A 57,671-nucleotide genomic window follows, 5' to 3' on the forward strand; every position below is an offset into this window, starting at 1 on the left:
GGCACCCCTCCAGTTTGGCAGGCGCTACTTCACATTCAGGGTCGCCCGCATGCCGGCCTTCTTGTGGCCGGGCAACGAGCAGTACAGCGTCCACTTGCCCTTGGTGAGCGTGCCGCGCCACTCGGCGACTGCGCCCGGCGACGTCTCCGGGACCGCGGCCGCGCGTGAGGTGCGCGCCTTGCCGGCGGGGACGAGCCTGAGGTCATGCGGGTCCTCGCCGCGGATCGCGAGCTGGACGATCGCGGGCCCCGGCTTGACCGTCGTGCGCGAGAGCGTGAAGCGGAACTCGGTCGCCTCGACCAGCACCCGGGCGGGGGCGGCGATGCTCGCGAGCGGCGTCGGGGGCGGCGAGTAGATCACTTGACCAGCACCGGGCGACCGATGCCGCGCGCGTCGGGGAGGATCGCGAGCGGGTCGACGCCGAACCAGTCGCCGCACAGCGCGCCGTACACGCCGCGGTAGTCCGAGGTCGCGCGCAGGTTGCCGTCCTTGTCCAGCTGGGCGAGGCCGGGGAACTCGCCGACCATCCGGCCCGCGGCGCGGGTGCCGATCACAAAGCCGCAGCCGGCGGCGCCGTGGTCGGTGCCCGAGCCGTTCTCGGCGGCGCGCCGGCCGAACTCCGACCAGACGAGCGTGAGCACGCGGTCGGCGAGCCCGCGCGCCTCGAGGTCGCGCTGGAACGCGAGCAGCGAGTCGAACGTCAGCTTGAGGTTCTTCGGCAGCGAGGTCGCCTGGTTGGCGTGCGTGTCGTAGGCGCCGGGGGCGCTGATCGACGCGGCGCGGATCGGGAGCCCGGCGGCGAGCATCGCGGCGAAGCCGGCGAGCCGCTTCGGGAACGCCTCGCTCGACTGCGGATAGGCGGCGGCGGGCGTGTACGTCGGCTTGCCGTCGGCGCCCAACGGCTTGAGCGCGTCGCGCACGCCACCCGCGAACGCGGCGGCCTGCGCCGCTTGGGCGACGGCGGGATCGGAGGAGCCGCGCAGCGCGTGCCCGATGTTCGTGAACGCGGGCACCGCGAGGTCCTCGGCGTCGCCCCAGGCGCCCGGCGTCCAGAAGCCGGAGTCCTCGGGCTTGTTGATCGCCGCGACCGGGTTGCGCGCGGTCGCGAGCGTCGGGGAGAGCTGGCCGTCCAGCGAGACGCCCTGGAGCGGGTTGTCGGGCGAGCCGACGCGGTCGAGCACGCGGCCGAGCCAGCCCGTGCGCAGGTGCGGGTCGAGCGCGCCGACCTCCCAGAAGTGGCGCGACGTGAAGTGCGACTGGTCGGCGTTCGTGTACCCCACCGCGGGCAGCACCGAGACCTTGCCCTCGGCGTGCAGGTCGGCCAGCGGGCTCGCCGCGGGATGCCACATCAGCCGGGGGTCCTCGGCGAACTCGCGCCCGCCGTCGAGGGCGAGCGTCGGCCGCAGCTTGCGGTACTGCGCGTCTCCGACCGGCGCCAGCACCGACAGCGAGTCGACGCCGCCGTCCATGAAGACGCTCAGAAGGACGCTGTTCGGCCCGGCGGCCTGCGCCTGGGCGACCCCGGTCTCGAACCCGGGCAGCTGCGCGAGCTTGCCCGCTCCGTACACCGCGAGGCCGATCCCGGCTGAGCGCAGCAGGAAGGCCCGGCGCGAGAGGCCGGTGCCCGCCGGCTCGGGCATGCCGGGCTCGATCGCGGGAAGGCCCGCGGCGGCGCGGGCGTGTTCGGTGCAGCAATCCATTTACGAGGTCAGGTAGTCGGGGGACGTGGCGACGAGCATCCGCAACGCATTGAGCGCGAGCACCGGATAGACGGTCTTCTCCCACCGCTCGGTGGCGGAGGCCAAGGTGTCGGCGGCGTACTTCTCCAGCCCGGCGCGGACCGTGCCGGAGATCTTCGGGGAGCCCCAGAACGCGATCGCCTCGTTCACGAGCCCGGCCGGGTCCTGCGGGACCTTGTCCGCCGCGGCGTCGGGATCGAGGCGCGCCGGCTCGCAGATGTACTGCGCCATCTGCCAGCGGGCGCGGAAGGTCGCGGTGTCCAGCCAGCGGGTGTCGTCCCACCCGGAGACGTTGGGCGGGAGGAAGAGGTACTGGCCGGCGCTGTCGCACAGCCACGCCCACGCGCTCGTGTCGATCCCGCGGCCGACGGCGCGGAGCATCCCGGCGGCCTGCACGACCGGCGGCTTGACCATGCGCTTGCCCGCGTCGTAGAGGTCGGGGTGGGCGAGGATCGCCTCCAGCAGCGGGCGCACCTCGCGGCCCTTCGCGACGTAGAGCCGAGCGAGCCCTTTGACCGTCGCCGGCGACGGCTTGGCCGGGATGAAGTAGCCCCAGAGCTTGGTGACCATGAACTCGGGGTGCTCGCGGTGGCGGGTGACGAGGCGCACGCCCTCCTGCCAGCCGAACTTCCCGCGCTTGCCGTAGATCCTCTTGGCGCGCGGGTCGTGGAACTTCTTGTCGTAGCGGAAGCGGGTCGGGCCGCTGTCGGTCCAGTCGTTGCGGAAGCCGGTCAGCGCGCGTGCGAGCTGGCGGACGTCGCCCTCGGAGTAGCCGCGGCCCGCGCCGAGGCAGAACAGCTCCTGCAGCTCGCGCGCGTAGTTCTCGTTGACGTCCCACTGGTTGTTGGACGTGCCGTTGAGCCAGAGGAGCATCGCCGGGTCGTGGGTGATGTCGAGCGCGAGCGCCTCGAAGTTGCCGAGCGCGTGCTTTCGCAGCAGCTGGTTCTGGTCGATCATCAGCCGCTGCGGCACGCCCGACTTCGACGTCGCGAACCAGTCGTGCCAGACGAGCGTCATCCGCTCCACGAGCGGCGCCTGGGTGCGGACCATCTTGTCCAGCCACCACAGGTGGTCGTGACCCCACGCGTCCTTGGGGGCGAGGTCGCCGCCCTCGCCGTCGTTCGGGTTCGGGCCGACCAACGCCTTCGACTTCGGGTGCGTCAGCGACTCGACGGCGCCGTGCAGGCCGAGCTTGGCGAGCTCGGCGGCCTGGCCGGGCTTGGGGCCGAAACCGGCGCGCCAGAGCAGCCGCGCGGCCTGCTCCTCACCGAAGGCACCTCGATACGACGGGACTCCCACCGACTGTCCATCGGCAGGTCCCAAGCCACAGTTGAGACCCGCGACCCATGGAACGGACGCACATGTCCGCCTACTGTCCGCCCCACGATGCGCGACCAGCGCGGCCAGACCGCAGCGGAGTATCTGGGAGGCCTGTTGCTGGTCGCGGTGATCATCTTCGCGGTGCTCACCACGGGCACCGGGACCGCCGTCGCCGACGGCGTCGAGAACGCAGTCTGCAAGATCCTGCAGCGCGACACCTGCGACCCCACGGCGACGCCCGGGGACCCCGGCGTCGGCGACTCCGACCTCGACGGCCCGTCGCTCACCGACCACCCGCTGATCGCGCTCCCGTTCCCCGGCTCGGTCACGGTCTCGTGCACCTACGACGAGCGCGATCCGGAGAAGTGCGTCCCGCACGGCGGGCCCGGCGTCTCCGTCCAGGCGAGCGGGGAGATCAAGGTCGAGCGGACGCCGACGTCGCTGGACGCCAACGGCTGCCCGTGGCAGACGCTGTCGCTGCAGACCAAGCTCCAGCTGAGCGCCAACGCCGAGGCCAAGGGCGCCAAGGCCGGCGGGTCGCTCTCGGCCTATCTCGGGCAGTCGACGAACTACAGCGTCACCGTCGATCCCGGCCAGGCGGACGACATCGCCGACGGCGACCGCCCGGCGCCGAACCCGGTCGACCCGACGACGATCAAGGCGGGCGAGAGCGTCCAGCTGAGCGAGGACTTCTACGCGGGCATCAACGCCAAGGGCTCCTACCGCGCGATCCAGGCCGAGATGGGCTACGACGAGGGCCATCGCGTCTCGTCTGGCGTCAAGCGGATCAGCCCGACGACCGTGCGGGTGATGGTCGGCGACTCGGACTTCGTGCGGTCGGCCCTGAAGCTCGGCGTCGGCTACAAGGACGTCGCGGTCTCGCTCGGCAACAGCAAGGACCTCGCCGACGGCAAGCTGCACGCGGTCGACATCGACATCTCCAACCAGGCCGGCTGGGACGCCTACCAGGCCTTCCTCGGCTCCGGCAAGCTGCCCAAGGAAGGGACGCCCGGAACGCTGAACCCGACCAAGGCGTCGACGGTCGTCTACACCGACGTCACGTCGCTCGAGGCCAAGCTCGGCGGCCTGAAGCTCGGCGGGCGCGTCAACGACTCCGAGGGTCGCTTCACCGAGACCCACAACGCCGACGGCACCACCGACACCACCGGCTTCGCCCGCTACGGCGACGTCGGCGTGGCGGTGACCACGAAGAAGGACGCGAACGGCAACGTCGTCGGCACCCCCACCCGCTCCTTGCTGCTCGAAGGCGTCGACCACTCCCTCGTGGACGGCCTCTACCAGGTCACGACCGGCCAGCACGCGCCGGACGGCGTCAGCTCCAACGTCCGCCTCGACTTCACCGAGGGCCAGCTCGAGCAGCTCCGTCAGGCCGCTCTGAGCCGCCTCGCCGACAAGATCGAGATGAACCGCGACGGCCGCCCCACGAACGACGAGATCGCCTCCTCCCTCCAGGAGAACCACGGCATCGTCGAGTACAAGGGGGTCAGCTACGGCTTCACCGGCCTCGACGTCTTCCTCGGCATGGCGCAGACGCCCGAGGACGCCCTGATCGCCCTCTACCACGGCGGCATGAGCTCGGGCGCCGTGGCCGAGAACCTCGAGCTGCTGATGCTCGACGGCGGCCTGAAGATGAATGTGCTCAACGAGCCGCGCTGCTGAGTACGCTCCCGGCCATATGGGTGCATGGGGAGAAGGCGTGCTGGAGAACGACACGGCGCTCGACTGGCTCGGCGAGCTGGAAGAGCAGCCGCAGATCCAGACGATCACGATCGCGCTGTCCGAGGCCGCGAACGAGACGGACTACCTGGACGCGGACCTCGGGTGCGAGGCGCTCGTCGCCGCCGAGCTCGTGGCCTACGCGCTCGGCCGGCCGCCGCGCGAGCCGGACGAACGACTCACGGCGCTCGCCGAGTTGGACGGCCTGCGCGAGCATGCATCGCTCGCCGCCCAGGCCGTCGCGGTCGTCGCCGACACCGACCGCTCGGAGCTCAGCGACCTCTGGACCGAGGACGGCCCGAACGAGGACTGGGACAAGGTCCTCGCCGATCTGGCCGCGCGCCTGCGTTAGACCTCGACGGGCGCGAGGTCGACGCGGCCGCGGATCGCGTCCACCTGCGCGACCTGGACGCGGACGGGGTCGCCGAGCCGGATGCGCTTGCCGGAGGCGCCGACGAGCATGACCTCGTGCTCGTCGAGGTCGTACCAATCACCCAACCGCCGAACCGGGAGCATGCCCTCGTAGCCGTCGAACGCGACGAACGCGCCCGCGGCGATCACGCCCGTCACCTCGCCGTCGAACTCCTGCTGCCAGGCGCGCTCCTCGAACAGGCGGCGTTCCAGCAGGAAGGCACGGGCGACGTTGTCGGCGGTGCGTTCGATCGCCATCGCGTCGCGCTCGCGGGCCGAGCACCACTCGCCCGCGGCTTCGAGGTCGGAGACGCGCACGGTCGGCTCGCCGGCGCCGATCGCGCTCAGCAGCGAGCGGTGGCAGATCAGGTCGGGGTAGCGGCGGATCGGCGAGGTGAAGTGGCAGTAGCGCTCCGAGCGCAGGCCGTAGTGGCCGAGGTTGCGCGGCGAGTAGCGCGCCTGCTTCAGGGAACGCAGCACGAGCGACGTGAACGCGGCGCGGCCGTGGCCGCGGCGGCGGACCTCGGCGTCGACGAGCCGCGCGGCCTCGCTCGCGACCTCACCCGCCTGCAGCGCGGTCAGGTGCTCGCCGACCGCCGGCGTCGGCACGCCCAAAGCGGCCAGCTGCGCGAGCAGCCGCTCGACGCGCGACGCGTCCGGCGGCTCGTGCACGCGATACAAGGCGGGCAGCTTGCGCGCCGCCAGCAACGAGGCCACGGCCTCGTTGGCGGCGATCATCAGGAACTCGATCAGCCGGTGCGACTCGGTCTGCTCGGACGGCAGCAGCGTCTCGACGTGGCCCTCGCGGGAGAAGCCGAACTCGGGCTCGCTCGACTCCACCGCCAGCGCGCCGCCCGCCTCGCGCGCCTCGGCCAGCGCCGCCGCGACCCGCCGCGCCGCCGCCAGCGGCCGAGCCCACGGCTCCTCCGCCCGCTCGGCGCCCGCGAAGATCCGGTCCACGTGCGGGTAATCGAGCCGCATGTCACTCCGGATGACGGACCGGTGGAACGCGGTGCGGCGCACCTTCGCGCCCTCGAACTCGAGCTCGACCGTCACGGTCATCCGGTCCTCGCCCGGCACCAGCGAGCAGGCACGGTTCGACAGCGCCTCGGGCAGCATCGGCTCGACCAGCCCCGGCACGTACACGCTGTTCCCGCGCCGGAACGCCTCACGATCGAGCGCCGACCCAGGCCGCACGAACGCGGCCACGTCGGCGATGTGCACCCACACCCGCACGGCGCCGTCGGGCAGCTCCTCCGCCGAGATCGCGTCGTCGAAGTCGCGCGCCGTCGGCGGGTCGATCGTGAACGTGACGAGATCGCGGAAGTCCGCCCGCCCATCGAGCGACGCCTCCGCCAGCCGCGCCTCGCGCTCGACGAGCGGGTCGAACCGCCGCCGCAGGCCGCGGTCGACCATCAGGGCGTCGAGCACGTCGCGCGCGACGTCGGGCCGCCCGATCCGCCGCTCCACCCGCGCGCGCCCGCCCTTGCCGGGCGCGACCTGGACGATGTCGCCGACGCGCACGTTGCCGCGCGGCTTGTCCACGTTCACCCAGTGGCCGCGCTCGAAGAGCGGCGTGACGCGCCCCCGGTTGTCGAGCACGCCGACGAGCGGCGCCTGCCTCACTCCGCGGCCACCGTCTCCAGCGCCTTGTCGAGCGCCTCGTCCTTCGCGGTCTTCGGGTCGTCGGACGCCTGGATGTCCGGCGTGATCCCCGCGCCGCGGCGCACGCCGCCGCCGCCGAGGTTGCGCCCGGTCGGCGTGAAGTACTCGCCCACGGTGATGTCCAGCGCGCCGCCGTTGGGCAGCCGCTCGATCTCCTGGAAGACGCCCTTGCCGAACGTCCGCGTCCCCACGACCTTCGCCCGCTTGCGGTCCTGGAGCGCGCCCGTGACGATCTCGGACGCCGACGCGGAGGCCTCGTCGACGAGCACCACGACCGGGATCGAGCCCTTGATCGCGCCGCCCTCGGCGTTGTAGACGTGCTCCGGCCGCGCGCGGCCCTTGGTCGACACGACCCGGCCGTCGGGGAGGAACACCGAGGCGACCGAGACGGCCTCGTTCAAAAGCCCGCCGCCGTTGTGGCGCAGGTCGAGCACGACGCCGGTCGCGCCGTCCTTGAGCTCCTTGTTCACCGCGTCCTTGACGTCCTTGCCCGACCCGGCGGTGAACCCGGCGAGCCGCACCCACGCGATCTTCTTGCCGGCCTCGCGCTTGGTCTCGGACTGCACGATCGGGATGTCCACCTTCGCGCGCTTGAGCGTGAGCTTGCGCCCGTCCTTGAGACCGAGCGTGACCGACGAGCCCGCCGGTCCCTTGATCAGCGCCGTCGACTGGTCCGACGTCTTGCCCGCGAGCGACTTGCCGTTGGCCGTGACGATGATGTCGCCGACCTTCAGCCCGCCTTCCTTCGCCGGCGAGTCGTCATAGACCTCCTCGACCCGCAGGCCCTCCTTGGTCTCGGACACCGACATGCCGACGCCCTCGAACTGGCCCTCGGTGTCGAGCTGGAAGTCCGAGTACTCCTTCGGCGAGAAGTAGTGCGAGAACTGGTCCTGGAGGGAGGAGACCGCGGCCGTCAGCGACGTATTGAGCAGCTGGTTGCGGTCGATCTTGCGGTAGTAGTCGCGCTGGATCGTGTCGATCGCCTCTTCGTAGAGGCGCCCGTCGGAGTCGTTGACGAGCGCGTCGCGGGCGAAGCCCGGCAGGGTGCCGGGATGACCGCCGAGGAAGATGCCCAGCACGAGCGCGATCGGGATCAGGGCGACGAGGATTCCCAGAGCCCCTGGGCTGCGACGGTGACGCATGTACGCGACCTCACGGTACCGCGCGAACGTCAGCTCCCGCTAAGGGAGAGCTCGAACCACACGCGGGCGCGTTCGTCGAAGTCCGCCGCCCAGCGTGAGGACAGCCGATCGGTGAAGTGCAGCCCCCAGCCGCGGTCGGAGCCGGGCCGGCGTGGCGGGGGGACGAAGCCCGGGCCGGGGTCCAGCACCTCGATCCGCAATACACCCTCGGACAGAGCGATGCGCACTTCGAGGTCACCCTCCTCGAGCACGTGCTCGATCGCGTTGGCGACCAGCTCGGACAGGAGCAAGCGGGCGTTCTCGAACACCTCTGAGTCGAGTTGCGTACGCACCTGGTCGAGAAATAGGCGCGCTTGCGCCGCTGAACCGGGTGACTTCGGGAGCGTTGTCGAGTAGAAAACAGAAATCAGAGAGCCGGGTACCCGGGCAACCCGTACTACAGCCGTGGTTCCATTCGCACTAGAGCGCCAACTTTCTTCCGGCACCGCACGGATCGTCGTTCGCGGTGAGCTCGACCTGTCCACGGGCCCGCGCGTGGAAGAGGAGATCCGCCGCGCCGAGGCCGAGCAGCCGGAGACGTTGATCCTCGACCTGCGCGAGGTGTCGTTCTTCGACTCGACCGGCCTCCAGCTCGTGCTCGACGCCGACGTTCGCGCCCGCGAAGAAGGCCGCACCCTGATCGTCCTCCCCGGCGACGGCGAGCCCCGCCGGATCCTCGAGCTCGCCGAGGTGGCCGACCGGCTCCGCTTGGAGGAGTGACGTGATCGGCGACTCCGACGTGTCCCGTCGCAGCGCGCTCCAGGCCGACCTGATGCGCGAGCAGACCGCACGCGTCGCCGCGCAGGCCGCCGAGCGTCGGAGCACGTTCCTGGCCGAGGCAAGCCCGCTGCTGGACGCGTCTCTGGATCTGCGCTCGACGCTGGACTCGCTGACCCGCCTTTCGGTGCCGTTCCTGGCCGACGTGTGCATCGTCGACGAGATCCACCTCAACGACGTGCGCCGCCTGGCCGCGGCGGCGGCCGACCCGGCGGTCGAGCGCCTCGTGCGCGAGTTGCCGAGCCGCTACCCGGTCGATCCGGGCGACCCGATCGCCCGCGTGGTCGAGAGCGGATGCTCGGAGACCCTGACCCGCGCCAATGTCTTCGGCCCGACCGCAAAGCCCGATCTCGCGCACGCCGCCCTGCTCGTCCCGCTGAAGGCGCGCGGGCGCACGATCGGCATCGTCGTCTTCGCCTCGCTGGACCCGTCGCGCCGCTACGGCACCGAGGACCTCCTGCTGGGCGAGGACCTGGCACGGCGCGCGGCGCTCGCGCTCGACAACGCCCGCCTGTTCGAGGACCTCAGCGGGGTCGCGCGGGCGCTGCAGTCGGCGTTGCTGCCGCAGCGCTTGCCGGAGCTCGACGGCCTCGAGCTCGCGGCGCGCTTCCGCCCTGCCGGCGACGGGTCGATGATCGGCGGCGACTTCTACGACGTGCTGCCCTGCGACGGCGGCGTCGACCTCGTGATCGGCGACGTCACCGGCAGGGGCGCCCGCGCGGCGGCGCTGACCTCGCTCGTCCGCCACACCCTGCGCACCGCGGCGCGCTACGAGTCCTCGCCCAGCCGGGTGCTGGACGTCGTCAACCAGACGCTGATCTCCGAGCGCACCGACCGCGGCCGCTACTGCACGGTCGCGCTCTGCCGGGTCGAGCTCGGCGGCAGCGTGCGGGCGACGATCTGCTGCGCCGGGCACCCGATGCCGATGGTCATGCGCGGGTCAGGCGAGATCGAGCACGTCGGCCGCCCCGGCTCGGTCCTCGGCTGGGTCGAGGATCCGAAGCTGCTCGACATCGACTTCGAGCTGGCGCCTTCCGAATCCCTCGTGCTGTTCACCGACGGCGTGACCGAGGCGCGTACCACCGGCGACGCCTACGGGCTCGGCGGGCTCGAGTCGCTGCTGCGCGACGCGGCGGGCGAAGGCGCGGCGGGCATCGCCGCGCGGGTGGACCAGGCCGCGGCGCGCGAGGGCGCGCGCCGCGACGATGTCGCCGTGTTGGTGGCTAAACGCGGAGGAACTTCCGCAGGCTGAGGCCGGAGCCGAGCGCGGAGACCGCGACGCCGGCGAGCAGCAGCAGGCCGATCAGCAGCCGGAAGTCGATCGTGTCCGGCGCGGCGATCAGCGCGAAGTCCTGGGCGAGCGGGTCGACGATCGCGACCTTGGCCACGATCAGCAGCAGGACCGCGAGCAGTCCGCCGGCCGCGCCGACGATCACCCCTTCGAGCACGAACGGCCAGCGGATGAACCAGTCGGTCGCGCCGACGAGCTTCATCACCTCGACCTCGCGACGGCGGGCGTACAGCGACAGGCGGATCGTGTTGGCGATCAGCAGCACGGAGGCGACGCCGAGCAGGCCCAGCAGCAGCGCCATCGTGATCTTCACGACGCGGGTGACCGAGAGGATCTTGTTCGTGTCCTCCTCGCGGTTGCGGACCTCGTCGATCGCGGGATCCACGACCGTCGTGCCGCCACCCGGCGCCTGCGGCGCGAGCGCGTCCTTGATCTTGGCGATGTCGTCCGGGTTCTTCGGCGTGATGCGGAACGTGTCCGGCAGCGGGTTGGAGCCGAGCAGCTCGTACGCCTTCGGGTTGCGCTTCTTCTCCGTGCGGTACGCCTGCTCCTTGGAGATGAAGACGACGTCCTTGACCAGCGGCTCGGCCTTGAGCAGGCGATCGACGCGGTCGATGTCGCCCTTCTTGACGTCGGTCTTGAGATAGACGTCGGCGATCACCTTGCCGCGGACCTCGTTGGCCGCGCCGGTGGTCGCCTGCACGACCGGGAGGAAGACGCCGAGCACGAGCACGGTGACGAGCACCGTGGCCATGGCGGCGAAGCTGGGGACGGCGTTGCGCTTGAGCGCCCGCAGCGCCTCGCGCAGGAAGAAGACGGGCCTCACCCTTGTGCGCTCCGCATCCGGATGGCGAACTCCCGCGTGTTCTCGTTGGCGGCGTAGGCGCCGGCCCGCTCGTCGCGGACGATCTTGCCGCTCTGCAGCTCGATCACGCGGCGGCGCATCTTGTCCACCATCGCCACGTCGTGGGTGGCGACCAGGACCGTCGTGCCGGTCTGGTTGATGCGGTAGAGCAGCTGCATGATCCCGATCGACGTCTCGGGGTCGAGGTTGCCCGTGGGCTCGTCGGCGATCAGCAGCGGCGGGTGGTTGACGAACGCGCGCGCGATCGCCACGCGCTGCTGCTCGCCGCCGGAGAGCTGGTCGGGGTAGTTGTGCAGCTTGGTGCTCAGACCGGTCAGGCGCAGGATGTCCGGCACCTTGTCGCGGATCTCGCGCCGGCTGCCGCCCGTGACCTGCAGGGCGTACGCGACGTTCTCGTAGACCGTCCGGTTGGGCAGGAGCTTGTAGTCCTGGAAGATCACGCCGAGGTTGCGGCGGTAGTACGGGACGCGCGGCCGCGGGATCTTCTGCAGGTCGCGCCCGGCGACGCGGATCTCGCCGTCGGTGGGTTCGAGCTCCTTGATCAGGAGCTTCATCGCCGTCGACTTGCCGGACCCGGAGTGGCCGACCAGGAAGACGAACTCGCCCGGGAAGATGTCGAAGGACACGCCGTCGAGCGCGACGTCGGTCGCGCTGTAGCGCTTTTCCACCCCGCTGAAGCTGATCACCGCGCCTGTGGCGGGCGGATGCGGAGCAGAGGACGGGCGATGCGGGTCGTCGCGGTGCCGGCGACGACGCAGATGTCGTTCAGTGGCTGCCATACGTCAGGCGTCGAGGGTACGAGGCCAAGTTCGCCCAAGACGCAAGTTCCCCTGCAGTAGGCTCAGCTTCTATGGCGCGCATCGAGTCCTCCTCCCTGCCGAACGGCCTTCCGCTGCACCGCGTCGAGCTGCCGACCCGCTCCACCACGGTGCTGGTCGCCTTCGACGCCGGCGCGCGGACCGAACGGCCCGAAGAGAACGGGATGGCCCATTTTCTCGAGCATCTCGTGTTCAAAGGCGGCCAGAAGTACGACGACTACCGCAAGGTCAATCAGACCGCGGAGACGATGGGCGCCGTCCTGAACGCCTACACGTCGCACGACCTGGTCGCGTTCCACATCACCTGCCGCGCGGAGGTGGTGGGTGAGGCGATCGACCTGCTGACCGACTTCGTCGGGCGCCCGAAGATCGACGCCGAGGAGCTCGACCGCGAGCGCGGGGTCGTGATCCAGGAGATCGCGCGCGCGCAGGACCAGCCCTCGGTGCTGGCCGAGCACCTGATCGACAAGGCCGCGTTCGGCGATCACCCGCTCGGGCGGCCGGTCCTCGGGCCCGAGGAGCACCTGCGCACGTTCTCGCGCGACGCGATCCTCGCCTTCCGGCGCCGCCAGTGGGTGGGCTCGCGCGGCGGCGCGTTCCTGGTCGGCAACCTCGACCACGTGCCCGAGAACTCCGAGATGGCCGAGCTGTTCGGGCGCTTCCCGTCGATCTCCGCCAACGGCTCCTCCGAGCCGGCGCCCGCGTTCGCGCCCACGACCCTGGTCGAGAACCGCGACTCCAAGCAGTCGCACCTGCGGATGTCCTACCGGCCGAAGATCGACCCCCGCGTGGGCGCCGAGCGCGCCGCCCTGGGCGTCTACTCCACGCTGCTGGGCGGCTCGATGGGCTCGCGGCTGTTCGACGAGATCCGCGAGCAGCGCGGCCTCGCCTACAGCGTCTACGCGATCGACCACTCCTTCGCCGACGTGCCGATCCTCCAGCTCTCGGCGGGCCTTGACTCCTCCAAATGCGTCGAGGCGTTCAAGCGCATGGGCGAGATCGTCGAGGAGTTGCGCACCGACGGTCCCTCCGAGGAAGAGGTCGAGCGCGCCCGCGCCTACGCCGCCGGCCGCCGCGTGCTCGCCTTCGAGAACACCAACGCCGTCGCCCGCCACGCCGCGACCCAGACGGTCGTGTTCAACCAGGACATCGACCCCGACAAGGCGATCGCCTCCCTCGACGCCGTGACCTATGACGAGGTCGTCGAAGTCGCCCGCGGCATCTCGAACGAGTTGTCGATCGCCGTCGTCGGGCCCCATACGCAGGATGAGTTCTCATAACGGACTCTTGCTGCGCGGCCTTTTGTCGGCCACAATGCTTGACGGGTGAACTTCGAGGAGCTCAACCACCGCGAGCTCGAGCGGTACGTCCGACGCGTCTCGGACCGGTGGCCGCTGGACCGCGCGCTGCTCGGCGGCGCCCGCGTGGCTGACCTCCGCGGCGCCGGCGCCCAGCGCGAACGCGGCCCGGAATACGTCGTCGTGCTCGTCAGCGAGCACTTCGACGGCGTCCCCTGGCTCGAACGCGTCTACGTGACCGGAACCCTGTGGGACGCCTACGAGATGGGCGCCCCGGCCGACATGCACGCCTACACGCAGGCCGAGTTCGAGCGTCGCCGCGAGAACCTCCCCGCCGTACGCGACGCGGACGAGTGGGGCCTCGAGCTGCTCCCCGAGCACGCCTAACCGCGCCGCGCCGCCTCGCCGCCCGCGCGCCCCCGCCGCGCCGCCCCGCGCGTCACCCCACCCGCGCGTGTCTCGCCGCGCGGCCCCCAACCCTCGCCCCGCCGGGCGGGCCGAATGAACACGCGTGCTTCCCTCCCAGCCCCAAACACGCACCTTCGTGCGGTTTTCCGCGGTTTTCCGCGTGTTTGCCCGCGAGAAAGAGTCACCGCAGTTCGCGTTGGAGCCCGCGCATGCGCCCAGGCGCGTCAGCCACCCGACCGCCCGGCTCGCGCGGCCGAACCGCCTCGCGGATTCGTGCGTAACGCACCGCGACACTCGCGTGTCGCAGTTGCATGCCGATTCCCTCGCCTTCGTCCGTCCTGCTGCGCACCCAGTCCGACGAGCGGCTGGTCGCTCTCGCGCGGGACGGGCATGAACGGGCGTTCGAGGCGATCGTCGAGCGCTACCGCGGGGCGCTGCTGCGGGCGGCTCGACGGTATCTGCCCGAAGCGCGGGCCGAGGACGCGTTGCAGCAGGCCTACATCGCCGCTTGGAGCGCGCTGCAGCGGGGCGACGACGTGCGCGACCTGCGCGCGTGGCTGTACCGGATCGTCCACAACACGGCGCTGAATCAGCTGCGGGTCTCGGGGTACGACTACGCGGAGCTGGACGACGCGTTGCGCGCGACCGACGCACCGCAGGTGGAGATGGAGCGGCGCGCGGTCGTGCGCCAGACGCTGACGGGCCTGGCGGCGCTCCCGGAGCGCCAGCGCGAGGCGCTGCTGCGGATCGCCGTGGAGGGGCGGTCGCAGGAGGAGGTCGCGCGCGAGCTGGGCGTCAGCGAGGGGGCGGTGCGCCAGCTCGTGCACCGCGCGCGGCTGACCTTGCGGGCGGCGGCGACGGCGGTCGTCCCGCTGCCGCTGGCCCAGTGGGCGGCCGCCGCGGGCGCGAGCGGCGCCGGGCCGCCGACCGCGGAGCGGATCGCCGAGCTGGTCGCCGGGACGGGTGCGAGCGCGTTCGCCGCCAAGGCGGGCGTGGCCGCCGTGCTGGCGACGAGCACGGTGGCCGTGGCCGGCCCCTCGATCGTCTCCTCGGGCGCCGAGCCGCCGCCCCACAAGACCAAGCCTGCCGTCGTCGTGCCCGTGCGCGCCGCGGCGCCGAAGCCCGTCGTCACGGCCGCGCCCTCGCCGACGGCGACGCCCCGCCGCGAGGACGCGCCGGAGGAGTCGCGGACGACGCGCACGCGGGCGAGGACGACGCCGCGGCCGACACGGACGCCGCGCCCGCGCGCCACCGCCACGCCCACCCCGCGCGCCACGGCGACGCCGGTGGCCACCGACGACCATCGCGGCTCGTCGAACTCCGGGCCGGGCTCCGACGACTCGGGCCAGTCGGGCTCGGGCTCGTCCGGCTCGGGCTCCAGCGGCTCGGACTCGTCCGGCTCAGGGTCGTCCGGCTCGGGCACGTCGGGCTCCGGCACGTCGGGCTCCGGCTCCTCGGGCTCGGGCTCGTCCGGCTCGGGCTCCAGCGGCTCGAGCTCGTCGGGCTCAGGCTCCTCGGGCTCCTCGGGCTCCTCGGGCTCGTCCGGCTCGAGCTCCGGGCCCGGGTCGGGTGCCGCCACGCCCGCCGCGACGCCCGTCCCGACCGCGACGTCGAACTCAGGCCCCGGCTCGGGCTCGTCCGGCTCGGGCTCGAGCGGCTCGGGCTCGGGCCACGGCGGCCACGGCGGCGACGACTGACCATCCGTCGAATCTCTCATCGCGCCGTTGCAACCCGCAGGCGGTCCGGTCGATGACCGGGGCATGCGAAATCTCGTCCGAACGATCAGCGCCATCGCCCTCGCCGCGCTGGTGGCCCTGGTCCCTGCGGCTGCCGCCTCCGCCAAGAAGCCCAAGGCCGCCGCCTGGGCGAAGAAGCACGACCTGACCGGCAACTGGCGCGGCAAGGACGCCGACAAGGACGGCGTCAAGAACTTCGCCGAGTACAAGCTCGGCACCGACCCGCGCAAGGCCGACACCGACAAGGACGGCCTCAAGGACGGCGACGAGGTCGACTCCGACAACGACCCGCTCGACCCCGACACCGACGGCGACGGCACCAAGGACGGCGCCGAGCACGCCGGCGTGGTGACCGCCTTCGACGGCGAGACGATCACGATCCGCCAGTTCAAGGGCCCGAAGATCACGGCCACGGTCGACGACAGCTGCGGCGTCAGCGCCGACGACTCCTCCTACGACGACGGCTCCGATGACGGCTCCGTCGACTCCGACGACAGCGGCTGGTCCGACGACGACACGGGCGACGACCCCACCGCCGACACCTCGACCGACGACGGCGACGTCGACCTCGACGACGACGCCGACGACACGCCCTGCGACTTCGAGGACCTGGAGGAGGACGCGGTCCTCACCCAGGCCGAGTTCGAAGTCCGCGACGGCGAGACCTTCCTCGTCGCCGTCGAGGTCGCGTAACTACCCGCGCAACGTCAGCGTCTTGCTCACGGCCTTGCCGGTCTTCGGTGAGGCCGTCAGCTTCACCCGCACCTTGGTCACCTTGCGCATCAGGCTGCGCCCCTTCGAGGACAGCTTCAGGCGCACCGTGGCGGACTTGCCGGCCGCGATCGAGTAGGACCCCGACGCGACGGTCACCTTCTTGGTCGTCCGTAGGGTGAGCTTGCCGCTGCACGCGGCCGCGCACGACAGCGAGACGCTCACGCGCCCCGACTTCACGCTCAGCTTCGTCGAGCGGATGGTCGGCGGGCCGGAAGCGGGCGCGGCCGCGGCGCGGTCGACCGCCTCGCACAGCGACCCCGGGTCCTGCGGGACGACGTCGAGCTCGTCGACGATCGCGGTGTCCGCCCCCTGGCCGCAGTCGATCTGCTCGCGGATGCCGTCGCGCGCGTCGATCGTGTCGCTCCCCGGCACCGAGATGAAGAACCCGGACGCCGATCCCTCGCCCGACAGGGAGTCCAGGCCCGGGCCGCCCTTGATCTGGTCGTCGTTGCCGCCGCCGTAGATCGTGTCGTTGCCGTCGCCGCCGTCGATGACGTCGTTGCCGTTCGCGGCGTCGATCAGGTCGTCGCCGCCCATGCCGATCAGCACGTCGGCCGACTCGGAGCGCATCTTCACGACGTTCGGCCCGTCGGTGCCGACGAAGTGGATCGAGGGCGCGGTGCTGACGCCCTCCACGTTCTCGATGTCGGCGGCGTAGTTGTCGGTCTCGCCCGCGAAGCCGTCATTGCCGAGGCCGTCGAGCGAAGCGGTGATCGGGCCGTTGCCGCCAGACGCGTAGTCGAGCCAGAGCGAGTCGGTGCCGGGGCCGCCGACGACGACGTCGCCTGAGCCCGCGTCGTCGTCATCGGGCTGCAATCTGTCGTTGCCCGCCCCGCCGTCGAGCAGGTCCGCGCTCCCGCCGCTCTGGAGGTCGTCGTCGCCGTCCTCGCCATAGAACTGGACGCTGTGACCGGCGGCATGGTCGTTGATCGACTGGCCGAGGTCGTTGCCGTCGCCGAGGTGGACGATGACCGTCGGGTTGGGCCCCGCGGCGTCGCAGTGCCCGCCCAGCCCGTCGACGACGCAGCCCGGCCCGGGCGTGATGTCCACGTGGTCGTCGAACTTCGGGACGAAGTCCGGGCCGGCGGACACGTTGCCCCAGTTGACCGTGAAGAAGTTCGCCTCGCCAGGGTTCGCCTGGAAGGTGATCGTGGTCCCGGACACGCTCAGCGTCCCGGCGTGGGCGGCGGGCACGATGGCGGCGAACGCCGCCACCGTGGCGATCAGGTACCTCAACCGATCGCCACCATGCGCTCGATCGGCAGCTTGGCGCGTTCGGCGATGTCCGCCGGCACCTTCACCACGCCGGTCATATCGCGCAGGGTGTCGCGCAGCTTCGGCAGCGTGATCATCTTCATGAACTTGCAGGACGCGGCCTCGTTGGCGGCGACGAAGTCGATGTCGGGGCGCGCCATCTGCAGCGGGTGCAGCATGCCGGTCTCGGTCGCCATGATCGCCGTCGTGCCCGCGGGCGCCGCGGCCGCCCAGCTGAGCATCCCGCCGGTCGAGAGCATGTGCACGCCCTCGGAGTCCACGTCGCCGGCCGCGACGTACTCCATGACCGACGTCGAGCACCCGCACTCGGGGTGGATCAGGAAGTCCGCGCCGGGGTGGGAGGCGCGCATGTCGGCGATGTCCGACGGGCGGATGCCCGCGTGCACATGGCACTCGCCGTCCCACACGTGCATCTTGCGCCCGAGCTCCTTCTCGACGTAGGCGCCGAGGAACATGTCCGGGCCGAAGAGGATCTCCGTGTCGTCGCCATGCGTGTCGTAGATGTGCTTGACGATCTGCACCGCGTTGGCCGACGTGACGCAGTAGTCGGTCTCAGCCTTCACGTCGGCGGTCGTGTTGACGTACATCACGACGATCGCTCCGGGGTGCTTGGCCTTCCACGCGCGCAGCTGCGCCGCCGTGATCGAGTCCGCGAGCGAGCAGCCGGCGTCCATGTCGGGCAGCAGCACGGTCTTCTCCGGCGAGAGCACCGACGCGGTCTCGGCCATGAAGTGCACGCCGCAGAACGCGATCACCTCCGCGTCGGTCTTCGCGGCCTGCTGCGAGAGCCCGAGCGAGTCGCCGACGTAGTCGGCCACGTCCTGCACCTCGGGCAGCTGGTAGTTGTGCGCGAGGATCACGGCGCCGCGCTCGGCGGCCAGCGCGCGTACCTCGGATTGCAGGGCCGGAACGGATTCGAGCGTGAGGAGGTTCACTGGACGGTCTCCAAGATCAGCGACAGATCGAGGACCGGCGCGGAGTGGGTCAAGGCGCCGATCGAGACGTAGTCTACACCAGAAATGGTCGCGTAGACCAAAACTGTCTCCTCATCGACGCCGCCGCTCACTTCCAGCACCGCGCGACCGCCCACCTGGGCCACCGCGGCGCGGACCTCGTCGGGCGTCATGTTGTCCAGCAGCAGACGCTGGGCGTTGGCTTCCAACGCCTCGTCGATCTCCGCGGCATCGCGGACCTCGACCGCCAGCCCGAGCTCCGGCCGGGCGTCACGCGCGCGACGCACCGCCTCGCCCACCCCGCCCGCGAGCGCGGAGTGGTTCTCCTTGATCAGGATGAAGTCGTAGAGCCCGATCCGGTGGTTGACGCCGCCGCCGTGCGCGACCGCGGCCTTCTCGAGCATCCGCATCCCGGGCGTGGTCTTGCGGGTGTCGAGGATCTTCGCCCCGCCCTCGCCCACGTTGCGCACGATCCGCGCGGTCTTCGTCGCCACGCCCGACAGCCGGCCGAGGAAGTTCAGCGCCGTGCGCTCCGCGGTGAGGATGCCGCGTGCGGACCCCTCGATCCGCAGCACCGGCCCGCCGTCGCGCCACACACCCTCGTCGACCAGCCGCGTGATCCCGGCCTCCGGATCCAAGCGCAGGAACACCGCCTCGGCGACCTCGAGCCCCGAGATCACCCCCGGCGCCTTCTGCGTGATCGTGGCGACGCCGCGCGCGGACGCGTCGACGGTCGCCTCAGTCGTCGCGTCGCCGTCGCCGACGTCCTCGGCGAGCGCGCGGTCGATGAGCTCCGTCTCCATGCACGCCGATTATAGTCGACGTGACTTTTACTTCGCGTTGGCCTCCAGATAGGAGCGCACGAAGCCGTCGAGGTCGCCATCCAACACTCCGTTGGCGTTGCCGACCTCGAAGTCGGTGCGGTGGTCCTTGACCATCGTGTACGGGTGCAGGACGTAGGAGCGGATCTGCGAGCCGAAGTTCACGTCGAGCGTCTCGCCGCGCTCCTTGGCGATCTCGGCCCGGCGCTCGGCCTCCTGGCGCTCGATCAGCTTCGAACGCAGCATCGCCATCGCCGTCGCGCGGTTGGCGGACTGGGAGCGCTCGTTCTGGCACTGGACGACGATGCCGGTCGGCTTGTGGGTGATGCGCACCGCCGAGTCGGTCTTGTTGACGTGCTGGCCGCCGGCGCCGGACGCGCGGTACGTGTCGACCTGCAGGTCGTCGTCCTCGATCGTGACGTCGCCCGCCTCCTCGACGACCGGCGAGACCTCGATGCCGGCGAAGGAGGTCTGCCGTCGGTTCGCCGAGTCGAACGGAGAGAGCCGGACCAGCCGGTGCACGCCCTTCTCGGCGGAATACAACCCGTAGGCGTTGTCGCCGGAGACGCGGAACGTGGCGGACTTGATGCCCGCTTCCTCGCCCGCGCTCGCCTCCAGCAGCTCGACCTTGAACCCGCGCCGCTCGGCCCAGCGCATCTCCATGCGCAGCACCATCTCGGCCCAGTCCTGCGCGTCGGTGCCGCCTGCGCCCGCGTTGACGGTCACGAGCGCGTCGCCCGCGTCGTAGTCGCCTGTGAACAGCCGCTGCTCCTCGGCCTCGTTCAGGCGCGCCTCGACCGAGACGATCGCCTCCTCGAGCTCGCCCGCCAGCTCATCGTCATCCTCGGCGATCTCGGCCAGCCCGGCGAGGTCGTCGGCGTCGGCCTGCAGCTTCGTGAACGCGTCGAGCCGGCGCTGCGTGCGCGTGTGCTCGGCGCTGACCTTGGCCGCGTTCTCCGGTTCGTCCCAGAAGCCCGCCGCGCCCATCTCCGTCTCCAGCGCCGTCAGGCGCTCCCGCATCTGAGCGGGGTCAAAGATAGTCCGAGAGCAGGGACATCTGCTCACGGATCTTGGCCAGGCGCTGCGGGAGGGCGTGATCTAGGGCCATGTTGGTCAGTGAGGCTAGCGGGTACGAATGCAAACATGGCCCTTCCGCTCCTCGACCGCGTCGACGCCGCCGTGGGCGACGGCATCGAGCGCGCGATGACCCACCACCACCTGCGCCGCCTCCGCCGTCAAGGACACGTGAACGCGATCGCGCCGGCCAGCGACAGCCTGTGGGCGCAGACCGCCGTCCCCCCGCGCGACGGCAACAGCTTCGAGGTCCTCATCGACGGCGAGAACGCCCTGCCGGCGATGGCCGAGGCGATCCGCAACGCCCAGCGCCACGTCCACGTGGCCAGCTGGAACCTCGAGCCTTCGTTCGACCCGGGCCCGCGCACCTCCAGCCCCGTCCGGGACCTGCTCGCCGAGACCGCCGAGCGCATCCCGGTGCGCGTGCTCGTGTGGGCGGGCGCGCCCGTGCCGGTCTTCCAGCCCCGCCGCGGGGTCGTCAAGGAGGCGCGCGATCGACTGATCAAGGGCTCGAAGGTGCAGTGCGAGCTCGACGCCCGCGGCCGCAAGCTGCACTGCCACCACGAGAAGCTCGTGATCGTCGACGACGAGATCGCGTTCGTGGGCGGCATCGACCTGACATCGCTGGCAGGCGACCGCTACGACTCCTGCGAGCACCCGCACAAGCCGGACGGGATCGGGTGGCACGACGCCTCCTCGAAGCTGCGCGGCCCGATCGTCCGCGACGTCGCCGCCCACTTCGCGATGCGCTGGGAGGCGATCGCCCACGAGGCCCTCGAGCTTCCGGAGGGCATCGGTCCAGCCGGTGACGTCACGGCCCAGTTCACCCGCACGGTCCCGGAGCACGCGTACGACGTGCTCCCCCGCGGCGAGTTCTCGATCCTCGAGAGCTACATCCGCGCGCTGCGCTCGGCGCGACAGCTGATCTACCTCGAGAACCAGTTCCTCTGGTCGCCGGAGATCGTCCGCATCCTCGAGGGCAAGCTGCGCAACCCGCCCACGCCGGGCTTCCGCGTCGTCGTCCTGCTCCCGCACAAGGCCAACAACGGGCAGGACGACACACGCGGGATGCTCGGCCGGCTCGTCGCCGCCGACCACGACGACCGGTTCCTCGCGGCCACGATCATGTCGCGCACCGGCGAGCGCTCCGGCCCGCTCTACGTGCACGCCAAGATCGGCATCGTCGACGACAAGTGGCTGGCGATCGGCTCCGCGAACCTCAACGAGCACAGCCTGTTCAACGACTCCGAGGTCGACGTCGTCACCCACGACGCCCGCCTGGCCCGCGCGACCCGCCTGCGGCTCTGGGAGGAGCACCTCGAGACCACGCCGCACGAGGACTCCGCGATGAGCGTCGACGAGCAGTGGCGCCCGATCGCGAGTGAGCAACTGGACCGCCGCCGCACCGGAGCGCCACTCACCCATCACCTCGTCGCGCTGCCCGGGGTCAGCCGCCGCTCGCGACGGCTGATCGGTCCCCTGGACGCGCTCGTCGTGGACGGTTAGCGAACGACTGCGTCGTTGGACGGCTAGAACACGACCGTCCGGTTCCCCTGCACGATCACGCGGTCCTCGAGGTGCCACTTGACGGCGCGGGCGAGGACGGTGCGCTCGATGTCACGCCCGAGCCGGACCATCGTCTCGGCATGCTCGCGGTGGGTGACGCGGGCGACGTCCTGCTCGATGATCGGGCCGGCGTCGAGCTCCTCCGTCACGTAGTGCGCGGTGGCGCCGATGATCTTCACGCCGCGCTCGAACGCCCGCTGGTACGGGCTCGCGCCCGCGAACGCCGGGAGGAACGAGTGGTGGATGTTGATCACCGGCGTCTTGAGCTGCTCGAGGAACTCGCCGGACAGGATCCGCATGTAGCGGGCGAGCACCACCAGATCGGCGCCCTTGAGCAGTTCGAGCAGCTCCGGCTCGTTCGGGTACGGGACGTGGTGGTAGGGGATCCCGAAGCCCTCGACGTCCGCCCGGTGGTCCGGGTGGTTGGAGGCCACCAGGGGGATCTCGGCGTCGAGCTCGCCGCGGCGGTGGCGCCACAGCAGGTCGACGAGGCAGTGGTCCTCCTTCGACACCAGGATCGCCATCTTCTTCGGGTGGCTGGTGTCGGTGAGGCGGTAGCGCATGTCGAGGCGCTCGGCGACCTCCTGCTCGAAGGCGCGGCCGAGCGCGGACAGGTCCCCGGTCCGGAGGTTGAACTCCATCCGCATGAAGAACTCGCCGCCCTCGGGGTCGGTCGAGTGCTGGTCGGAGCTGATGATGTTGGCGCCGGAGTCGGCGAGGAAGCCCGCGACCGCGGCGACGATCCCGTGCCGATCCGGGCAGGTGATGAGCAGGCGGCCGTTCATGCGAGGCCGGAGGCTACTTCGGTGAGCGCGTGCAGCGTCGGCTCGACCAGCGGGTGCCGGCCGCCGGACGGCAGCAGCGCGTAGACGTCGCGCTCCGGCCCGTCCTCGATCGCCGCGAACGCGATGCCGTCGAGCCCCGGCGCGAGCAGCCTCGGGACGAGGGTGACGGCGGTGCCGCGGGCGACGAACTCGCGGATCGCGATCGGGTCGCGGGTGATCGAGACGATCCGCGGCTCGAAGCCCGCCGCCCGGCAGGCGCGGGCGATCAGGCCGTCGGTCGAGGCGGCCGACCAGGGGTCGTCGGCGAGCTCGCGCAGCTCGACCGTGTCGCGATCCGCCAGCGGGTGGCCCGGCGCGAGGCCGACCAGGAACGGCTCGCGGAGGATGTCGTGTCGCTCGAGGCCGTCGTGCTCGCGCCGCTCGAGCGCCGCGTCCTGGAACGCGACGCTGAGGTGCAGCTCGCCGCTGCGCACCCGCTCCGCGAGGGCCTGGCTGTCGCCCTCGACGACGAGGACCTCGGCCGCGACGCGCGCCACGGCCCCTGGAACCAGCGCCGCCAGGGCGCTCGAGAACGCCCCGATCCGCAGCCGGCCGGGCCCGCGCAGCTCGGACAGCTGCGTCCCCGCCAGCGCGAGGCGCTCGGCGATCGCGTCGGCGTGCGCCAGCAGGACCTCGCCGGCGCGGGTCAGCTCCATCCCGCCTGGGCGGCGGTCGATCAGCTGCGCGCCGACCTCCTTCTCCAACGCCGCGACCTGCTGCGACACGGCGGGCTGGGTCAGCGCGAGCGCGCGGGCCGCGGCGCTGAACGAGCGCTCATGCGCGACGGCCCGAAACGTCAGCACCCGCCGAGGGTCCATAGGACCAGCTTATAGGACGGCCGAAACGATTATTTGAATTGATGGCGAACGGCGCGCAGACTCGAAGGCATGTTCGTACCTATCGAAGACATCATGCGCCGCTCCGTTCAGGGAGCGCTGGCGAAGGATCCCGTGCGCAAGCCGCGGCCGAGGCGCCGCCGGCTCACGCTCCGTGGCACTTCTTGAACTTCTTGCCTGAGCCGCACCAGCAGGGGTCGTTGCGGCCGATCGTCTCGTTCTCGCTCACGCGGCGCTGAGCGACGACCGGCGGCTCCTCCTGCACCGGACCGCCCTCGCCGTTCGTGTACGCGGTCGGCTGGTCGGCCTCGGTCCCGCCGTAGTACTCCAGGGCACCGAAGTTGCTCTGGGGCTGCGCCGGCTGGGCCCACTCCGGGGGCGGGGCCTGCTGGGGGCCGTCGGCCTCCTCGGGTCCCGTCACCTCGACCTCGACGTTGTAGATCATCCGCGCGAAGTCGGACCAGATCGAGTTCATCAGGTCCGCGAACAGCGTGAAGGCCTCGTTCTTGTAGGCCACCAGCGGCTCGATCTGCGCGAACCCGCGGAGGTGGATGCCCTCGCGCAGGTAGTCCATGTCGTAGAGGTGCTCGCGCCAGCGCTGATCGATGATCTGCAGGATCAGGTAGCGCTCGAGCATCCGCATGAGCTCCTCGCCGAGCTCTTCCTCGCGCTCGTCGTAGAGGCTCAGCGCGTCCTCGGAGATCATGCGCTTGAGCTCGTCGCGGTCGATCGCCGACCGGTCGATCTCGTCCGCCCCGAAGTCGACGTGGTAGATCTGCTCGAGCTGGACCCACAGCTCGTCGAGGTCCCAGTCGTCGGCGAAGTCGCCCGGCGTGTACTCGTCGACGAGCCGCCCGATGACCTCTTCGATCTGCTCGCGCGCGACGTCGGCCATGTCGCGGCCCTCGAGCACCTCGTCGCGGTACTTGTAGACGACCTCGCGCTGCTGGTTCATGACGTCGTCGTACTCGAGGACGCGCTTACGGATGAGGTAGTTCTGCTCCTCGACCTTGCGCTGGGCGCCCTCGATCTGCTTCGTGAGCATCTTCGCCTCGATCGGCTCTTCCTCGCCGTCGTCGGACTTCGGGCCGAGGCGGTCCAGGATCTTGTAGATCCGGTCGCCGGCGAAGAGGCGGACGAGGTCGTCCTCGGCGCTCAGGAAGAAGCGGGACTCGCCAGGGTCGCCCTGGCGGCCGGCGCGACCGCGCAGCTGGTTGTCGATCCGGCGCGACTCGTGGCGCTCGGTACCGACGATGAACAGGCCGCCGGCCTCGTAGACGACCTCCTTGTTGGCCTCGACACGCTCCTCGATCTTCGGGAGGACCTGCGCGAAGCGCTCCTCGTAGTCGGGGTCGCCCGGGCGCAGGCCGAGCTTGGTCAGCTCGATCTCCGTCAGGTGCTCGGGGTTGCCGCCGAGCTTGATGTCGACGCCGCGGCCCGCCATGTTCGTGGCGATCGTGACCGCGCCGGGAGCGCCGGCCTCGGCGATGATCGAGCCCTCGCGCTCGGCGTGCTCGGGCTTGGCGTTGAGCACCGTGTGCGGCACGCCCATCTTGCGCAGGCGGTTGCTCAGCAGCTCGGAGGTCTCGACCGAGATCGTGCCGACGAGGACCGGCTGGCCCGCGTCGTGACGCTCCTGGATGGTGCGGGCGACAGCGCGCCACTTGCCTTCCTTGGTCTTGTAGATCTGGTCGTTCTGATCCTTGCGGACCATCGGCCGGTTCGTGGGGATCTCCACGACGCCGACCTTGTAGATCTTCATGAACTCCGTGGCCTCGGTGAGGGCCGTGCCCGACATGCCCGCGAGCTTCTTGTACATGCGGAAGTAGTTCTGGAGCGTGACCGTCGCGAGCGTCTGGTTCTCCTCGCGGACGCGCACGCCCTCCTTGGCCTCGACGGCCTGGTGCAGGCCCTCCGACCAGCGGCGGCCGTCCAGGATGCGGCCGGTGAACTCGTCGATGATCTTGACCTCGCCGTCGATGACGGCGTAGTCGACGTCCTTCTTGTAGAGCGACTCGGCCTTCAGCGCCTGGTGCAGGTGGTTGACGAGGCTGCCGTTCTCGGCGCGGTAGAGGTGCTCGATGCCGAGGAACTTCTCGGCCTTGGCGACGCCCTGCTCGGTGACCGAGATCGTCTTGTGCTTCTCGTCGAACTCGTAGTCGTAGTCCGCGACGAACTCCTTCTTCGTGCGCGGATCCATCCCCTCCGGCTTCTCGCCGGGGATCATCTGCGGGGCGAGCTTGGAGAACTGCTCGTAGAGGTCCGCGGCCTGCTCGGGCGCGCCGGAGATGATCAGCGGCGTGCGCGCCTCGTCGATGAGGATGTTGTCGACCTCGTCGACGATCGCGAAGTTGTGCATCGCGATCGGGCGGCCGTCCTCACCGATGCGCCCACCGTGCTGGACCTTCTCCTCCAGCCGGGTGGCCATGTTGTCGCGCAGGTAGTCGAACCCGAACTCGGAGTTCGTGCCGTAGGTGATGTCGGCCGCGTACGCGGCGCGCTTCTCCTCGTACGGCTGGTTGTTCTGGAGCACGCCGACGGTCAGGCCGAGGCCTTCGTAGATCGGCCGCATCCAGTCCGCGTCGCGGCGGGCCAGGTAGTCGTTGACCGTGACCACGTGCACGCCGTGGCCGGGGAGTGCGTTCAGGACGACGGCCAGCGTGCCGGTGAGGGTCTTGCCCTCGCCGGTGCGCATCTCGGCGATCGACCCGTCGTGCAGCACCATGCCGCCGATCAGCTGCACGTCGAAGTGCCGCATGCTCATCGTGCGGCGGCCCATCTCGCGCGTCAGCGCGAAGGACTCCGGCAGCAGGTCTTCCAGGTCCTCGCCTTCGCGGGCGCGCTCGCGCAGCTCGGCGAACTGCTCGCGAAGCTCGTCGTCGGTCGATTCCTGGAGCTCTGGCTCCCAGGTGTTGATCCGCTCGACGCGCTTGGAGTAGGCCTTGAACTGCTTGGCTTCGCCCATTCGGAGGGCGCGCTCGAGGATGGACATAGCTACCTAGACTAGCGGTCGAGCGCGCCCCCTTGAGGGCCGTTATTGGAGGCTGCCGGGGACTTCCTCGAAGCTCACTTCGCCGTTGCGCGCAGCCTCGGCCGCCGAGCGGGAGTCCCGCCGCCCGCGGCGCTTCTCGCGATGGCGCTTGACCTGGCGCTCCAGGTTGTCCGCGACGAGGTTGATCGCGTGCTTGGCGTCCTTGGAGACCTCCTTGGCGCGCAACTGCGTGCCCTTGACGGTCAACACCACCTCGGCCGCGATCGGATCGCCGGGGACGTTCTCGTCCACCACCTCGAGGTCGAGCTGCGCGAGCTCAGAGACCTGCTTGGCGATCTTGTCGAACCGCCGGTCGACGTATTCCCGCATCTCGTCGGTGACCTGAAGGTTGCGTCCCTTCACCTCGATCTGCATGGGACTCCTCTGTCGGGGGTCAGCTTTTGTGAATCGTAGCCTCAAGAGCGGGCATGCATTGGCCGAAGTACGTACTGTGAGTCTCTCCGTGCCCGCTCCCGCGCAACCTGGCCGCCAAGAGGTCGCGGTGGTGCGCCATCCGATCGCGGATGCGCGCAATGTTGTCGTGGGTTACGAACTGCGCTTCGGAGGCTCCGTCGATCTCGGCGACCCGGCGATGGACGCCAAGGCCACGTCCGCCCTGCTGGTCGAGGCGTTCGGCGACATCGGCCTGGAGACGCTCGCCGGCCGCCACCCCGCCTGGGTCACGATCGCCCGCAACTTCCTCGTCGAGATCGGCCCGCCGCCCGTGCGCCCCGATCGCGCCGTGCTGCAGATCAAGGCCTACAACGCCCGCGAGGACCTCCTGCAGATCCTTCAGAAGCTGGCCCGTTCCGGCTACACGATCGCGCTGGACGAGTACGAGGGTCAGCTGATCGACAACGTCGAGGAGCTCATGGGGCTCTGCTCGATCGTCCGCGTCGACGTCTCCAAGGTCCACCCCGACGACCTGCCTCGGGTCCTGCGCGTCCCGAAGCTCCAGGGCGCGATGCTCGTCGCCACCGAGGTCGGCGACCACGCCGCCTTCGACCGCTGCAAGGCGCTCGGCTTCACCTACTTCCAGGGCGAGTACTTCGCCCAGCCGCGCACCTTCAGGCACAAGGGCGTCGCCACCGCGGGCCTCGGCTCCCTGCGCCGCCTGGCCGAGCTGACCGCGGGCGACATCTCCTTCGAGGACCTCGAGCGGATCATCTCGTCGGACATCGGCCTCTCTTTGAAGCTGCTGCGGTACGTCAACAGCGCGTTCTTCGCGCTGCCCCGCACGGTCTCGTCGGTCCGCGAGGCGCTGAACATGCTCGGCGTGCGCACCGTCCGCCGCTGGGCCACGGTCATGGTCATCTCCTCCATCCCGGACGTCCCGGACGAGCTCGTCGCCCTGGGCCTGCGCCGCGCCCACATGTGCGAGATCCTCGCGGGCAGCGCGCTGCCCGAGGAGCGCGAGACGCTGTTCACGATCGGCCTGTTCTCCGTCGCCGACGCTCTGTTGAACGCCCCGATGGTCGACGTGCTGGACTCGCTCCCCTTCACCGAGGAGATCCAGGCGGCGTTGCTGCGCCGCGAAGGCCCCAAGGGCGAGCTCCTGGCCGCCGTCGCCGCCTATGAGCGCGGCGAGTTCCCGACGCTCCCGACGACCGACTCCTCCCCGTCGCTCGCCGGCGCCTATCGCTCCGCGCTGGCCTGGGCGGACGAAGCGTCCCGCGCCGTCGCCTGACGCGCCGCGCGCCGAGATCACAGCGTCCGCGCGTAGGTGATCGCCGCGACCACTCGCGTGCCCGCTTCGCTCAGCGCGCGCGCCGAGGCGTCGAGGGTGGCGCCCGTCGTGTGGACGTCGTCGACGAGGATCGCGAGCGGGGGCGGCGACCCGCGCACGCGGATCCGGAGCCGGCCCGGCTCGCGGCGCTCGCGGCGGCTCGCGCCGACCTGTCGCACCGCGCGGTCCTTGCGAACCAGGCAGTCGGCGAACGGGCGGTCCGTGCGCCGGGCCAGAGCGATCGTCAGCACCCGGGCGGGATCGAACCCGCGGGCGCGCCGCCGCGCCGGGGCCGCCGGCACGGGCACGAGCGCGACGAGCGCCGGCGTGTCCCGCAGGTCCGGCGGGAGCGTCGCGACCATCTGCGCCGCCATCAGGTCCGCGACCACCAGGGCGCCCCGGAACTTCAACGCGGCGACCAGCCTCCGGGCGACACCCGTGTAGGCCATCGGCGCCCACGAGCGACCGAACGCCGCGTGCGCCGCCGGGCAGCGCCGCCCCCGATGCTTCGGCAGCCCACAGCGCGGACACCCGCGACGCAGCCACGGCAACGCCCGCACGCACTCCGCGCACAATCGCGCGTCGGCATCCGTCAGGGCCTGCCCACACCCGACGCACCCGGGCGGGGCGAAGAGGGAGAGGAGCTCGCGCAACGGACGCATCGCCCGGCATCGTCGCGCAGGGGCCTGCAACGAGTCAGCACGCGATTGCCACAATCCTGCGACGTGATCGCAACAATTCCGCTCGCAACCGCGGTGCCGGTCGATGCCGGGTGGACATTCGCGCCCATCGTGCTGCTCGCGTTGGCCTCCTATCTCGCGATCTACGTGTGGCGGTGGCGGATCTCGCGGGCGGAGGGCGGCGCGCGGGCGGCGCCGGTCGGCAAGCTCGTCCTCTGGATCACGGGGATCGGCTGCCTGTTCATCGCGCTGGTCTCGCCGATCGACGCGCTCGGCGAGCAGCTGGCGTCGATGCACATGGTGCAGCACCTGCTGATCGCCGACCTGGCGCCGATCTGCCTCACGCTGGCGCTCACGAAGCACATCCTGCGGCCGGCCACGCGGCGGATCCAGTGGATCGAGCGGGCGGCCGGCCCCTTCGGGCACCCCGCGTTCGGCGTCGTCGCCTACGTCGCGGCGATGTGGATCTGGCACATCCCCGCGATGTACCAGGCCGCGCTCGAGCACCCGTACATCCACGTGCTCGAGCACCTGAGCTTCGCGGCGGCGGGGCTCCTGTACTGGTGGCATCTGCTGAGCCCGATCCGCAGCCGGATGCGCCTCGGCGGCCTCGGACCGGTGCTCTACATGGCCTCGACGAAGATCCTCGTCGGCTTCCTCGGCATCCTGCTCGCGTTCTCGCCGGACGTCCTCTACCACTTCTATGAGGTCGGCTCCAACAGCACCCGCTGGGGTCTGAGCCCGCTCGACGACCAGCGCGTCGCGGGCCTGATCATGGCGCTCGAGCAGTCGATCGTGATGGGCATCGCGCTCGCCTACCTCTTCGTCCGCATGCTCGCGGAGTCCGAGGAGGAAGAGCAGCGCGCCGAGCGCTACGGCGCGGTGTAGGGCTCGCGGGCCGCGAGCACCCGCAGGTTGCCGAGCGCCCGCGCGACGAGGGCGAGCACCATCACGCCCGCGCCGCTCAACGCGACGACGTCGAGCAGCGTGAGCCCGAGGAGCGAGACCTCGACGCCGCAGCCGACGACGACGAGCAGCGCCATCAGCCCGATGCGCGCCTCGGTCGGCCCGAGCCGCCCGTAGCCGAGCGAGAACCGCCCGAGCGCCTGCGTCTCCAGGTACGAGTTGATCGACAGGGCCAGGTACGCCACCACCAGAACGAGGCCGGCCGCGAGGTGCATCGAAGACGACAGCCCGAGCCCGAGCCCGATCAGCGCGGTCGCGAACGCGTCCGCGAGATGGTCGAGGTAGTAGCCGTAGCGCGGCCGCTCGGCGCGCCGGACCCGCGCCAGCGTGCCGTCCAGCGAGTCGCCGAACCAGTGCACGACGAGCAGCCCGGCGGCGACGAAGAACGCTCCGGACCAGGCCGCGACGAGGAACGCGACCGCCGCGAGCAGCGCGAGCACGGTCAGATGATCGGGCCGGACGAACGCGGGCAGCCGCCGCGCGATCAGCCCCAAGAGCTTCTGTTCAGGGCGAGCGAGCAGGAACGTCTTCTCTCGCTCCGCGGTGACGCCGGACATGGTGTGACCTCCTTGTTGACCATCGTTCAACAAGAGTACACCCGTATTGACCGACGGTTACCATCGATGCCAATGACCGCGATCCTGCGCTACAGCGCCTTCACCGACACCCCGGACGGCGGCAACCCCGCCGGCGTCGTGCTCGACGCTTCGGCCCTCTCCGACGCGGACATGCAGCGGATCGCGGCGGAGGTCGGCTACAGCGAGTCCGCGTTCGTCACCACCCGCGACGACGGCGCGTACGACGTGCGCTACTTCAGCCCGGAGATGGAGGTGCCGTTCTGTGGGCACGCGACGATCGCCACCGCGGTCGCGCTGGCCGAGCGCGACGGCGCCGGGCCGCTGACCTTCCACACGCAGGCGGGAACCGTCCCGGTGGCGACGCAGGGCGAGAGCGGCTCCGTCACGGCGACGCTCACGAGCGTCGCGCCCCATGTCGAGGACGCGCCCGCCGAACTGCTGCAAGCCGCCCTCACGGCCCTCGACTGGAGCGAGGACGACCTCGACCCGAAGCTCCCGCCGAAGGTCTCGTACGCCGGGGCCCGCCACCTGATCCTGGCGGCGGACACCCGCGAGCGACTGAGCCGGCTCGACTACGACTTCGACGCTCTCAAGGCGATCATGCAGCAGCACGACCTCGTCACGGTCGACCTCGTCCACAGGGAGGACGAGACCACGTTCCACGCCCGCAACCCGTTCCCGGTCGGCGGCGTCGTCGAGGACCCCGCGACCGGCGCGGCCGCGGCGGCCTTCGGCGCCTACCTCAGAAGCGAACGGCTGATCACGCCGCCGGCGACGATCACCGTCCACCAGGGCGTCGACATGGGCCGTCCGAGCCTGCTGACCATCACGATCGACGACCAGCCCGAGATCCGCGTCAGCGGTCGCGCGGTGGCGATGTAAGCGTCAGGTACTCCGCCTGGGCGTCGGTCAGCGTGTCGATCCCGACGTCCAGCGCGGCGAGCTTGAGCGCCGCGACCTCGCGCTCGATCGCGTCGGGCACCTGATGCACGCCCGGCGCCCACGTGCCGGTCACCAGAGCCTCGGCCGCCAGAGCCTGCAACGCGAACGACACGTCCATCACGGCCGCCGGATGCCCCTCGGCCGCGGCGAGGTTCACGACCCGGCCTCCGGCCACCAGGTGCAACGAACGGTCGCCGAACGTAAAGCGCTCGACCAGCGGCAGGATCTGCGACGACCCCGAGGACTCGGCGCGCAGCTCCGGCAGCGAGATCTCGATGTCGAACTGGCCGGCGTTGGCCAGCAGCGCGCCGTCCTTCATCCGGTAGAAGTGCTCGCCCCGCAGCACGTCGGGGACGCCGGTGACGGTGATGAAGATGTCGCCCAGCGACGCCGCCTGGACCGCCGGCATCACCGCGAACCCCTCCATGCGCGCCTCCAGGGCCCGCAGCGGATCGACCTCGCAGACGATCACCGACGCGCCGAACCCGGCCGCCCGCAGCGCGACACCGCGTCCCGTCCAGCCGTAGCCGAGGACCACGACGGTCTGGCCGGCGAGCAGCACGTTGGTCGCCCGGACGATCCCGTCCAGGACGGACTGGCCCGCTCCGAAGCGGTCGTTGAACGCCCGCTCGGCGCGTGCCTCGTTGACCGCGATCACGGGGACCTTCAACCCGCCCTCGGCCTCCAGCGCCCGCAGGCGCACGAGCCCGGTCGTGGTCTCCTCGGTCCCGCCGAGCATCGCGCCCAGCAGGTCCGGCCGCGCCAGGTGCAGCGCGCCCAGGAGGTCCGCGCCGTCGTCCAAGGTGATCCGCGGCGCCCGCGCGACGACCGAGGCCACGCCGTCGGCCCACTCGTCCGGCCCGCCCGCGTGCACCTCGGCCTCGCCCGCGAGCGCCAGGGCGACGTCCTGCTGTGTGGCGAACGGGTTCGACGCGCACAACGCGACGTCCGCCCCACCCGCCTGCAAGGTGCGCACCAGCACCGCCGTCTCCGACGTCACATGCAGGCACGCACCGACGACGACGCCCGCGAGCGGCTGCTCGCGGGCGAAGCGTTCGCGGATCGACCGCAGGACGGGCATCTGCCCGTCCGCCCAGTCGATCCTCGAATAGTTAGCTCCTGTGGACATCCAGTCCACGATTCGACGGAACCATCCAGGTTCCGATGGGGCTAGTAGCGATAGTGATCCGGCTTGTACGGGCCCTCGACCGGCACGCCGATGTAGTCGGCCTGCTCCTTGGAGAGCTCGGTCAGGTGCACGCCGAGCGCGTCGAGGTGCAGGCGCGCGACCTTCTCGTCGAGGTGCTTCGGCAGGACGTAGACCTGCTTCTCGTACTCCTCGGTCTTCGTGAACAGCTCGATCTGGGCGATCGTCTGGTTCGTGAAGGAGTTCGACATCACGAACGACGGGTGGCCCGTCGCGTTGCCGAGGTTCAGCAGGCGGCCCTCGGAGAGGACGATGATCGTGTGGCCGTCGGCGAAGCGCCACTCGTGGACCTGCGGCTTGACCTCGATGCGCTCGATGCCCTCGAGCTTGGCCAGGCCGGCCATGTCGATCTCGTTGTCGAAGTGACCGATGTTGCCGACGATCGCCTGGTGCTTCATGCGCGACATCTGCTCGGCCGAGATGACGTCCTTGTTGCCCGTCGCCGTGATGAAGATGTCAGCGGTCTCGACGACGTCGTCGAGCGTGGCGACCTGGTAGCCCTCCATCGCGGCCTGCAGCGCGCAGATCGGGTCGATCTCGGTGACGATCACGCGACCGCCCTGGCCGCGCAGCGAGTCGGCGCAGCCCTTGCCCACGTCGCCGTAGCCGAGGACGACGCACACCTTGCCGCCGATCATGACGTCGGTGCCGCGGTTGATGCCGTCGACGAGCGAGTGGCGGCAGCCGTAGAGGTTGTCGAACTTGGACTTGGTGACCGAGTCGTTGACGTTGATCGCCGGGAAGAGCAGCTTGCCCTGCTTGGCGAACTCGTACAGGCGGTGGACGCCCGTCGTCGTCTCCTCGGTGACGCCCTTGATCGTGGCCGCCGCGCGGGTCCACTTCTGCGCGTCCTCGGTGAGGGTGCGGTTGAGCGTCTCGAGGATGATCCGGTGCTCGTCGCTCTCGGCGGTCGAGGGATCGGGGGCCGCGCCGGCCGCCTCGTACTCGACGCCGAGGTGGACGAGCAGCGTCGCGTCGCCACCGTCGTCGAGGATCATGTTCGGGCCCTCGCCGTCCGGCCACGTGAGCGCCTGCTCGGTGCACCACCAGTACTCCTCGAGCGTCTCGCCCTTCCAGGCGAAGACCGGGATGCCGGCGGCGGCGATCGCGGCGGCGGCGTGATCCTGGGTCGAGAAGATGTTGCACGACGCCCAGCGGACCTCGGCGCCGAGAGCAACGAGCGTCTCGATCAGCACGGCGGTCTGGATCGTCATGTGCAGCGAGCCCGTGATGCGCGCGCCCTTGAGCGGCTGCGCCTCGGCGTACTCGGCGCGCGTGGACATCAGGCCGGGCATCTCGTGCTCGGCGAGCTGGATCTCCTTGCGGCCGAAGTCGGCCAGGTCGATGTTGGCGACCTTGTAGTCGGGCGCGGTGATTGCGGTCATGCGGTCTCCAGGGAGGGGGTGGAATTGCGGGCCGCCAGCGCGGCGAGCAGCCGCTGGTGCTTGTCCTGCTCGAAGCGCAGCCAGTCGGACGTCGGAACGTCCGCGGGCGGGGTCGCTTCGGCGGACAGCCAGGCGTCGGTCGCCTCGCGCAGATCGCCGTCGCGGCTCAGCCGCAGGGCGAAGGCGAGGTCGGACAGACCGATGTCGTGCTCGTCCAGCAGCTCGCGCAACGTGCGCAGGCGCTGGAGCTCTGCCGGGCCGTACAGCCGGTAACCCGCCGACGAGCGTGCGGGCTCGACGAGCCCAACGCGCTCCACGTACCGCAACATGCGCGGGCTCCAGCCCGTGGTAGCAGCAGCCTCGTGGATCGTCAGCGCGTCCATCTGTCGCCAGTGTAGCGCGACCCTGACACAGTTGTGTCAAGGTTGGCCACGATGGCGCTCAGATCCGGATCGTGCGCTCCACAGCATGCCGCGATGATGCGCGCGGCGAGCGGGATCTCCTCGCCGCGCAGTCCGTCCGGGAACCCACTGCCGTCGTAGCGCTCATGCGCCGAGCGGACGATCCGCGCGACCGGGCGCATGCTGTCCGCGGCGGCCAGGATCCGCTCGCCGACGACCGGGTGCAGCCGCTCCAGGTCCGCGGCGCCGGCGGGCACCGCGATCATCCCGACGTCGCGCAGCTCGGCCGCGCGCACCAGCACGTCGATCTCCTCGCCCCTGAGCCCGAGCGCGCGACCGACTTCGGCGGCGAGCGCCGGCACGTCATCCGCGCGCCGCCCACGCTCGGCCAGCACCTGCACGAGCACGTCGCGGGTCTGCCCGCCCGGGCCACCGCGGCGCCGGCGCTTGCGCGCGTACATGCGCTCATCCGCAAGCTTCAGAGCAGCCGTCGCGTCGGCGGCCTCCTCCGGCAGGACGACGAGACCGAACGAGGCGCTGATGCTGAAGCCGTCGCCGTGCTCGCTCAGCGCGTCGACGGCGCCGCGGACCGCGGGCGCGTCCTCGTCCAGCGCGCCCCGCAGCACCACGCAGAACTCGTCGCCGCCGAGCCGGTAGCCGCCGAGCTTCGGGGCCAGGCGCTGCAACAGCGCGTCGCCCGCCGCATGGCCGAACGCGTCGTTGTACTCCTTGAAGCCGTCGAGATCGAAGAACGCGAGCGTGTGCGGCGCCCCGGTCGCGAACGCGCGCGCCAGGTCGCGCTCGAGCGCGCGCCGGTTCGGCAAGCCGGTCAGCTTGTCGGTGATCGAGTCCTCGCGCGTGCGGCGGATCAGCGTCTGGTTGTCGACCAGCAGCAGCGTCGTGCGCAGCAGGCCGACGACGATCGTGCCGCCGGCGAGGAAGATCGTCAGCGGGCTCCCGTCGGTGAGCGCCGCGTGCATCAACAGCACGAGGGCGAGCGCGCCGCCGGCGATCGACACGACCGCCGAGGCGAGTGGGCTGGCGGGCCGGGCGCGGGCGGTCGCGGGATGGAACGCCGCGTAGCAGACGAGCAGGAAGGCGATCACCCAGCCGGCGAGCATCGCCGGCGTCGGGACGGCCAAGCGGACCATGAACAGGTCGAGCGTGACGATGATCGCCTCGCCGGCCGCCATCACCCACCACGCGCGCGCCGGACGCCAGCCGCTGAGCGCGAACGCGAACACGAACGTGGTGACGAGCGTCGCGTCGCCCGCGAGCGCCGTCGCGGGAACGCGCAAGCCGCTCCCCGCGAAGGCGGTCGTGACGAAGGTCGTGAGCGTCGCGGCGGCCGCCAAGCCCGCGATCACCCCGTCGAGCGCCAGCGTGGCGCGCCAGCGCGTCCGGGCGTGGTTGGCCACGAGGCACACCAGGCCGGCGTGCGCGAAGACGTAGGAGACCAGGTAGAACGCGTCGAGCTCGTAGGGGTTCAAGTCGCCGATCGCCCACGCCGCGTTGGCGCAGATCAGCAGCCACCAGGCGAGGCGGGCGTCCTGGCGGCGCAGGGTGTGGATCACCATCGCGGCGAGCGCGGTGAACTGGATCGCGTTGCGGAACGCCGGATCGCCCGTGACGGCATAGGCGGCCACGGCGGCGAAGAGCAGGGCGAAGAGCGCATGCGGCAGCAAGGCGGCGCGACGGATCACTTCCCCCCGCAGTCGGCGCCGCGATCCGGATCTTTAGCCGGGCCGTCAGATACCGTGCGGCTCCTATGTCCACGGGTGCGCAGGTCATCGTCGGAGAGCTCGAGCGGGCGGGGGTGGAGGTGTGCTTCGGGCTCCCGGGCGTCCACAACCTCGCGTTGTGGGAGGAGCTGCGCTCGTCCTCGATCCGCCTCGTGGGCGTGCGGCACGAGCAGGCCGCGGCGTACGCGGCGGACGGGTACGCGCGCGCCACCGGCCGCCTCGGCGTGGCGCTGACGACGACCGGCCCCGGCGCCGCCAACACGCTCGGCGCGGTCGGCGAGGCGTGGGCGTCGCGCTCGCCGATCCTGGTGATCGCGACCGACATCCCGTCGGGTCTGCGGCGGCCGGGCGAGTACCGCGGCGTCCTGCACGAGACCTCCGGCCAGTCGGAGATGTTCGCGCCGGTCGTGAAGTCGGTGCACCTCGGCCTGTCGGCGGACGCGGTCGCGGACGCCGCTCTGCAGGCCGTCGCCTCCGCGGTGGAGGCGCCGACGCGGCCGGTGTACCTGGAGATCGCGACCGATCTGCTGGCGGCCGAGGTGGGCGCGCCCGGCGGGCTCGCGCCGGCGTCGTCGACCGCGTTCTCGCCGCGCTCGTCGGACCTGGCCGCGGCGATCTCGGCGCTCAACGACGCGCAGCGGCCCCTGCTGTGGGTGGGTGGAGGGGCGCGCGACGCCGCCGACGCGGTCGCCGAGCTCGCCGAGCGTCTCGGCGCGCCCGTGCTGACGACCTACGGCGCGGCGGGCGTTCTGCCGCCCGGTCATCCCTCCGCGGTCGGCCTGCCGCCGCACGCGCCCGCGGCGGGCGCGCTGTGGGACGAGGCCGACGTCATCGTCGCGATCGGCTCCGACCTCGACGGCGTCCAGACCCAGAACTTCGCCCAGCCGCAGCCCGACACGCTGATCGCGGTCTCGCTGGAGCCGATCGTCAACTACCGGGCCGACGTCCACCTCGCCGGCGACGCGGGTGAGGTCACGGCGGCGCTGGCCGCGGGCATCCGCCCGCGCGACATCGACGACCTCGCCGCCCGCCTCGCCGAGGTCCGCGCCGAGGCCTGCGGCGCGCTCGACGCCACCGCCCTGCGCTTCCTCGACGCGATCCACTTCGCCGTCCCCGCCGACGGCGTTCTGGTGGTCGACATGTGCATCCCGGGCTACTGGCTCGCCGGCTTCCACACTCCCGCCACCCCGCGCCGCCTGCAGGTCCCGCTCGGGTGGGGAACGCTCGGCTACGCGTTCCCGGCCGCGCTCGGCGCCGCCCTCGCGGGCACCGGCCCGGTGGTCTCGGTGTCCGGCGACGGCGGCTTCCTCTTCGCGTGCGGCGAGCTCGCCACGATGGCGCAGGAGAAGATCCCCTTGACCGCGGTGATCGTCGACGACGGCGGCTACGGCATGCTCCGCTACGACCAGCAGAAGGCGGGCGACGAGACCTACGGCGTCGACCTCCACACGCCCGACTTCGAAGCCATGGCCGCCGCCTTCGGCCTCGCGGCCGAGACCGTGGACGGCCTCGACGACGCCTTCGGCGAAGCCCTCGCCCGCCACACGGCCGACCCGACCCCGTCCGTCCTGGTCGCCCGCACCCCCACCCCGCTCGTCCCGCCGCCCAACACCTCCCCGAACTGGTACCGCCGAACCTAAAGGGGTCAGGCCCCTTTAGGTTGGCGGACGACCGCCGCGCGGCCGCTGGTTAGCTCAATATCGGCGCCGGACGGGCGTCCGTACGGTCGGCGCATGACCAAGAGACTGATGGCTGGGATCGTGCTGCCGGCGGTGCTCGCCGTCGGCGCCGCGAGCGCGATCGCCGCCAATGACAGCGACGTGATCCGCGCCTGCGCGGCCAAGAACGGCAAGACGCTGCACCTGGCCGGCGCGAACGGCAAGTGCGCGAAGGGCGAGACCGCGCTCACGTGGAACCAGAAGGGGCCGGCCGGCGCGCCCGGCGCCGCGGGCCCCGCCGGGCCGCAGGGACCCGCCGGCGCGAACGCCGCCGCGCCGGAGAACGTCGTCGGCGGCGACCCGCTCGCGGGCGGGCAGGCCACGATGTCGGCGAGCATCGACGGGATCGGCGACATCTCCGTCAAGGCCTTCGGCTTCGGCGGCAAGAACACGCCGGGCAGCGCGGGCGGCGGTGGCGGCGCCGGCAAGGTCGCGTTCCACGACCTCACGTTCGCCAAGCTCTACGACGCGACGTCGCCCAAGCTCTTCCAGCGCCTCGCGACGGGCGAGCACATCAAGCAGGTGACGTTCAACCTGCACGGTGACGACGACCTCACCTACAAGCTCTCCGACGTCGTCGTCACGAGCTACGAGCAGGGCGGGACGAAGGAGCGCCCGCTGCTCGAGCGCGTCGAGCTGAACTTCTCGAAGGTCGAGATCTCCTTCACGCCGGCCGGCGGCGCTCCGATCACCGCCGGCTTCGACGTCAAGGCGAACAAGTCGGTCTAGAGCTTGAAGTCCATGTCCGCGGGGAGCTCCACGAGGTCCATCTGGGCCTTCTGGAGCTTGCCCGCGTAGTCCCAGTTCATCGACTGCCAGCGGGTGAACTGGTCGAGCACCCAGATGCCCGACTGGCGCGAGCCGTTGCCGGACTTGCCGTTGCCACCGAACGGCAGGTGCGCCTCGGCGCCGGAGGTGGAGTTGTTGACCGACACCATGCCGGCGCTGATCCGCTCGCGGAAGCGGAAGGCGTTCTCGCCCGAGCGCGTGTAGATGGCGCTCGAGAGCCCGTAGCCGTGGCCGTTGGCGAGGTCCATCGCCTCGTCGAAGGACGAGAACTTGGCGACGCCGACGATCGGGCCGAAGGTCTCGGTCGAGTAGATCTCGTCGTCGGCGGTCACGCCCACGACCAGCGTCGGGTGGTAGAAGATGCCCGCGTCGGGGTCGCCGACGAAGCCCTCGCGCGGGTTGTCGGCGGTGATCCGCCCACGCGCGGTCGACCCGTGCACCGTGTGGTGGTCGCGCACGAGCCCGAGCCAGTCCTCGAAGCGCTCGGCGAAGCGCTCGTGGATCATCGGCCCGTACAACACGTCCGCGTTCGGGTCGCCGATCGGCGACGACTCGAGCCGCGAAGCCAGCTTCGTCACGAACTCGTCGAAGACGGACTCGTGGACGATCGCGGTGCCGAGCGACGTGCAGCGCTGCCCGGCCGTGCCGAAGCCGCCGAACAGCGCGCCCTCGACCGCGAGGTCGACGTCGGCGTCGTCCATCACGACCATCGGGTTCTTGCCGCCGAGCTCCAGGCAGGGCGACTGGATGTGGCGCCCGCAGAGCTCGCCGATCTTCGAGCCGACGGCGGAGGAGCCGGTGAAGCCGACCTTGTCGACCAGCCCGGCCTCCAAAGACGCCTGCAGGCCCGCGAACGTGTCCGGCCCCGACGCCTGGACGACGTTCAGGACGCCGCCGGGCACCCCGCCCGCGTGGAAGATCCGCGCCAGCGCGTCACCCAGCGCCGCGGAGTACTCCGCCGGCTTCCACACGACCGAGTTGCCGCACAGGATCGCCGGCACCAGGTACCAGGCGGGCACGGCGACGGGGAAGTTGCCCGCGGTGATGATCGCGGCCACGCCCACCGGCATGCGGAACGTGAACAGCTGCTTGTTCGGCATCTCCGACGGCACGGTCTGGCCGTAGAGCCGCCGCCCCTCGCCGAGGAAGAAGTCGCACGTGTCGACGATCTCCTGGACCTCGCCGAGCGCCTCCGGGTACGGCTTGCCGATCTCGCGCGTCACCAAAGACGCGAGCGCCTCCTTGTTGGCCTCGACGAGCCGCCCGACCTGCGCGATCACCCGGCCGCGGGCAGGAGCCGGGACCTTCGCCCACTCCTTCTGCGCCGCCCGCGCGGCACGCGCGGCGTCGACGAACGTGGAGGCGTCGCCCAGCGAGATGTTGGCGACGAGGTCGTCGAGCTGGGCGGGATTCGTGGAGGTCAGTGTGCCGCCAGGGGCGTCAGTGCGCGCGCGGCCGTCGACGATCGAGGCGACCTGCAGCGCGGTCTCGGAGGCGATGGACATGGCCCACCACGCTATCGAGCCAGCACCCCTCTTCCGGTACGGAGAACTCCCCTACGAGGTGACAGGCGTGGCCGACAGCGCGGCCTTCACGCGGTCGATGCCCGGGATGTCCACCGGATCGGCCGAGCGCAGCACCGCGGCGTAGATCGACACGAGGTCGCCGAGCAGCACGAGCGACACGATCCGCTCGACCGGCGTCTCCCCGCGCGCCTGCACCCGCACCACCGGCGAGCACCCGGCGGCCGCGATCTCCGCGGTCAGCTCCGCCCGCAGCGCGTTGCGCGGGTGCGCGCCCGGGTCCTCCAAGGAGACGTAGGAGAAGGAGCCGAGCGAAGGCGCCGCGTCCCAGCCCACGACCTCGTTGTGGTCGGCCTCCGGCAGCACCGACGCGAACGCCGGCAGCGCGCTGTTCTCGTTGAACTGGCACTTCCAGCGGTACGCCGCCGCGCCCGCCAGCTCGGCGCCCGCGATCACCGGCACCGTCCCGTGCAGCGACCGCGCGATCGACTTCGCCTCAGAATCCTCCGGCGCGTCCGGCCCCCACTCCTCGGTCAGCTCGGCGGCCAGCGCCCAAGCCGCCTCGATCTCCGAGCGCACCGACGGCGCGGCGCCGCCGAGGGCCGCGGCCTCCAGCGCGCCCACGAGCGCGTAGCCGATCGCCGCCCGCGGCTGGAAGCCTCCCGGGATCGGCACGACCGGCACGCCGTCCTCGCGCGCCCGGGCGACCAGCGCGCCGCCCGTGCTCGCCACGAGCCGCGGGCACCCGCGCGCCGCGGCGTCCTCGTAGGCCGAGAGCGTCTCCTCGGTGTTGCCGGAGTACGACGAGGCGAAGACGAGCGTCGACGGACCCGCCCACGCCGGCAGCGCGTAGCCGTCCGCGACGACCAGCGGCCGCACGAGCCGCGAGCCGAGCGCGCCGACGGCCAGCCGCCCGCCGGACGCCGACCCGCCCATGCCGGCCACGATCACGCCGCCGGTGGCGTCCACCGGCCGCGCCTGGGCGGAGTCCACGCGCCACAGGGCATCTTCCAGGTGCTCGGCGAGGCCGAGGACCTCGTCCAGCTGGGCCGTCGAGTCGACGGCGGCGATCGTCTCGCGATCCAAGGTCATCAGAACCTCAATGCCCCATCCGGCAGCGTCACACCCGGGAAGATGCGCGCGCCGTTGGAGACGACGTTGTCGGCGCCGAGCACGACGCCCTCCCCGATCACGCTCATCCCGTCGATGACGCAGTGGTCGCCCACCGAAACGCCCGCGGCGACGATGCACCCGCGCAGCACGCAGTGCGCCCCGATCCTCGCGCCCTTCATCACGACCGCGTTCTCGATCGTGGTGCCCTCGCCGACGGTGACGTCGCGCTCGAGCACCGCACGGCCGCCGATCCGGGCGCCGGCGGCGATCTCGCAGCCGCTCTCGACCAGCGCAGCCGGCACGATGCGCCCCGCGCTCGAGACGCCGTCCTCGACGCAGGTGAACGTGTCGCCCATCCGCGCGCCCACCTCGGTGCGGACGTTGCCCTCGAGGATGTCGAAGGTCGCCTCCAGGTAGCGCTCGGGGGTCCCGATGTCCATCCAGTAGCCGGACAGCACCTTGCCGTACAGCCCGTTCCCGACCAGGCGGGGGAACACGTCGCGCTCGATCGAGGCCCGCTCGCCCTTCACCAGCAGGTCGAGCACGGACCGCTCGAGCACGTAGGCGCCCGCGGAGATGTTGTTGGTGTCGATCTGGTCCGGCGAGGGCTTCTCGACGAACTCCCGCACCGACGAGTCGTCGTTGAGGCGCACGAGGCCGTAGGACGACGGGTCCTCGACCGGGTACAGCGCCAGCGTGGCGCGCGCGCCCGAGGCGACGTGCGCGGCCATCTGGGCCGACAGGTCGAGATCGGTCAGCGTGTCGCCGTTGAGCATCAGGAAGCGCTCGTCGAGCATGTCCTCGGCGAACTTCAACGCGCCACCGGTGCCGAGGGGTCGCGGTTCCTCCATGTAGCGCAGCCGCACGCCGACCGAAGCGCCGTCGCCGAGCACGTTGCGCACGCCGTCGGCGAGGTGGCCGCAGGACATCACGACGTCGTCGACGCCGTGCGAGCGCAGCCAGTCGAGCATGAACGTGATGAACGGCCGGTCGACCAGCGGGACGACCGGCTTCGGCACCGTCGACGTGAGCGGCCGCAGCCGCGTCCCCTCGCCCCCCGCGAGGATCAGCGCCTGCATCAGCCTGCCCCGCCCCGCCCGATCCCTTCGTACACGAGCCCGGCGGCGCGAACCGCGGCGGGGTCGTACAGGTTGCGGCCGTCGACCAGCAGGTCGCCGCGCATCGACGTCTTCACGGAGCCGAGGTCGAGCTCGGCGAACTCCGGCCACTCGGTCACGAGCACGACGGCGTCGGCGCCCTCGACCGCCTCGGCGGCGGACTCGGCGAAGCGCACGCCGCGGATCAGCTTGCGGGCCTCGCCCTCGGCCACCGGGTCGTAGGCGCGAACGTGCGCGCCGGCCGCCTGCAGCCGGGAGGAGAGCACGAGCGACGACGCCTCGCGCATGTCGTCGGTGTTCGGCTTGAACGCGAGCCCGAGCAGCGCGATCTGCTTGTCGACCAGCCGCCCGAGATGCTTCTCGAGCTTGGCGATCACGCGCCGCTTCTGCAGCTCATTGACCTCGATCACGGAGTTCAACAGCTGGAAGTGGTACCCGGAATTGCCGGCGAGCTGTTTCAAAGCCGTGACGTCCTTGGGGAAGCACGAGCCGCCGAACCCGATCCCGGCCTGCAGGAACTTCGGGCCGATGCGGTTGTCGAGCCCCATCCCGCGCGCCACCTCGACGACGTCCGCGCCGGTCTCCTCGCAGACGTTGGCGATCTCGTTGATGAACGAGATCTTCGTGGCTAGGAAGGCGTTGGAGGCCAGCTTGACCATCTCGGCGCTCTTGATGTCGGTGCGGACCAGCGCCGCGTTCAAGGGCGCGTAGAGCTCGACGACGGCGTCGCCCGCCCAGTCGCCGTCGTCGCCGACGACGACGCGGTCGGGCTCGAGGAAGTCCTTGATCGCCGAGCCCTCCTTGAGGAACTCGGGGCAGGAGACGTAGCGGAAGCCCTTGCCCTGCTCGGCGAAGTGGCGCTTGATCGTCTCGCCGGTGCCGACCGGGACGGTCGACTTCATCACCAGCGCGTGGCGATCGGACGCCGGCATGGCGTCGACGACCGCGTGGACGGCGGAGAGGTCCGCGTCGCCCGAGTAGGTCGGAGGCGTGCCGACGGCGACGAACAGCAGCCGCGCGTGGTCGAGCGCGTCCGCCAGATCGGTGGAGAAGTGCAGGCGGTCGCGGTGCTTGGCGACGAGCTCCGCGAGCCCCGGCTCCCAGATCGGCATGACGCCCTGCTTGAGGCCTTCGATCTTGGCCGCGTCGATGTCGATGCAGTAGACGTCATTGCCGAGTTCGGCGAAGCCCGCAGCGGTAACCAGGCCGACGTAACCCGTGCCGATGACGCCGATCGGCTCTCGATTCGTGGTCATGAGGGCCGATCAGGTTATCGAGGCCGATGCCGATGACCCCGGGCATGACCACCCGCCTGCCCGCCATCCTGGCCGCGACGTTCGTGGCCGCACTCGCCCCCGCGACGGCGGTGGCCAAGACCGTCACCGGTTCCAACGCCGCCGAGGCCCTGACGGGGACGGAGGGTCCGGACAAGATCACCGGAGCCGGCGGCGCGGACCGCATCCGCGGTCTCGGCGGGGACGATCGGATCACCGGCGACACCGGTCCGGACGACATCGGCGGCGGCGCGGGCAACGACTGGATCGACGGCGGGTCGGGCGACGAGGTCCTCAACGGCGACGACGGCAACGACACGCTGATCGGCGGCTTCGGCCACGACACGCTGATCGGCGGCACCGGCGACGACAACCTGGACGGCGGCGCCGCCCCGGACCGCCTCGAGGGCGGCGACGGCAACGACACGCTGCACGGCGGCACCGGCGCCGACGACATCTACGGCGGGCCGGGCAACGACACCCTCTACCAGGACTCCGGCCCGGACCACCTGTTCGGCGACGACGGCGACGACGTCATCTACGTCAACACCGGCTCGGCCGCGGAGACCGTCGACTGCGGCGCGGGCAACGACACGCTCTACATCAACCCGCGCGAGGCCGACGGCGGCCGCTCGAACGCCAACGCGATCCGCGACGGTCTGTTCATCAACTGCGAGAACATCATCCCGCAGGCCGCGACGGTCGATCCGACCAAGGGCATCAGCGCCTCGGTCAGCATGGCCGGCGGCACGCTCGACGGCACCGACCTCAACGACAACCTGCGCGGCCAGGGCGGCTCGGACTCGATCTTCGGCGGCCTCGGCGACGACATCCTCTGGGGCGACCAGAACCACGACGCCCGCGCCGGCGCCAAGAAGCAGAACGACAAGCTCGACGGCGGCCCCGGCAACGACACGATCTACGGCGGCCGTGGCTACAACACGATCACCGGCGGCGAGGGCGACGACTACCTGCAGGGCTCAGGCGTGCGCTCGACGATCGACGGCGGCCCCGGCAACGACCGGATCAAGGCCACCTCGGGCGCCGTGACCACCGTCGAGGGCGGCGACGGCGACGACACGATCACCGCGATCATCCTGCGCGGCACGGCCGAGATCCACTGCGGCCCCGGCGTCGACACCGTGGTCGAATCCGCCTACGCCGGCAACCGCAAGAAGGTCAAGATCGCCGACGACTGCGAGAACCGCAAGCGCGGTTAGCTCTTCAATCGCCGCAGTGAGCCGGCGATCGCGATCAGGCGCGAGTTCGAGATCGACATCGTCAGCGTGTTCGTGACCCAGTAGACGGCCTTCGGCGTGCGCCAGGCGACGAGCCGCAGGTGGCTGCCGTCGTAGTAGAGCATCAGCTTGCGGCCTTCGACCTCGCGCGTCCGGTCGGGGTCGTCGAGGATCGGCGGGTAGCGCCAGCTCATGCCCTGGACGCCGTAGTACTCGCCGTACCCGCCCGCGTAGAGCGTGAGCCGGTAGGCGCGGTGGAGCTTGTTCTGACCGTCGCGGATGCCGTACACGCGCGGCTGCGTGTCGGTGTAGCGCGAGCCGGTCGCGCGCAGTGCCGGGAAGTAGAACGGGAACCCGAGCTTGCCCTGGCTCTCGACGATCACCGCCATGTTCTCGCCCTCGGTCGGGGCCTCCTCGAGGCCCTTGATCGACGACGGCTTGTTCTTGCGCTTGGAGGTCTTCGGGGCCGCGGGGGCCTGGCGCGTCTGGGTCGCGTCGGCCCTGCGCGGGTTCGATGAGCCCTTGCCCGTCATGAACTCGTCGAACGTCTTGCGCAGATCGGCGTCCTTGACGTAGAGGTTCGAGTCGATCGCCGGGTTCTTGGCCTCGTAGGCCGGGAAGTGGACCTCGTTGACCGGCGCCTTCTGGTTGGCCATGTAGAGGCCGGTCTGCGCGAGCCCGATCAGGTTCGAGGACGAGACGAACGACTTGTCGACCTGGAAGTAGTGGCCGAAGATCCGCGCGAGCTCGTGGCGCTTGTCGAAGTTCAACAGCCCGCGGACGGCGTCCTGGTGGGAGATCTGGCGCAGGAAGTCCTGCTGGCGGGCGGCGCGGAAGAAGTCCGAGTCGCCGTGCCGGTAGCGGACGTAGTCCAGCGCGTCCTGGCCCTTGAGCTTCTGGTAGCCGGGCTGCACGTCGATCGTCGCGTAGGCCTCGCCGGGCGCCGCGGTCGTGTTGTCGTTGTAGTAGCGGCGGTCGACGTCGACGTAGACGCCGCCGACGTAGTTGACCGCGCGCCGGAAGCCCCCGAAGTTGACGTTGATCACGTTGTTGATCGGGAAGTCCTCGCCGGCGTCCTTGAACAGGCGCTTGATCGTCGCGACGGTCTTGCTCGGCCCGCCGATCTCGTAGGCGGAGTTGATCTTGCCCTCGCCGGCGCCGGGGATCGCGACCTTCAGGTCGCGCGGGATCGACATCACCGCGATCCGCTTGGCGTCCGGGTCGACGCGGGCGAGCATGATCGTGTCCGAACGCGGCTTGATCTTGAGCTTCTTGTCGCCGTAGCGGGCGTCGGAGCCGAGGATCAGGAACGTCCGCGGGTCACCCGCGTCCGCGCGCGTGACCTCGGGGATGTCGATCGCCGTGCGGCCCTGCTCCGGGCCGATGAAGTCGTGGACGACCGACTGGACCTCGAGCAGCACCGTCGACGCGACCGCGGTCGCCGACAACGTGATCGTCAGCACGCCCGCGATCAGCGCGCGCACGAGCACGCCGCGACCCGGCCGGGGTACTTTGTCGCCCTTCATCGCGCCACCACCTCACGATGCCCGAAACCGCAAGCATCAGGCCGCCGCAACCGCTGGCCGGGCTCCTTCACGCGAGCCCGCCCTCCAGCGGCGCCTCGGAGAACTGCTCGGGCACGCTGAGCGCGAAGTCGACCAGCGCCCGCCGGTACACGGCCAGCGACTCGATCGAGACCCACTCGTCCGGGCCGTGGTGGCCGCCGCCGGAGGGACCGAACTCGACCGCCGGGACGCCCGCCTTCTGGAAGGCCACCGCGTCGGACGCGCCGTCGCGGCCGACGCTCATCGACTCGCCGTCGGTCAGCGCCGAGGCGGCGGAGCAGAGCGCGAGCACGTACGGGTTCCTGGGCGAAACGCGCGCGGGCGGCCAGATGAACGAGCGCGCGACGTGGACGTCCGGCAACGCGCGGATCTGGGCCAAGAGCTCGCCCGGGTCCTGCTCAGGGAGATAGCGGATGTCGACGTCCATGGCGCATTCCTCGGGCACCTTGTTCGGCGCGTCGCCCCCGACGATCCGCCCGAGGTTCACCGACGGGCGATCGAAGAGCTCCGAGGACTCAAGGGTGAACGGCATGGACTCGATTCGCCGGAAGACGTCGATCGCCTTCAGGACCGCGTTGTCGCCGAGCCAGGGCGTCGAGCCGTGCGCGGAGGTCCCATGGACGATGATCCGCAGGGCCAGCACGCCCTTGGCCTGCACGCCGACATGCAGGTTCGTCGGCTCGCCGGTGATCGCGAAGTCCCCCACGTAGCCGGCCTTGACCAGCAGGTCCGAGGTCCGCTGGTCGATCTCCTCGGACTCCTCGTCGGGGACGCAGACGAAGCGCACGCGCACGCGCTCCTGGTCACGCAGGTCGTACAGCGCGCACATCATCGCGGCCAAGCCGCCCTTCATGTCATAGGCGCCGCGACCCTCGAGCCGGTCGCCCTGGATGCGCGGCGTGAACTGCTCCGACCGCGCCGGGACGACGTCGTAGTGGCCGTGGAAGACCAGCGTCGGGCCCTCCGCGGGCCCCACCTCGGCGGTCAGCGCGAACGTGTCGCCGTACTTGTGGTCGGCGACCGCGATCTCGCGCGCCTCGAGCCAGCCCTTGATGAAGCCGGCGGCCGCGCGCAGCCCTTCGACAGTGGACGTGTCGTAGGTGATCAGACGCTCGGCGAGCACGCGTTCGTCCATCCGGCGGAGGGTAGCGGCGCGGTGTTGAGACACCTCTCGCCCCAGTTGATTGCAATTACGCGGCGTAGTTGCTGTAAATCCGGACCACAGGGTTCCAATTACAGGGGGGAGTGTCTGTGAAGCACTGGCTGGGGGCGGCCGCGATTGCGGCTGCCATGTTGCTGGTCCCGAGCTCGGCGCTGGCCGGGCAGGGGGATCCGGCGCTGCTGAAGTTCAAGGTCCCGAGCGAGGACCAGTACGACGACTTCGAGGCCCTCGGCCTCGACATGAACCACCAGGTCGACAAGAACGCCGACGGTTCCATCACCGTTCAGGCGTGGGTCACCGACGAGCAGCTCGCCTGGGTGCGCGCCCAGGGCTACGAGAACGTCGGCGTCGTCCACGACAAGTTCAACATCGACCACATCCGCGCCGAGCGCGACGCGGACATCGCGGCCGAGGTCGCCGCGAAGAAGGCCCTCACGGAGAACGCCGCCGGCAAGGCCGGCCCGAGCGCCGCGCCCGGCACGGTGCGCGCGCAGCGTGGCGACTTCTACGAGAACAACGTCGGCCGCTTCATCTCGATCGAGGCCAACACGACGGAGGCCTCCGTCACCTGCACGAACCCGAACACGGGCTCGGGGTGCCAGTACACGGGCCCGGTGCTGCAGGCGGCCGCGTACGACGCGAACAACAAGCTGATCGTCCAGGGCGCGCTGACGACCTACATCGACCCGGACCCGTCAGCTTCGCCTGACTATTACCAGTACCACTACCAGATCTTCCGGATCGGCAACAAGGGCGACGGCAGCCCGGACCCGGCCTACGTGAAGGTCTCCGCGCCCAACGGCGACGTCGACACCATTCCCGCCAAGGAGTGGCTGCCGAAGAACCCGCCCGGCTACGCGCAGACCTTCCAGCACGACTTCAACACCCGCTACTACACCGCGCAGGAGGGCTACGACCGCGTCCACGAGTTGGCCGCGCAGTACCCGACGATCGCCAAGGAGATCAAGGCCCCGGAGCAGACCTGGGGCTATCAGCGCCGCTCGGCGACGATGGTCGGCTATCAGCAGGCGTCCTATGTGACGTTCGCCCCGCTCGTCGATCCCCAGACCGGCCTGACGTACCAGGCGCCGAACGGCTCGACCTCGACGTTGAGCACGGCCAACGCCGCCAAGACGGTCGTCCTGCGCACGAAGGCGTGGGGCCAGGACGGTGGCAACGACTACAGCGCCCAGCTGGTCGATCCGAAGGCCAACAACTCGCCGCTCACCGTCACGCTGGCCGACAAGAAGCTCACGGTCAGCCTGGCCACCAACGCCACCGGCGCGATCACCAGCACCGCGGCCCAGGTCATCGCCGCCATCAACGGCAATGCCGCGGCCTCGGCGGTCATCGAGGCCAGCCGGTACCGCACGAGCGCCGCTGACGGCGTCGTCGTGCCCTCAGACGTCTCGCCGCTGAGCGACCTGCTGAAGGCGCCGCCGACGATCAAGCGCGGCCCGCAGGACCAGTGGATCCTCCGGATCGGCAACGACAAGGGCAAGCCGCAGGGCGAGAAGGTCGGCATCTACCTCTACTGCCAGGAGCATGGCGGCGAGATCGCCACCTCCGGCGTCTGCCTGGAGACGATGTCGCGCCTGGTGAAGAACTACGGGACGGACCCGGCGACCACGTCGTATGTCGACAACCTGGACATCTTCATCCTGCCGTTCATCAACGCCGACGGCGGCACGCACGCGATCTACGACTCGCCGCGGCGCACCAACATGGCGCGCTGGTGCGATGACACCACGAAGTACCCGGAGAACCTGACGGACCCGACGTACCGCAACAGCTACGGCGTCAACATCAACCGCAACTTCTCGATCGGCTCGGCCTACGACGGCTTCCAGGGCGCGTCGACCACCAGCTGCGCCGGCTCGAACTTCGCCGGCCCGGCGGAGCTCTCCGAGCCCGAGACCCGGAACGAGATCTGGATCCAGAACACGTTCAAGAACATCAAGTTCTCGAACAACATCCACTCCTCGGGCGGCTACTTCATGTGGGTCCCGGGCTCCTACACCCCGAAGCGCGAGACGCTGCCCTACCCCGAGTACGGCACGCTGAACTTCTTCGACCAAACCGCGTCGCACGTGCTCGCGGGCATCAAGTCCCACCGCGGCACGGCGATCCTGCCGCAGAAGACGGGCCCGGTGATCGACGTCCTCTACTCGGCCGCCGGCAACAGCGCGGATGAGGCCTGGTACAAGAACGGCATCGTCGGTTACGACTTCGAGATCGGCGACACGCACTACAACGACACGGGCTCCGGCCCCGCGACCTGCAACCCGGGTCAGCAGCCGCCGTTCGGCGCCAACCCGAACAACACCTGCCTCTCGGGCGAGGGCAACGCCGAAGGCCAGGAGTTCGCCTCCGGCAACTACGGCCTGCTGCAGTCCGCCCTGGACTACCAGAACGACACCGCCGCGCCGGTCGTCGGCACGGACGTCACGTCCGACGGCAAGGGCACCTACACGGTCAAGTTCACCTCCAACGAGGCGGCCTCGATCTACTACACGACCGACGGCTCGACGCCGACCACGGCGTCGACCGAGTACAAGCCGCCGCGCGCCCGCGCGCTGCCGCTGCCGCTCGACCTCGCTCCCGGCACGAAGCTCGCCTGGATCGCGAAGGACTTCAAGGGCAACGTCTCCGGCGTCAAGTCGCAGGTGCTCGGCCAGACCGACACCACCGGCACGGTCGGCGGCAGCGTCGGCGCGACGCTGTCGCTGACGATGGGCGCTCCGGCGCAGTTCGGGGCCTTCACCCCGGGCGTCGCCAAGGAGTACACCGCCTCCACCACCGCCACGGTCATCTCGACCGCGGGTGACGCCACGCTGAGCGTCGCCGACCCGAGCGCCACCAACACCGGCAAGCTGGTCAACGGCACCTTCGCCCTGACCAACCCGCTGCAGGGCCTCGGCGTCATCAAGACCTGGTCCGCCCCGACCTCCAACGAGTCGGTGCCGATCACGTTCAAGCAGGCCATCCTGGCCAACGAGCCGCTGCGCACGGGCACGTACAGCAAGACGCTGACGTTCACCCTGTCCACGACGACTCCGTAACGCCTTCGGGGGCGCCGGCCGTGAGCCGGCGCCCCCGTTGAGGCACCTCAACCGCCGATCCCTTGCCTTTCGTCTCATCTTCGGCTCACAATCGACCGTAGGGGGTCGAATCGATCGAGGGGGGAACGGCTTTCATGAAGCCTTGGATGGGCGCTGCCGCGGTTGCGGCGGCGATGCTGTTGGTCCCGGGCACGGCGCTCGCCGGACCTGAGGATCCCGCGCTCCTGAAGTTCAAGCTCGCGAGCGAGGATCTCTACGACGACTTCGAGCGTCTCGGCCTCTCGATGAACCACGAGGTCGACAAGAACGCCGACGGCTCCGTCGTCGTGCAGGCGTGGGTCACCGACGAGCAGCTCGCGCTCGTGCGCTCGCACGGTTATGAGCAGGTCGGCGTCGTCCACGACAAGGACAACTTCGACCGGATCCGGGCCGAGGTCGCCGCCGACGTCGCGCGCGAGAAGGCCGCCAAGCAGGCGCTCAGGACCAACGCGGCCGGCAAGGCGGGCCCGAGCGCGGCCCCGGGCACCGTCCGTGCGCAGCGCGGCGACTTCTACGAGAACAACGTCGGCCGCTTCATCTCGATCGAGGCCAACACCACCGAGGCGACGATCAGCTGCACGAACCCCAACACGGGGTCGGGCTGCACGTACACCGGCCCGGTGCTGACCGCCGAGTGGTACGACGCCGACGGCAACCGCATGGGTGGCGGCAACCTCACGACCTACATCGACCCGGACCCCAGCGCCGCTCCGGACTTCTACCAGTACCACTACCAGATCTTCCGCATCGGCAATAAGGGCGACGGCGGCAAGGATCCGGCCACGGTCAAGATCGCCGCGCCCAACGGCGACGTCGACGTCATCCCGGCCAAGCAGTGGCTGGCGAAGAACCCGCCGAGCTACGCCCAGAACTTCCTGCACGACTTCAACACCCGCTACTACAACGCCCAAGAGGGCTACGAGCGGATGAAGTCGCTGGCGACGGAGTTCCCGAACATCTCCAAGGCGATCGACCTGCCGGAGAAGACGTGGGGCTACCAGCGCAAGGCGCAGACGATGCTCGGTTACCAGAACGCGTCCTACGTGCAGTTCGACGCGCAGGGCCTGCCGACCGGCACGACCACGACGCTCTCAGCGGCCAACCAGCCCAAGACCGTCGTGCTGACCTCGAAGGCGTGGGGACATGAGGGCGGCAACGACCTGAAGGCCCAGTTGCTGGATCCGCAGTCGACGAACTCGCAGCTGCGCGTCGCGGTCGCCGACAACACGATCACGGTCACGCTGGCCACCGATCAGGGCGGCGCGATCACGTCGACCGCCGCGCAGGTCATCGCGGCGATCAACGGCAACGCGGCCGCCTCGGCGCTCGTCACCGCGAGCAACTACCGCACCAGCGACGCGAGCGGCGTCGTCGTGGGGAGCGTCGTCGCGCCGCTGCATGACCTGTTGCGCGCCCCGGCTTCGGTCAAGCGCGGCCCGCAGACGCAGACGATGATCCGGATCGGCAACAACAACGGCAAGCCGCAGGACCAGAAGGTCGGCGTCTACCTCTACTGCCAGGAGCACGGCGGCGAGATCGCCACCTCCGGCGTCTGCCTCGAGACCGCCGAGCGCCTCGTGCGCAACTACGGCACCGACGCCAAGACGACGTCGTACGTCGACAACCTCGACATCTTCATCGTCCCCTTCATCAACGCCGACGGCTCGACGCACTCGATCTACGACAACCCGCGTCGTACCAACATGGCCAACTACTGCACCGACACGGTGAAGTACCCGGAGAACTCGACGGACCCGCAGCTGCGCAACAGCTGGGGCGTCAACATCAACCGCAACTTCTCGATCGGCTCCGCCTATGACGGGTTCCAGGGCGCGACGATCACGGGTTGCTACGGCGGCAACTACGCCGGTCCGATGGAGCTCTCGGAGCCCGAGACCCGCAACGAGATCTGGGTCCAGAACACGTTCAAGAACATCAAGTTCTCGAACAACATCCACTCGTCGGGCGGCTACTTCATGTGGGTGCCGGGCTCCTACACGCCCACGCGCGTGACGCTGCCGTACCCCGACTACGGCACGCTGAACTTCTTCGACCAGACGGCGTCGCACGTGCTCGACGGCATCAAGTCCCACCGCGGGACCGCGATCCGCCCGCAGCGCACCGGCCCGGTCATCGACGTCCTCTACTCGGCCGCCGGCAACAGCGCCGACGAGGCCTGGTACAAGAACGGCATCGTCGGCTACGACTTCGAGATCGGCGACACGCACTACGACACGAACGCCGCCGGCCAGGAGGTCACCTGCGGTCCCGGCCAGCAGCCGCCGTTCGGCCTGAATCCCTCCAACCCGTGCCTGAACAACGAGGGCAAGCACGAGGGCGAGGAGTTCTCGACCGGCAACTACGGCCTCCTGCAGTCCGCGCTCGACTACCAGAACGACACGGTCGCCCCGGTCGTCGGGCTCGACAAGAAGCTCGGCGCCGACAACCGCTGGTCGGTGAAGTTCACGAGCGACGAGGCGTCCTCGATCTACTACACGACCGACGGCTCGACGCCCACCACGGCCTCGACCGAGTACAAGCCGCCGCGCGCCCGCGCGTTGCCGCTTCCGCTCGACCTGGCCCAGGGCACGACGCTGAAGTGGATCGCGAAGGACTTCAAGGGCAACGTGTCCGCGGTGAAGTCCGAGCTGATCATCACCCACACGGACGCGTCCGGTTCCGTCGGTGGCACCGTGCCGGCGACGCTCGCGCTGACGCTGGGCGCTCCGGCGACGTTCGGGGCGTTCACCCCGGGCATCGCGAAGGAGTACACGGCGACGACGACCGCCACCGTGGTGTCCAGCGCGGGTGACGCGACGCTCACGGTCGCCGACCCGAGCTCGACCGCGCCCGGCCGCCTGGTGAACGGCGCGTTCGCGCTGACCTCGCCGCTGCAGGGCCTCGGCGTGCTCAAGACGTGGTCCGCCCCGACCTCCAACGAGTCGGTGCCGATCACGTTCAAGCAAGCGATCGCGGCCAACGAGCCGCTGCGCACGGGGACGTACAGCAAGACGCTGACGTTCACCCTGTCCACCACGACGCCGTAACGGGATTCAACGGGGGCGCCGTCAGGCGCCCCCGTTGAGGGACCTCCACTCACGGAACATTGCAACAAGCCTCACGTTCGGCTCAGAATCGACCTCGACCCAACGGTCCAATCGAGGAGGAGTCGGCCTATGAGGCCATGGATGGGAGCTGCCGCTGTCGCGGCCGCCATGCTGTTGGCTCCACAAGCGGCGTTCGCCGGTCCTGACGACCCCGCGCTGGTCCAGTTCAAGCTGCCGAGCAGCGACGCCTACGCGGACTTCGAGTCCATGGGGCTCAACATGGACCACGCCGTCGAGAACGCGCCCGGTGGGGGCGTCCTCGTGAGCGCGTGGGTGACCGACACCGAGCAGGCGCTGGTCCAGGCCCGCGGCTACTCGTACGTCAAGACGATCCACGACAAGAACAACATCGATCGCATCCGCGCCGAGCGCGACGCGTCGATCGCCGACGAGGCGGCCGCCACGCGCGCGTTGAAGGTCAACGCGGCGGGCAAGGCCGGCCCGAGCGCCGCGCCGGGCACGGTCCGCGCCCAGCGCGCCGACTTCTACGAGAACAACGTCGGCCGCTTCATCTCGATCGAGGCCAACACGACACAGGCTCAGATCACCTGCACCAACCCGACGGCCGGCACCGGCTGCTCGTACACCGGCCCGGTCCTGGTCGCCGAGTTCTATGACGCGGCCGGCAACCGGATGGGCGGCGGGAACCTCGGGACCTACATCGATCCTGACGTCAACCCCGACTACTACCAGTACCACTACTCGATCTTCCGGATCGGCAACAAGGGCGACGGCGGCCCGGACCCGGCCTGGATCAAGGTCGCGGCGCCCAACGGCGACGTCGACACGCTGGCCGCGAAGGAGTGGGTGGCCAAGAACCCGCCCAGCTACGCGCAGAACTTCCAGCACGGGTTCATCCAGCGCTACTACGACGGGCCCGAGGTCTACAAGAAGATGCGCGACCTCGCCGCCGAGTTCCCGACGATCGCCCAGGTCTACGACCTCCCGGAGAAGACCACGGGCTACCAGCGCAAGGCGCAGACGATGCTCGGCTACCAGCAGGCCTCGTACGTCACCTTCGACGCCAACAACCTGCCCAACGGCAGCACCGCGTCGCTGAGCGCGGCGAACGGCGACCGCGCCGTGGTGCTGACCTCGAAGGCCTGGGGTCACGAGGGCGGCAACGCCCTCACCGCCCAGATCGTCGCGCCCACGGGCAACGACCAGGCGCTGTCGGTCTCACTCACGGGCAACGCCATCCGGATCAACCCGGCGACCAACGCCACGGGCGCGATCACCTCGACCGCCGCCCAGGTGATCGCCGCGATCAACGCCAACCCGGCCGTCGCCGCGCTCGTGACCGCGAGCAAGTACCGCACGAGCGCGTCCGGCGGCGTCGTGGTCCCGAGCGACGTCTCGCCGCTCTCGGACCTGCTGCGCGCCCCCGCGACGATCCCGCGCGGCCCGCAGACGCAGAACCTGCTGCGGATCGGCAAGACCCGCACGGGCAACAAGGTCGGCGTGTTCTTCTACTGCCAGGAGCACGGCAACGAGATCGCGACGTCCGGCGTGTGCATGGAGACCGCGGAGCGCCTCGTGCGCAACTACGGCACCGATCCCGAGACGACGCAGCTGGTCGACAACCTCGAGATCTTCATCATCCCGCAGATCAACGGCGACGGGTCGATCCACTCGCTGTATGACTCCAACCGCCGCAAGAACATGTCCAACTACTGCGGCACCCTCCCGCAGAACGACACCGATCCCGCCCGGCGCAACAGCTGGGGCGTGGACATGAACCGCAACTTCACGATCGGGTCGATCTTCGACGGCTTCCAGGGCGCGACGTTCCAGGACTGCCTGAGCGGCAACTACTCCGGCCCGTTCGAGACGTCCGAGCCCGAGGTCCGCAACGAGATCTGGGTGCAGACGAACTTCCCGAACATCAAGTTCATCAACAACATCCACTCCTCCGGCGGCCTGTTCATGTGGCCGCCCGGCGCCTACACGCCTGCCCGGGTTCCGCTCCCGTACCCGCCGTACGGCACGCTGAACTTCTTCGACCAGGCCGCGCGCCAGGTGCTCGACGGGATCAAGTCCCACCGCGGCACCGCGATCCTGCCGCAGCAGACCGGCCCCGTGATCGACGTCCTCTACTCCGCGGCGGGCAACTCCGCGGACGAGGCGTACTACGCGCACGGGATCATCGGCTACGACTTCGAGATCGGCGCCACGCACTACAACGACACCGGGACCGGCGCGGCGACCTGCGGCCCCGGCCAGCAGCCGCCGTTCGGCCCCAACCCCTCCAACCCGTGCCTGAACAACGAGGGCAAGCACGAGGGCGAGGAGTTCGCGTCGGGCAACTACGGCCTGCTGCGCTCCGCGCTGCAGTACTCCAACGACACCGCGCCGCCGGTCGTCGACGCCGAGGTGACCGCGGACGGGATCACGCCGATGTACTCGGTGAAGTTCAAGAGCAACGAGGCGTCCTCGATCTACTACACGACCGACGGCTCGACGCCGACCACGGCGTCGACCGAGTACAAGCCGCCGCGCGCCCGCGCGCTGCCGCTCCCGCTGCAGCTCGCGCCCAAGACCACGCTGAAGTGGATCGCCCACGACTTCAAGGGCAACACCTCGGCGGTCAGGACGCAGGCGATCGGCTACGTCGACGTCAACGGCTCCGCGGGCGGCACCGTCGCCGCGACGCTGGCCCTGACGATGGGCGCCCCGGCACAGTTCGGCACGTTCACGCCGGGCGTGGCCAAGGAGTACACGGCCTCCACGCAGGCGACCGTGATCTCCACGGCGGGTGACGCGACGCTGAGCGTCGCCGACCCCAGTGCCACCAACACCGGCAAGCTCGTCAACGGCACGTTCGCGCTGACCAACCCGGTGCAGGGCCTGGGCACGCTGAAGACCTGGACGGCCCCGACCTCCAACGAGGTCGTGCCGATCACGTTCAAGCAGGCGATCCTGGCCAACGAGCCGCTGCGCACGGGGACGTACAGCAAGACGCTGACGTTCACCCTGTCCACGACGACTCCCTAAGAGGTTCGTAAGGGCGCTGGCCAAACGGCCGGCGCCCCATCGTCTTCTCACCCTCGTCCCGTAGAAGGGCCAGCGCAGTTCCTGGGTCTATTTACGGAGGAGGGCCGATGAGGCCATGGATGGGAGCGATCGCGGCTGCTGCCGCGCTCGCAGTGCTTCCCGCTTCCGCGCTCGCGGATGACGGGCAGACCGTTTACGAGTTCAAGTTGCCGAACAAGGCGACCGCGGACCAGCTGATCAAGCTGGGCTACGACCTCGGTGACGGTCTCGATCAGTCGCAGCCGGGATTCGTCAAGGCGACGATCGTCGCCACGCCGAGCGAGAAGGCGCAGCTCGAGGCGATGGGGTACCCGGCCGTCGACACGATCGAGACACCGGCCGACGTCGCCGCCTTGCGCGCCGCGCGCCAGTCGACGATCGACGCTGAGTCCGCCGCGAAGGCCGCGCTGAACGGCAGCGCCGCCAAGAGCACCAAGTCGGCCGCCGTGGGCACGGTCCGCGCGCAGCACGCCGACTACTGGGAGGACGCCGGCGGACGCTGGCTGTCCGTCGAAGGCACCACCACGCAGGCCGCCGTCACCCCGCCGCGCACCTACAGCGGCCCGCAGCTCGTCGCGTCCTGGTACGACGCGCAGGGCCAGCAGCTCGGCAGCGGCAACCTGCAGCCGTACCTCGATACGGACGTGACGCCGGTCGCGCCGTACCTGTACCACGTCACACGCTTCCGTCTGGGTGACGCCTCGACCATCGGCACGCCGATGCCCGCGTTCATCCGCATCGCCGCTCCGAACGGCGACGTGGCCGAGCTCGCGGTCAAGAAGTGGGTCGGCAACGGCGCTCCGCAGTACGGCGCCGGCTTCCTGCAGGACTTCATGACGCGCTACGTGGATCCGCAGGAGAGCTACAAGCTCATGACGGATCTCGCGACGCAGTACCCGACGA

General features: G+C 70.5%; 48 protein-coding genes (2 of these 48 only partly in view). 19 read left to right on the forward strand and 29 right to left on the reverse strand.

Annotation, left to right across the window (positions count from 1 at the left end):
• The 4 genes in view from smpB to G569_RS60830 are tightly spaced (at most 19 nt apart) and all read right to left on the reverse strand, a layout consistent with a single transcriptional unit that may run on beyond the window.
• On the reverse strand, positions 1-5 hold the start of the coding sequence (smpB, locus tag G569_RS0105010; RefSeq protein WP_028062611.1) for an SsrA-binding protein SmpB. The gene continues 439 nt to the left of window position 1, outside the view; 5 of the gene's 444 nt are visible here — the first part of the coding sequence; its start codon is at positions 3-5; its stop codon lies beyond the left edge, outside the window.
• A 19-nt stretch (positions 6-24) separates the two neighbouring features.
• Positions 25-360: a cupredoxin domain-containing protein gene (locus tag G569_RS0105015; protein WP_028062612.1), complete on the reverse strand. Its 336-nt coding sequence runs from the start codon at positions 358-360 to the stop codon at positions 25-27.
• Positions 357-1,700 carry a DUF1501 domain-containing protein gene (locus tag G569_RS0105020; protein WP_028062613.1) on the reverse strand — a complete coding sequence of 448 codons (1,344 nt, stop codon included), beginning with the start codon at positions 1,698-1,700 and terminating at the stop codon, positions 357-359. Before G569_RS0105020 ends, G569_RS0105015 begins: the two co-directional genes overlap by 4 nt.
• Positions 1,701-3,038, reverse strand: coding sequence for a DUF1800 domain-containing protein (locus tag G569_RS60830; protein WP_053225874.1), 1,338 nt, complete (start codon positions 3,036-3,038; stop codon positions 1,701-1,703). It abuts the gene before it with no gap.
• Between the two features lie 87 nt (positions 3,039-3,125).
• On the opposite strand from G569_RS60830, the gene G569_RS63685 reads away from it, so the two are divergent.
• Together G569_RS63685 and G569_RS57280 are read left to right on the forward strand one after the other, a co-directional pair.
• A complete protein-coding gene (locus G569_RS63685) occupies positions 3,126-4,739 on the forward strand; it encodes a Flp family type IVb pilin (protein ID WP_028062614.1) in 1,614 nt (537 codons plus the stop codon).
• A gap of 16 nt (positions 4,740-4,755) precedes the next feature.
• Entirely contained in the window at positions 4,756-5,148 is a 393-nt protein-coding gene (locus G569_RS57280) for a DUF4259 domain-containing protein (RefSeq protein WP_169542068.1), read from the forward strand.
• On the opposite strand, the gene G569_RS0105040 is transcribed toward G569_RS57280, so the two are convergent.
• The 3 genes from G569_RS0105040 to G569_RS65880 are packed head-to-tail and all read right to left on the reverse strand — an operon-like array spanning position 5,145 to position 8,538.
• Positions 5,145-6,833, reverse strand: a complete 1,689-nt coding sequence (locus G569_RS0105040; RefSeq protein WP_157591828.1) for a ribonuclease R family protein — start codon at positions 6,831-6,833, stop codon at positions 5,145-5,147. The two genes, G569_RS57280 and G569_RS0105040, sit on opposite strands and share 4 nt — an antisense overlap.
• Positions 6,830-8,014: a S41 family peptidase gene (locus tag G569_RS45660; RefSeq protein WP_053225876.1), complete on the reverse strand. Its 1,185-nt coding sequence runs from the start codon at positions 8,012-8,014 to the stop codon at positions 6,830-6,832. The genes G569_RS0105040 and G569_RS45660 overlap by 4 nt, the downstream gene beginning before the upstream one ends.
• Positions 8,015-8,043: 29 nt before the next feature.
• On the reverse strand, positions 8,044-8,538 hold the full coding sequence (locus tag G569_RS65880) for an ATP-binding protein (protein WP_306764993.1): 495 nt from the start codon (positions 8,536-8,538) through the stop codon (positions 8,044-8,046).
• On the opposite strand from G569_RS65880, the gene G569_RS63690 reads away from it, so the two are divergent.
• Both G569_RS63690 and G569_RS0105060 read left to right on the forward strand, forming a co-directional pair.
• Positions 8,459-8,773, forward strand: coding sequence for an STAS domain-containing protein (locus G569_RS63690; RefSeq protein WP_306764994.1), 315 nt, complete (start codon positions 8,459-8,461; stop codon positions 8,771-8,773). The two genes, G569_RS65880 and G569_RS63690, sit on opposite strands and share 80 nt — an antisense overlap.
• 1 nt (position 8,774) lies before the next feature.
• Entirely contained in the window at positions 8,775-10,082 is a 1,308-nt protein-coding gene (locus G569_RS0105060) for a PP2C family protein-serine/threonine phosphatase (RefSeq protein WP_028062616.1), read from the forward strand.
• Here the strand turns inward: G569_RS0105060 and ftsX are convergent.
• Positions 10,054-10,947 (reverse strand): permease-like cell division protein FtsX, encoded by an 894-nt coding sequence (ftsX, locus tag G569_RS0105065; protein WP_028062617.1) that lies wholly within the window; start codon positions 10,945-10,947, stop codon positions 10,054-10,056. The genes G569_RS0105060 and ftsX overlap by 29 nt on opposite strands.
• A complete protein-coding gene (gene ftsE / locus G569_RS45675; protein WP_084284242.1) occupies positions 10,944-11,765 on the reverse strand; it encodes a cell division ATP-binding protein FtsE in 822 nt (273 codons plus the stop codon). The genes ftsX and ftsE overlap by 4 nt, the downstream gene beginning before the upstream one ends.
• A gap of 71 nt (positions 11,766-11,836) precedes the next feature.
• Here ftsE and G569_RS0105075 point away from each other — a divergent pair, with 71 nt between their 5' ends.
• From G569_RS0105075 to G569_RS0105090, 4 genes are all read left to right on the forward strand, one after another.
• The gene (locus G569_RS0105075; protein ID WP_028062618.1) at positions 11,837-13,084 is read left to right on the forward strand and encodes a M16 family metallopeptidase; all 1,248 of its coding nucleotides are present in this window, start codon (positions 11,837-11,839) and stop codon (positions 13,082-13,084) included.
• A 45-nt stretch (positions 13,085-13,129) separates the two neighbouring features.
• On the forward strand, positions 13,130-13,489 hold the full coding sequence (locus G569_RS0105080) for a hypothetical protein (RefSeq protein ID WP_028062619.1): 360 nt from the start codon (positions 13,130-13,132) through the stop codon (positions 13,487-13,489).
• A gap of 332 nt (positions 13,490-13,821) precedes the next feature.
• The gene (locus G569_RS57285; RefSeq protein ID WP_053225880.1) at positions 13,822-15,207 is read left to right on the forward strand and encodes an RNA polymerase sigma factor; all 1,386 of its coding nucleotides are present in this window, start codon (positions 13,822-13,824) and stop codon (positions 15,205-15,207) included.
• A 63-nt stretch (positions 15,208-15,270) separates the two neighbouring features.
• On the forward strand, positions 15,271-15,939 hold the full coding sequence (locus G569_RS0105090) for a hypothetical protein (protein WP_028062620.1): 669 nt from the start codon (positions 15,271-15,273) through the stop codon (positions 15,937-15,939).
• Here the strand turns inward: G569_RS0105090 and G569_RS0105095 are convergent, their stop codons facing one another.
• From G569_RS0105095 to prfB, 4 genes are all read right to left on the reverse strand, one after another.
• Entirely contained in the window at positions 15,940-17,256 is a 1,317-nt protein-coding gene (locus tag G569_RS0105095) for a calcium-binding protein (RefSeq protein WP_028062621.1), read from the reverse strand.
• Positions 17,253-18,230: a quinolinate synthase NadA gene (nadA, locus tag G569_RS0105100; RefSeq protein WP_037494782.1), complete on the reverse strand. Its 978-nt coding sequence runs from the start codon at positions 18,228-18,230 to the stop codon at positions 17,253-17,255. Before nadA ends, G569_RS0105095 begins: the two co-directional genes overlap by 4 nt.
• A complete protein-coding gene (gene nadC / locus G569_RS0105105) occupies positions 18,227-19,051 on the reverse strand; it encodes a carboxylating nicotinate-nucleotide diphosphorylase (protein WP_028062623.1) in 825 nt (274 codons plus the stop codon). The genes nadA and nadC overlap by 4 nt, the downstream gene beginning before the upstream one ends.
• Before the next feature lie 27 nt (positions 19,052-19,078).
• A protein-coding gene (gene prfB, locus G569_RS0105110; protein WP_157591830.1) for a peptide chain release factor 2 occupies positions 19,079-20,177 on the reverse strand; the annotation gives its coding sequence in 2 pieces (ribosomal slippage) (positions 19,079-20,101 and positions 20,103-20,177; 1,098 coding nt in all).
• A gap of 35 nt (positions 20,178-20,212) precedes the next feature.
• Here prfB and G569_RS0105115 point away from each other — a divergent pair.
• Positions 20,213-21,649 (forward strand): phospholipase D-like domain-containing protein, encoded by a 1,437-nt coding sequence (locus tag G569_RS0105115; RefSeq protein WP_028062625.1) that lies wholly within the window; start codon positions 20,213-20,215, stop codon positions 21,647-21,649.
• Between the two features lie 23 nt (positions 21,650-21,672).
• Here G569_RS0105115 and purU read toward each other — a convergent pair whose 3' ends face one another.
• From purU to hpf, 4 genes are all read right to left on the reverse strand, one after another.
• Positions 21,673-22,494, reverse strand: a complete 822-nt coding sequence (gene purU, locus G569_RS0105120; RefSeq protein ID WP_028062626.1) for a formyltetrahydrofolate deformylase — start codon at positions 22,492-22,494, stop codon at positions 21,673-21,675.
• The gene (locus G569_RS45690; protein WP_169542070.1) at positions 22,491-23,336 is read right to left on the reverse strand and encodes a LysR family transcriptional regulator; all 846 of its coding nucleotides are present in this window, start codon (positions 23,334-23,336) and stop codon (positions 22,491-22,493) included. Before G569_RS45690 ends, purU begins: the two co-directional genes overlap by 4 nt.
• Before the next feature lie 178 nt (positions 23,337-23,514).
• Positions 23,515-26,361: a preprotein translocase subunit SecA gene (gene secA, locus G569_RS0105130; protein ID WP_028062627.1), complete on the reverse strand. Its 2,847-nt coding sequence runs from the start codon at positions 26,359-26,361 to the stop codon at positions 23,515-23,517.
• Positions 26,362-26,403: 42 nt separating this feature from the next.
• Positions 26,404-26,775, reverse strand: coding sequence for a ribosome hibernation-promoting factor, HPF/YfiA family (gene hpf, locus G569_RS45695; protein WP_053225883.1), 372 nt, complete (start codon positions 26,773-26,775; stop codon positions 26,404-26,406).
• Between the two features lie 88 nt (positions 26,776-26,863).
• Here hpf and G569_RS0105140 point away from each other — a divergent pair, with 88 nt between their 5' ends.
• On the forward strand, positions 26,864-28,087 hold the full coding sequence (locus G569_RS0105140; protein ID WP_169542071.1) for an EAL and HDOD domain-containing protein: 1,224 nt from the start codon (positions 26,864-26,866) through the stop codon (positions 28,085-28,087).
• 17 nt (positions 28,088-28,104) lie between these two features.
• On the opposite strand, the gene G569_RS45700 is transcribed toward G569_RS0105140, so the two are convergent.
• Positions 28,105-28,788 (reverse strand): ComF family protein, encoded by a 684-nt coding sequence (locus G569_RS45700; RefSeq protein ID WP_169542072.1) that lies wholly within the window; start codon positions 28,786-28,788, stop codon positions 28,105-28,107.
• Positions 28,789-28,851: 63 nt separating this feature from the next.
• Here G569_RS45700 and G569_RS45705 point away from each other — a divergent pair, with 63 nt between their 5' ends.
• On the forward strand, positions 28,852-29,694 hold the full coding sequence (locus G569_RS45705; RefSeq protein WP_169542073.1) for a cytochrome c oxidase assembly protein: 843 nt from the start codon (positions 28,852-28,854) through the stop codon (positions 29,692-29,694).
• Here the strand turns inward: G569_RS45705 and G569_RS0105155 are convergent.
• Positions 29,679-30,329 carry a CDP-alcohol phosphatidyltransferase family protein gene (locus G569_RS0105155; RefSeq protein WP_028062629.1) on the reverse strand — a complete coding sequence of 217 codons (651 nt, stop codon included), beginning with the start codon at positions 30,327-30,329 and terminating at the stop codon, positions 29,679-29,681. The genes G569_RS45705 and G569_RS0105155 overlap by 16 nt on opposite strands.
• Positions 30,330-30,401: 72 nt before the next feature.
• Here G569_RS0105155 and G569_RS0105160 point away from each other — a divergent pair, with 72 nt between their 5' ends.
• Positions 30,402-31,232, forward strand: coding sequence for a PhzF family phenazine biosynthesis protein (locus G569_RS0105160; RefSeq protein WP_028062630.1), 831 nt, complete (start codon positions 30,402-30,404; stop codon positions 31,230-31,232).
• Here G569_RS0105160 and G569_RS0105165 read toward each other — a convergent pair.
• From G569_RS0105165 to G569_RS0105180, 4 genes are read right to left on the reverse strand one after another with little or no spacing between them, the layout of a single operon-like run.
• Positions 31,207-32,421 (reverse strand): adenosylhomocysteinase, encoded by a 1,215-nt coding sequence (locus G569_RS0105165; protein ID WP_037494983.1) that lies wholly within the window; start codon positions 32,419-32,421, stop codon positions 31,207-31,209. The genes G569_RS0105160 and G569_RS0105165 overlap by 26 nt on opposite strands.
• Before the next feature lie 41 nt (positions 32,422-32,462).
• Positions 32,463-33,884 (reverse strand): adenosylhomocysteinase, encoded by a 1,422-nt coding sequence (gene ahcY, locus G569_RS0105170; RefSeq protein WP_028062632.1) that lies wholly within the window; start codon positions 33,882-33,884, stop codon positions 32,463-32,465.
• The gene (locus G569_RS0105175) at positions 33,881-34,267 is read right to left on the reverse strand and encodes a MerR family transcriptional regulator (RefSeq protein WP_028062633.1); all 387 of its coding nucleotides are present in this window, start codon (positions 34,265-34,267) and stop codon (positions 33,881-33,883) included. The genes ahcY and G569_RS0105175 overlap by 4 nt, the downstream gene beginning before the upstream one ends.
• On the reverse strand, positions 34,255-35,988 hold the full coding sequence (locus G569_RS0105180) for a diguanylate cyclase domain-containing protein (protein ID WP_028062634.1): 1,734 nt from the start codon (positions 35,986-35,988) through the stop codon (positions 34,255-34,257). The genes G569_RS0105175 and G569_RS0105180 overlap by 13 nt, the downstream gene beginning before the upstream one ends.
• A 65-nt stretch (positions 35,989-36,053) precedes the next feature.
• Here G569_RS0105180 and G569_RS0105185 point away from each other — a divergent pair, with 65 nt between their 5' ends.
• A complete protein-coding gene (locus G569_RS0105185) occupies positions 36,054-37,667 on the forward strand; it encodes a thiamine pyrophosphate-binding protein (protein ID WP_028062635.1) in 1,614 nt (537 codons plus the stop codon).
• 93 nt (positions 37,668-37,760) lie between these two features.
• Positions 37,761-38,474, forward strand: a complete 714-nt coding sequence (locus G569_RS0105190) for a type VI secretion system tube protein Hcp (protein WP_028062636.1) — start codon at positions 37,761-37,763, stop codon at positions 38,472-38,474.
• Here G569_RS0105190 and G569_RS0105195 read toward each other — a convergent pair.
• The 4 genes from G569_RS0105195 to G569_RS0105210 are packed head-to-tail and all read right to left on the reverse strand — an operon-like array spanning position 38,471 to position 43,544.
• Positions 38,471-40,039 carry an aldehyde dehydrogenase family protein gene (locus G569_RS0105195; protein WP_028062637.1) on the reverse strand — a complete coding sequence of 523 codons (1,569 nt, stop codon included), beginning with the start codon at positions 40,037-40,039 and terminating at the stop codon, positions 38,471-38,473. The genes G569_RS0105190 and G569_RS0105195 overlap by 4 nt on opposite strands.
• A gap of 51 nt (positions 40,040-40,090) precedes the next feature.
• Complete coding sequence (locus G569_RS45710) at positions 40,091-41,149, reverse strand: bifunctional phosphoglucose/phosphomannose isomerase (RefSeq protein ID WP_037494785.1); 1,059 nt, start codon at positions 41,147-41,149, stop codon at positions 40,091-40,093.
• Positions 41,149-42,249: a nucleotidyltransferase family protein gene (locus G569_RS0105205; protein ID WP_028062638.1), complete on the reverse strand. Its 1,101-nt coding sequence runs from the start codon at positions 42,247-42,249 to the stop codon at positions 41,149-41,151. The genes G569_RS45710 and G569_RS0105205 overlap by 1 nt, the downstream gene beginning before the upstream one ends.
• Positions 42,249-43,544: a UDP-glucose dehydrogenase family protein gene (locus G569_RS0105210; RefSeq protein WP_028062639.1), complete on the reverse strand. Its 1,296-nt coding sequence runs from the start codon at positions 43,542-43,544 to the stop codon at positions 42,249-42,251. The genes G569_RS0105205 and G569_RS0105210 overlap by 1 nt, the downstream gene beginning before the upstream one ends.
• Positions 43,545-43,588: 44 nt before the next feature.
• Between G569_RS0105210 and G569_RS45715 the strand changes: the two genes are divergently transcribed.
• Positions 43,589-44,782 (forward strand): calcium-binding protein, encoded by a 1,194-nt coding sequence (locus tag G569_RS45715; protein WP_169542074.1) that lies wholly within the window; start codon positions 43,589-43,591, stop codon positions 44,780-44,782.
• On the opposite strand, the gene G569_RS57290 is transcribed toward G569_RS45715, so the two are convergent.
• Together G569_RS57290 and G569_RS45725 are read right to left on the reverse strand one after the other, a co-directional pair.
• Positions 44,779-46,326 (reverse strand): LCP family protein, encoded by a 1,548-nt coding sequence (locus G569_RS57290; protein ID WP_084284251.1) that lies wholly within the window; start codon positions 46,324-46,326, stop codon positions 44,779-44,781. The two genes, G569_RS45715 and G569_RS57290, sit on opposite strands and share 4 nt — an antisense overlap.
• Positions 46,327-46,393: 67 nt before the next feature.
• A complete protein-coding gene (locus G569_RS45725; RefSeq protein WP_053225887.1) occupies positions 46,394-47,500 on the reverse strand; it encodes a M20 family metallopeptidase in 1,107 nt (368 codons plus the stop codon).
• Between the two features lie 155 nt (positions 47,501-47,655).
• Between G569_RS45725 and G569_RS0105230 the strand changes: the two genes are divergently transcribed.
• The 4 genes from G569_RS0105230 to G569_RS57305 all read left to right on the forward strand — a co-directional run.
• Positions 47,656-50,589, forward strand: a complete 2,934-nt coding sequence (locus tag G569_RS0105230; RefSeq protein WP_028062641.1) for a M14 family zinc carboxypeptidase — start codon at positions 47,656-47,658, stop codon at positions 50,587-50,589.
• A 146-nt stretch (positions 50,590-50,735) separates the two neighbouring features.
• Positions 50,736-53,675: a M14 family zinc carboxypeptidase gene (locus G569_RS57295; RefSeq protein WP_053225888.1), complete on the forward strand. Its 2,940-nt coding sequence runs from the start codon at positions 50,736-50,738 to the stop codon at positions 53,673-53,675.
• 141 nt (positions 53,676-53,816) lie between these two features.
• A complete protein-coding gene (locus G569_RS57300; RefSeq protein WP_169542075.1) occupies positions 53,817-56,729 on the forward strand; it encodes a M14 family zinc carboxypeptidase in 2,913 nt (970 codons plus the stop codon).
• A gap of 119 nt (positions 56,730-56,848) precedes the next feature.
• Positions 56,849-57,671, forward strand: the 5' portion of a protein-coding gene (locus tag G569_RS57305; protein ID WP_157591831.1) for a M14 family zinc carboxypeptidase. The gene runs 2,072 nt beyond the window's last position; the window shows 823 of its 2,895 coding nt (coding positions 1-823); its start codon is at positions 56,849-56,851; its stop codon lies off the right edge, out of view.

Source organism: Solirubrobacter soli DSM 22325 (assembly GCF_000423665.1).
GTDB lineage: Bacteria > Actinomycetota > Thermoleophilia > Solirubrobacterales > Solirubrobacteraceae > Solirubrobacter > Solirubrobacter soli.

Excerpts from the sequence above, each read along its gene's own strand:
- G569_RS0105075 (WP_028062618.1), top strand. The coding sequence starts at position 11,837 with ATGGCGCGCATCGAGTCCTCCTCCCTGCCGAACGGCCTTCCGCTGCAC.
- G569_RS0105165 (WP_037494983.1), bottom strand. The coding sequence starts at position 32,421 with ATGTCCACAGGAGCTAACTATTCGAGGATCGACTGGGCGGACGGGCAG.
- G569_RS57300 (WP_169542075.1), top strand. The coding sequence starts at position 53,817 with ATGGGAGCTGCCGCTGTCGCGGCCGCCATGCTGTTGGCTCCACAAGCG.
- G569_RS0105230 (WP_028062641.1), top strand. The coding sequence starts at position 47,656 with ATGTTGCTGGTCCCGAGCTCGGCGCTGGCCGGGCAGGGGGATCCGGCG.
- G569_RS0105195 (WP_028062637.1), bottom strand. The coding sequence starts at position 40,039 with ATGTCCATCGCCTCCGAGACCGCGCTGCAGGTCGCCTCGATCGTCGAC.
- hpf (WP_053225883.1), bottom strand. The coding sequence starts at position 26,775 with ATGCAGATCGAGGTGAAGGGACGCAACCTTCAGGTCACCGACGAGATG.
- G569_RS45710 (WP_037494785.1), bottom strand. The coding sequence starts at position 41,149 with ATGACCTTGGATCGCGAGACGATCGCCGCCGTCGACTCGACGGCCCAG.
- G569_RS0105155 (WP_028062629.1), bottom strand. The coding sequence starts at position 30,329 with ATGTCCGGCGTCACCGCGGAGCGAGAGAAGACGTTCCTGCTCGCTCGC.
- ftsE (WP_084284242.1), bottom strand. The coding sequence starts at position 11,765 with ATGGCAGCCACTGAACGACATCTGCGTCGTCGCCGGCACCGCGACGAC.
- G569_RS57290 (WP_084284251.1), bottom strand. The coding sequence starts at position 46,326 with ATGAAGGGCGACAAAGTACCCCGGCCGGGTCGCGGCGTGCTCGTGCGC.
- G569_RS45725 (WP_053225887.1), bottom strand. The coding sequence starts at position 47,500 with ATGGACGAACGCGTGCTCGCCGAGCGTCTGATCACCTACGACACGTCC.
- G569_RS0105160 (WP_028062630.1), top strand. The coding sequence starts at position 30,402 with ATGACCGCGATCCTGCGCTACAGCGCCTTCACCGACACCCCGGACGGC.
- G569_RS0105205 (WP_028062638.1), bottom strand. The coding sequence starts at position 42,249 with ATGCAGGCGCTGATCCTCGCGGGGGGCGAGGGGACGCGGCTGCGGCCG.
- secA (WP_028062627.1), bottom strand. The coding sequence starts at position 26,361 with ATGTCCATCCTCGAGCGCGCCCTCCGAATGGGCGAAGCCAAGCAGTTC.
- G569_RS0105185 (WP_028062635.1), top strand. The coding sequence starts at position 36,054 with ATGTCCACGGGTGCGCAGGTCATCGTCGGAGAGCTCGAGCGGGCGGGG.
- G569_RS45715 (WP_169542074.1), top strand. The coding sequence starts at position 43,589 with ATGACCACCCGCCTGCCCGCCATCCTGGCCGCGACGTTCGTGGCCGCA.
- G569_RS57280 (WP_169542068.1), top strand. The coding sequence starts at position 4,756 with ATGGGTGCATGGGGAGAAGGCGTGCTGGAGAACGACACGGCGCTCGAC.
- G569_RS0105175 (WP_028062633.1), bottom strand. The coding sequence starts at position 34,267 with ATGGACGCGCTGACGATCCACGAGGCTGCTGCTACCACGGGCTGGAGC.
- G569_RS57295 (WP_053225888.1), top strand. The coding sequence starts at position 50,736 with ATGGGCGCTGCCGCGGTTGCGGCGGCGATGCTGTTGGTCCCGGGCACG.
- G569_RS63685 (WP_028062614.1), top strand. The coding sequence starts at position 3,126 with ATGCGCGACCAGCGCGGCCAGACCGCAGCGGAGTATCTGGGAGGCCTG.
- purU (WP_028062626.1), bottom strand. The coding sequence starts at position 22,494 with ATGAACGGCCGCCTGCTCATCACCTGCCCGGATCGGCACGGGATCGTC.
- G569_RS45700 (WP_169542072.1), bottom strand. The coding sequence starts at position 28,788 with ATGCGTCCGTTGCGCGAGCTCCTCTCCCTCTTCGCCCCGCCCGGGTGC.
- ahcY (WP_028062632.1), bottom strand. The coding sequence starts at position 33,884 with ATGACCGCAATCACCGCGCCCGACTACAAGGTCGCCAACATCGACCTG.
- G569_RS0105190 (WP_028062636.1), top strand. The coding sequence starts at position 37,761 with ATGACCAAGAGACTGATGGCTGGGATCGTGCTGCCGGCGGTGCTCGCC.
- G569_RS0105090 (WP_028062620.1), top strand. The coding sequence starts at position 15,271 with ATGCGAAATCTCGTCCGAACGATCAGCGCCATCGCCCTCGCCGCGCTG.
- G569_RS57285 (WP_053225880.1), top strand. The coding sequence starts at position 13,822 with ATGCCGATTCCCTCGCCTTCGTCCGTCCTGCTGCGCACCCAGTCCGAC.
- G569_RS0105115 (WP_028062625.1), top strand. The coding sequence starts at position 20,213 with ATGGCCCTTCCGCTCCTCGACCGCGTCGACGCCGCCGTGGGCGACGGC.
- G569_RS0105020 (WP_028062613.1), bottom strand. The coding sequence starts at position 1,700 with ATGGATTGCTGCACCGAACACGCCCGCGCCGCCGCGGGCCTTCCCGCG.
- G569_RS45660 (WP_053225876.1), bottom strand. The coding sequence starts at position 8,014 with ATGCGTCACCGTCGCAGCCCAGGGGCTCTGGGAATCCTCGTCGCCCTG.
- G569_RS0105210 (WP_028062639.1), bottom strand. The coding sequence starts at position 43,544 with ATGACCACGAATCGAGAGCCGATCGGCGTCATCGGCACGGGTTACGTC.
- nadC (WP_028062623.1), bottom strand. The coding sequence starts at position 19,051 with ATGGAGACGGAGCTCATCGACCGCGCGCTCGCCGAGGACGTCGGCGAC.